This window comes from Paenibacillus rhizophilus, assembly GCF_003854965.1.
In the GTDB taxonomy this organism is placed as follows: domain Bacteria; phylum Bacillota; class Bacilli; order Paenibacillales; family Paenibacillaceae; genus Paenibacillus_AQ; species Paenibacillus_AQ rhizophilus.
Genome location: NZ_RQPI01000016.1, coordinates 57,672 through 104,322 on the forward strand (window position 1 = coordinate 57,672; position 46,651 = coordinate 104,322).

Annotated in this window: 41 protein-coding genes (1 of these 41 running past the window's edge); 32 read left to right on the top strand and 9 right to left on the bottom strand. The window is 55.4% G+C overall.

Annotation, left to right across the window (positions count from 1 at the left end; all coding sequences use genetic code 11):
• The 3 genes from EH198_RS20520 to EH198_RS20530 form a co-directional block, all read left to right on the top strand.
• Window positions 1-958, top strand: partial view of an MFS transporter gene (locus tag EH198_RS20520; protein WP_124697395.1) — the 3' portion only. It extends 353 nt beyond the left edge of the window; only the last 958 of its 1,311 coding nucleotides appear in the window; its start codon lies beyond the left edge, outside the window; it ends in the stop codon at window positions 956-958.
• Between the two features lie 101 nt (window positions 959-1,059).
• Window positions 1,060-1,812: an ABC transporter ATP-binding protein gene (locus EH198_RS20525; RefSeq protein WP_185702997.1), complete on the top strand. Its 753-nt coding sequence runs from the start codon at window positions 1,060-1,062 to the stop codon at window positions 1,810-1,812.
• 20 nt (window positions 1,813-1,832) lie between these two features.
• Window positions 1,833-3,095, top strand: a complete 1,263-nt coding sequence (locus EH198_RS20530; RefSeq protein ID WP_185702998.1) for an ABC transporter permease — start codon at window positions 1,833-1,835, stop codon at window positions 3,093-3,095.
• Window positions 3,096-3,233: 138 nt separating this feature from the next.
• Here the strand turns inward: EH198_RS20530 and EH198_RS20535 are convergent, their stop codons facing one another.
• Complete coding sequence (locus EH198_RS20535; RefSeq protein WP_124697397.1) at window positions 3,234-4,499, bottom strand: BaiN/RdsA family NAD(P)/FAD-dependent oxidoreductase; 1,266 nt, start codon at window positions 4,497-4,499, stop codon at window positions 3,234-3,236.
• A 237-nt stretch (window positions 4,500-4,736) separates the two neighbouring features.
• On the opposite strand from EH198_RS20535, the gene EH198_RS20540 reads away from it, so the two are divergent.
• The 3 genes from EH198_RS20540 (at window position 4,737) to nadE (ending at window position 7,932) form a co-directional block, all read left to right on the top strand.
• Window positions 4,737-6,392, top strand: a complete 1,656-nt coding sequence (locus tag EH198_RS20540) for a two-component system sensor histidine kinase NtrB (protein WP_246014483.1) — start codon at window positions 4,737-4,739, stop codon at window positions 6,390-6,392.
• A 168-nt stretch (window positions 6,393-6,560) separates the two neighbouring features.
• Window positions 6,561-6,995, top strand: coding sequence for a BrxA/BrxB family bacilliredoxin (locus tag EH198_RS20545; protein WP_124697398.1), 435 nt, complete (start codon window positions 6,561-6,563; stop codon window positions 6,993-6,995).
• 130 nt (window positions 6,996-7,125) lie between these two features.
• Window positions 7,126-7,932: an ammonia-dependent NAD(+) synthetase gene (gene nadE / locus EH198_RS20550; RefSeq protein ID WP_124697399.1), complete on the top strand. Its 807-nt coding sequence runs from the start codon at window positions 7,126-7,128 to the stop codon at window positions 7,930-7,932.
• Window positions 7,933-8,020: 88 nt separating this feature from the next.
• Here the strand turns inward: nadE and EH198_RS20555 are convergent, their stop codons facing one another.
• Complete coding sequence (locus EH198_RS20555) at window positions 8,021-8,845, bottom strand: alpha/beta hydrolase family protein (protein WP_124697400.1); 825 nt, start codon at window positions 8,843-8,845, stop codon at window positions 8,021-8,023.
• A gap of 218 nt (window positions 8,846-9,063) precedes the next feature.
• On the opposite strand from EH198_RS20555, the gene acpS reads away from it, so the two are divergent.
• Together acpS and mutY are read left to right on the top strand one after the other, a co-directional pair.
• Window positions 9,064-9,465, top strand: coding sequence for a holo-ACP synthase (gene acpS, locus EH198_RS20560; RefSeq protein WP_124697401.1), 402 nt, complete (start codon window positions 9,064-9,066; stop codon window positions 9,463-9,465).
• Between the two features lie 47 nt (window positions 9,466-9,512).
• Window positions 9,513-10,829: an A/G-specific adenine glycosylase gene (gene mutY / locus EH198_RS20565; RefSeq protein WP_246014484.1), complete on the top strand. Its 1,317-nt coding sequence runs from the start codon at window positions 9,513-9,515 to the stop codon at window positions 10,827-10,829.
• Window positions 10,830-10,888: 59 nt separating this feature from the next.
• Here the strand turns inward: mutY and EH198_RS24815 are convergent, their stop codons facing one another.
• Complete coding sequence (locus EH198_RS24815) at window positions 10,889-11,053, bottom strand: hypothetical protein (protein ID WP_185702999.1); 165 nt, start codon at window positions 11,051-11,053, stop codon at window positions 10,889-10,891.
• A 31-nt stretch (window positions 11,054-11,084) separates the two neighbouring features.
• On the bottom strand, window positions 11,085-11,693 hold the full coding sequence (locus tag EH198_RS20570; RefSeq protein ID WP_124697402.1) for a superoxide dismutase: 609 nt from the start codon (window positions 11,691-11,693) through the stop codon (window positions 11,085-11,087).
• A gap of 419 nt (window positions 11,694-12,112) precedes the next feature.
• On the opposite strand from EH198_RS20570, the gene EH198_RS20575 reads away from it, so the two are divergent.
• The 5 genes from EH198_RS20575 (at window position 12,113) to folE (ending at window position 15,568) form a co-directional block, all read left to right on the top strand.
• The gene (locus tag EH198_RS20575; protein ID WP_124697403.1) at window positions 12,113-12,535 is read left to right on the top strand and encodes a GNAT family N-acetyltransferase; all 423 of its coding nucleotides are present in this window, start codon (window positions 12,113-12,115) and stop codon (window positions 12,533-12,535) included.
• 177 nt (window positions 12,536-12,712) lie between these two features.
• Window positions 12,713-13,330 carry a signal peptidase I gene (lepB, locus tag EH198_RS20580; RefSeq protein ID WP_124697404.1) on the top strand — a complete coding sequence of 206 codons (618 nt, stop codon included), beginning with the start codon at window positions 12,713-12,715 and terminating at the stop codon, window positions 13,328-13,330.
• Between the two features lie 40 nt (window positions 13,331-13,370).
• Window positions 13,371-14,558, top strand: coding sequence for a tRNA epoxyqueuosine(34) reductase QueG (gene queG, locus EH198_RS20585; RefSeq protein WP_124697405.1), 1,188 nt, complete (start codon window positions 13,371-13,373; stop codon window positions 14,556-14,558).
• A gap of 114 nt (window positions 14,559-14,672) precedes the next feature.
• A complete protein-coding gene (locus tag EH198_RS20590; RefSeq protein WP_124697406.1) occupies window positions 14,673-14,924 on the top strand; it encodes a YneF family protein in 252 nt (83 codons plus the stop codon).
• Window positions 14,925-14,974: 50 nt separating this feature from the next.
• Complete coding sequence (gene folE, locus EH198_RS20595; protein ID WP_124697407.1) at window positions 14,975-15,568, top strand: GTP cyclohydrolase I FolE; 594 nt, start codon at window positions 14,975-14,977, stop codon at window positions 15,566-15,568.
• Window positions 15,569-15,755: 187 nt separating this feature from the next.
• On the opposite strand, the gene EH198_RS20600 is transcribed toward folE, so the two are convergent.
• Both EH198_RS20600 and EH198_RS20605 read right to left on the bottom strand, forming a co-directional pair.
• Complete coding sequence (locus EH198_RS20600) at window positions 15,756-16,922, bottom strand: Fe-Mn family superoxide dismutase (RefSeq protein ID WP_124697433.1); 1,167 nt, start codon at window positions 16,920-16,922, stop codon at window positions 15,756-15,758.
• A gap of 31 nt (window positions 16,923-16,953) precedes the next feature.
• Window positions 16,954-17,934, bottom strand: a complete 981-nt coding sequence (locus EH198_RS20605) for an alpha/beta hydrolase (protein WP_379310866.1) — start codon at window positions 17,932-17,934, stop codon at window positions 16,954-16,956.
• 502 nt (window positions 17,935-18,436) lie between these two features.
• Here EH198_RS20605 and EH198_RS20610 point away from each other — a divergent pair.
• The 8 genes from EH198_RS20610 to EH198_RS20645 all read left to right on the top strand — a co-directional run bounded on the left by EH198_RS20610 (window position 18,437) and on the right by EH198_RS20645 (window position 27,346).
• Entirely contained in the window at window positions 18,437-19,183 is a 747-nt protein-coding gene (locus EH198_RS20610) for an IclR family transcriptional regulator (RefSeq protein WP_246014485.1), read from the top strand.
• Window positions 19,184-19,455: 272 nt separating this feature from the next.
• Window positions 19,456-20,520 carry a hypothetical protein gene (locus EH198_RS20615; RefSeq protein ID WP_124697409.1) on the top strand — a complete coding sequence of 355 codons (1,065 nt, stop codon included), beginning with the start codon at window positions 19,456-19,458 and terminating at the stop codon, window positions 20,518-20,520.
• 314 nt (window positions 20,521-20,834) lie between these two features.
• A complete protein-coding gene (locus EH198_RS20620) occupies window positions 20,835-21,764 on the top strand; it encodes a PLP-dependent cysteine synthase family protein (RefSeq protein WP_124697410.1) in 930 nt (309 codons plus the stop codon).
• Window positions 21,761-22,189, top strand: coding sequence for a M67 family metallopeptidase (locus tag EH198_RS20625; protein WP_124697411.1), 429 nt, complete (start codon window positions 21,761-21,763; stop codon window positions 22,187-22,189). Before EH198_RS20620 ends, EH198_RS20625 begins: the two co-directional genes overlap by 4 nt.
• A 4-nt stretch (window positions 22,190-22,193) precedes the next feature.
• Window positions 22,194-23,654 carry a molybdopterin-synthase adenylyltransferase MoeB gene (gene moeB / locus EH198_RS20630; protein ID WP_124697412.1) on the top strand — a complete coding sequence of 487 codons (1,461 nt, stop codon included), beginning with the start codon at window positions 22,194-22,196 and terminating at the stop codon, window positions 23,652-23,654.
• A 125-nt stretch (window positions 23,655-23,779) separates the two neighbouring features.
• Window positions 23,780-24,733, top strand: coding sequence for a family 2A encapsulin nanocompartment shell protein (locus EH198_RS20635; protein WP_124697413.1), 954 nt, complete (start codon window positions 23,780-23,782; stop codon window positions 24,731-24,733).
• Complete coding sequence (locus EH198_RS20640) at window positions 24,720-26,306, top strand: family 2A encapsulin nanocompartment cargo protein cysteine desulfurase (RefSeq protein ID WP_124697414.1); 1,587 nt, start codon at window positions 24,720-24,722, stop codon at window positions 26,304-26,306. The genes EH198_RS20635 and EH198_RS20640 overlap by 14 nt, the downstream gene beginning before the upstream one ends.
• 95 nt (window positions 26,307-26,401) lie before the next feature.
• Window positions 26,402-27,346: a serine O-acetyltransferase gene (locus EH198_RS20645; RefSeq protein WP_246014486.1), complete on the top strand. Its 945-nt coding sequence runs from the start codon at window positions 26,402-26,404 to the stop codon at window positions 27,344-27,346.
• A gap of 155 nt (window positions 27,347-27,501) precedes the next feature.
• Here EH198_RS20645 and acnA read toward each other — a convergent pair whose 3' ends face one another.
• Window positions 27,502-30,240 carry an aconitate hydratase AcnA gene (acnA, locus tag EH198_RS20650; protein WP_124697415.1) on the bottom strand — a complete coding sequence of 913 codons (2,739 nt, stop codon included), beginning with the start codon at window positions 30,238-30,240 and terminating at the stop codon, window positions 27,502-27,504.
• A gap of 488 nt (window positions 30,241-30,728) precedes the next feature.
• Between acnA and EH198_RS20655 the strand changes: the two genes are divergently transcribed.
• The 9 genes from EH198_RS20655 to def all read left to right on the top strand — a co-directional run bounded on the left by EH198_RS20655 (window position 30,729) and on the right by def (window position 38,582).
• Window positions 30,729-31,754, top strand: a complete 1,026-nt coding sequence (locus EH198_RS20655; protein WP_124697416.1) for an amidase domain-containing protein — start codon at window positions 30,729-30,731, stop codon at window positions 31,752-31,754.
• Between the two features lie 19 nt (window positions 31,755-31,773).
• The gene (locus EH198_RS20660) at window positions 31,774-32,868 is read left to right on the top strand and encodes a D-alanine--D-alanine ligase (RefSeq protein WP_124697417.1); all 1,095 of its coding nucleotides are present in this window, start codon (window positions 31,774-31,776) and stop codon (window positions 32,866-32,868) included.
• Between the two features lie 42 nt (window positions 32,869-32,910).
• Window positions 32,911-33,228: a hypothetical protein gene (locus EH198_RS20665; RefSeq protein ID WP_124697418.1), complete on the top strand. Its 318-nt coding sequence runs from the start codon at window positions 32,911-32,913 to the stop codon at window positions 33,226-33,228.
• On the top strand, window positions 33,225-34,232 hold the full coding sequence (gene uvsE / locus EH198_RS20670; protein WP_124697419.1) for a UV DNA damage repair endonuclease UvsE: 1,008 nt from the start codon (window positions 33,225-33,227) through the stop codon (window positions 34,230-34,232). The genes EH198_RS20665 and uvsE overlap by 4 nt, the downstream gene beginning before the upstream one ends.
• Window positions 34,233-34,329: 97 nt before the next feature.
• Window positions 34,330-35,100, top strand: coding sequence for an enoyl-ACP reductase FabI (gene fabI, locus EH198_RS20675; RefSeq protein WP_124697420.1), 771 nt, complete (start codon window positions 34,330-34,332; stop codon window positions 35,098-35,100).
• Window positions 35,101-35,183: 83 nt separating this feature from the next.
• Complete coding sequence (locus tag EH198_RS20680) at window positions 35,184-36,062, top strand: inositol monophosphatase family protein (RefSeq protein WP_124697421.1); 879 nt, start codon at window positions 35,184-35,186, stop codon at window positions 36,060-36,062.
• Between the two features lie 24 nt (window positions 36,063-36,086).
• Window positions 36,087-36,419 carry a hypothetical protein gene (locus EH198_RS20685; protein WP_246014487.1) on the top strand — a complete coding sequence of 111 codons (333 nt, stop codon included), beginning with the start codon at window positions 36,087-36,089 and terminating at the stop codon, window positions 36,417-36,419.
• Window positions 36,420-36,638: 219 nt separating this feature from the next.
• Window positions 36,639-37,916, top strand: coding sequence for a stalk domain-containing protein (locus EH198_RS20690; protein WP_124697422.1), 1,278 nt, complete (start codon window positions 36,639-36,641; stop codon window positions 37,914-37,916).
• A 99-nt stretch (window positions 37,917-38,015) separates the two neighbouring features.
• Window positions 38,016-38,582 carry a peptide deformylase gene (def, locus tag EH198_RS20695; RefSeq protein ID WP_246014490.1) on the top strand — a complete coding sequence of 189 codons (567 nt, stop codon included), beginning with the start codon at window positions 38,016-38,018 and terminating at the stop codon, window positions 38,580-38,582.
• 286 nt (window positions 38,583-38,868) lie between these two features.
• Here the strand turns inward: def and EH198_RS20700 are convergent, their stop codons facing one another.
• Both EH198_RS20700 and EH198_RS20705 read right to left on the bottom strand, forming a co-directional pair.
• Entirely contained in the window at window positions 38,869-40,185 is a 1,317-nt protein-coding gene (locus EH198_RS20700; protein ID WP_124697424.1) for a glutamate-1-semialdehyde 2,1-aminomutase, read from the bottom strand.
• 151 nt (window positions 40,186-40,336) lie between these two features.
• A complete protein-coding gene (locus EH198_RS20705) occupies window positions 40,337-41,386 on the bottom strand; it encodes an LCP family protein (protein WP_124697425.1) in 1,050 nt (349 codons plus the stop codon).
• Window positions 41,387-41,518: 132 nt separating this feature from the next.
• On the opposite strand from EH198_RS20705, the gene bcp reads away from it, so the two are divergent.
• Both bcp and EH198_RS20715 read left to right on the top strand, forming a co-directional pair.
• A complete protein-coding gene (gene bcp / locus EH198_RS20710; RefSeq protein ID WP_124697426.1) occupies window positions 41,519-41,986 on the top strand; it encodes a thioredoxin-dependent thiol peroxidase in 468 nt (155 codons plus the stop codon).
• A 126-nt stretch (window positions 41,987-42,112) separates the two neighbouring features.
• Complete coding sequence (locus EH198_RS20715; RefSeq protein ID WP_124697427.1) at window positions 42,113-46,390, top strand: 2-hydroxyacyl-CoA dehydratase; 4,278 nt, start codon at window positions 42,113-42,115, stop codon at window positions 46,388-46,390.
• Window positions 46,391-46,651: the final 261 nt, after the last annotated feature.

The following is a 46,651-nucleotide window of genomic DNA, read 5'->3' on the forward strand; positions in this document are numbered from 1 at the left end:
AGCGATGGACGTCATCTTCTCGCCTGCCAAAAGCGGTAAGCTTAAAGAGCTGGTTCCCGCTTCGCAAATGGATGCCGCGGTTAGCTTAAGCTCCTCTATTGAACAAATCACGAAAATAATCGGGCCCGCCCTCGGAGGTCTGCTTGTTGCGATGTTCGGCATCTCCGTCTGCTACCTAATCGACGCCGCGACGTTTCTTGTATCGGCTGCGATTCTGGTCGCCCTGCCGCGGGGGCGGAGAATGGGATCTGAGAACCGGGCGGAAGGACGCTCCGGAAACCGGCCGTCTTTCCGCAGTGAAATGGCCTCGGGTATGCGGATTATTGCCGGAATGCCCGCTGTGCTGAGCGGCATTCTTATGCTCGTATCCGTTCTGCTCGTGCTGAATATCGCCGATTCGCAGCTTGTGACGCTGTTTCGGATCATTCCCGGCGTCAGCGGCGATCTGCTGGGCTGGTGCGTAGGGGCAAGCGGGCTGGGCACGCTGATCGCCGCGCTGCTGGTCGGACGGATGGGCAGTTCACGGCCTCCGCTTCTCTTCATGGGCCTTGGCGCCGTATTGATGGGGGCAGTATTCGCCGGGGCAGCCGTGGCGACCGCTTACGGCAAACCGGGAGCGGTCATTTATATTATTTTATTCTCCGCCTTTCTGCTGGCAGGAGCCGGAGCGGGGCTTGTCTTCATTCCGTTTCAGTCGATGCTGCAAAAGCGGACACCCGAAGCCTATACCGGCCGGGTTTTCGGAACAGTCAACAGTCTGGCCAGCGCGTCCGTCATTTTGGGACCGGTGGCCGGCGGGGCGCTCGTTACGGCGTCGGGTCCGGTAGCCGCCTTTATCGTCTCCGGACTGCTTACCCTGCTGCTGGGCGCGGCGATGCTGACGCTCCGGGGCTATATCGACCGCAGGGATCAAGCGGCCGGCGCCGGAGCCGCCGGAGAGAAGGCGGCTGCGTACTAATGAGGAGTAGCTGCAAAACCCGTGATCAAGTGGTAAGATGTGTATTAGTGTCCGGCGCGGGAATGCGGCGTTGACCTTTATTATTTATACATTACTGGGAGATGGAGCAGTTGGAAGATAAAGAAACGGGATGTGAGATGCCAGAGCAGCCGGATATTGTACTGGACGTTGCCATAGCCGAAGCGGGGTACGAGGAAGGAGATATTCGTATCGCGGATATTTCGTTTACCGTCCGGCGCGGTCAGCTGCTTGGACTGATCGGTCCGAACGGAGCCGGCAAAAGCACGACAATCAAGACCATGCTCGGCTTGTTGAAGCATGCGAAGGCCAAGGTGGAGATCGGCGGTTCGGGCGGCGGTTCCTACGCCTATGTGCCGGAGCAGCCGGTCTTTTATGAGGATTTGACGCTGTGGGAGCATCTTGACCTGTCTGCAGCCGCTTACGGGCTGGATTACGGACAATTCAAGGAGGCGGCGCAGCGTCTGCTCCGCCAGTTCGGCATGGAGCATGTGCGCGACGATCTGCCGGCGGGCTTCTCCAAAGGGATGAAGCAGAAAATGATGCTGATGCTCGGCTTTCTTGTACAGCCTGACGTTTATATCGTAGACGAGCCGTTCATCGGCCTCGATCCCCGCGCGACCAAAGACTTCCTGCGTCTGCTTGAGACGGAGCGGCGGCGCGGAGCCGGAGTGCTGATGTCGACGCATGTGCTGGATACGGCGGAAAAAATTTGCGACTCCTTTGTGCTCGTTTCCGCCGGAAAGGTGGCGGCCTCCGGGACGCTTGAGAATATCCGCGCGGCGGCGGGGCTGCCGGAAGCCTCGCTCTTTGACTGCTTCGATGAGCTGGCATGATGGGGGAGGAAAAGCTTGCCATGAACAATCCGATTGAGGGCCGGCACGGCTATGACACCCCTGCACCCCGGCGTTTGCTGCGGAGGCGGCTTGGCCACCACTGGAAAGAACAATGGGGCATCATCCGTACCGCCGCGGACTGGACGGTGTTTCTGTACATCCTCATTCCGGGCGGGCTGCTTGGCGGAAGATATTATTACGGATTCTGGAATGAGCCGCTTCCGACATGGAGCACGCTCCTGCCCTATGCCCTCCTTCCGGCGCTGCTCGCCTTACTGATGCAGGGCGGCATTCTGCTGCTGATGCATGAAGGAGACCTGCTGTTCTTGCGGCAGCGCAAGGAATGGATGCGAACGGTTATGCTGGGCGGAATCTTGTACAGCCTGTCGGTCACGGCGCTGAAAATTACTGCAGGATTTCTGATCCTGCTGCCGTTTCTTGTTCGCGGATACGGGCTAAGCGGCGCGGGTGCGGGAGCGCTGCTCGCTCTGAGCCTGTGCTGCGGGACATGCGTCAAGCTGCTCACGCATAATGTAAGGGTACAGAAGCAGGGATGGCGGAGGTGGCTGTGGATGCTGCTCGCCGCATGGCTGCCCTGCGGACTGTACATTCGCGCCGCCGCGGTATGGAGCGTTCATCCGGCGCTGCTGCTGCTTGCCGCAGCTGTGTATGCTGCTGTGGCGGCTGCCGCGCTGCGGGCAAGGCTTGCCCTAAGGGGCACGTTCCTCGGCGACGTGCGCGAGGACTTCAAGCAGCGGATGAAAATAGCCGGATTGCTGCTGAGAGGCGTCATCGATAAACCTCGGCCGACCCGGCATAAGCCGTGGACCTTCCGTAAATCCCGGCCGCTGCTGCGCCCCGGTACTCCTGAAAGCCGGCTTGCCGGTGCATCGATCAAGGCGTTTATACGCAATCCGGGACATTTCAAGCTGTATCTTCAGTTTACCGGAGTGGGCGCTATAGCCATTCTGATCGTGCCGGGAATGCTGAAATGGGCTGTCTGCATTGTGCTGGTCTTATTGATGGCCTCCTGGCTGGTCTCGTACTGGAAGGTGTTTTCCAGTGAAGAGTTCATTGCGCTGCTCCCGTTCGGCAAAGACCAGAAAGCGGACGCGGGGAGCAGGGCGGTTCCGATTCTCATCCTTCCTTTTTCCGTATTGTGCTCGGCAGCGGCCTCGGTGCCGTTGTACGGCTGGTGGGGGCTGGCGGTGTTCATCCCCGCCGGCGCGGTGATCGGCATTATGGCGGCAAGGGTATTTACTGCTTTGCGCCTGGCCAGATAATCGGAATGAATAAAAGTACCAGCGTGAACGGCGAAGATATCGTACGTTCACGCTGGTTTTATTTTACAAGTAAATTTGTTTCATACCGGAATTTACCGGGTAAGTGGGAATTACTCTGAATATTCAGAAGACCCACGCTCAGGCTTCCTGCCGGGCGGCATGCATCCCGGCCGTATATCCCGTAGAGAAAGCCGCAGTGATATTATACCCGCCCGTATATCCGTGTATATCCAGGATTTCACCGCAGAAATACAGACCCGGCATCAGCTTTGACTGCATGGTTCCGGGATCGACTTCCTTCAAATGGATGCCGCCCCCCGTAACAAACGCTTCCTCCAAAGGACGGGTACCGTGAGCAAGAACCGGCATGCGCTTCATTAGGGCGGCGAGCGCCGCAAGGCTGCTTTTAGAGAGATGAGGCCCAGTAAGGTCGCCGTCAATTCCGGCTTTGGACAGCAGAAGCGGAATAAGCCGTTCCGGCAGCAGCCCCTTTAGCGCGTTACGGACCGCCTTTTTGGACTCAGCTTCCAGCTTGTCCTGCAGCTGCGCTTCCGTCTCATTCGGCCGCATATCGGGGAACAGATCAATGGAAAGTTCGACGGATTGTTTTCCTGTCTTGCGCTGAACCTGCCGCAGAAACTGGCTGCAGCGCAGCGCAATCGGACCGGACAGCCCGAAATGGGTAAAAATCATATCGCCCCTGTGGGAGATCAGCTTTTTGCCTTTTTCATTCCATACGGAGAGCTCCACATCGCGAAGAGAAAGCCCTTGCAGCTCGCCGGATTTGATCCAATCCTCGCGCGATACAATTGGCACCTCCGTCGGGTACAGCTCCGTAACGGTATGGCCCGCCGCTTCGGCCCAGGCATAACCGTCGCCGGTAGAACCGGTATGCGGAACCGATTTGCCTCCGGTTGCTATAATGACCGCCCGGCCAGTCAGCCTTTTTCCCGAAGCCAGAAGGACGCCGTGAACGCAGTCCTTCCCATAAACCACTTCGCGGACCGGACTGTCCGTGATGACCTGAACGCCGAGACTTTTTACTTTGCCGACCAATGCAGAGACGACACTGGAAGCTTTATCGGAAACGGGGAACATTCGGCCGTTATCTTCTTCCTTTAACCGAATACCCAAATTTTCAAAAAAGTCGACAATGGAACGGTTGTCGAAATGGCCGAGCGCGCTGTACAAAAAACGTCCATTTCCCGGAATATGGGTGATCAGTTCTGCCGTTTCTTTCATATTAGTCACATTGCAGCGGCCTCCGCCGGAGATGCCCAGCTTGCGCCCAAGCTTGGTTCCCTTGTCGATCAGCAGCACGGAGGCCCCGTGTTCCGCTGCGGCTACGCTGGCCATCAGACCGGAAGGTCCGCCGCCGATGACGATAACATCGAATTCACTCATGAAATTGACTCCTTTTGCAAATTGCAAGGCTGCGTTTGATTCAGGTCTCATCATACCATTACCGCCCCGGAGGGGACCAGTCCCGCCCTTAGAGGGTATTCTCTCATTGTCAGATTGAACGGATATGCTTTAATCTAAGTTTGCACATAAAATTAACCGGTTCGGACGGTGATCACAATTACAACTGCGATAAAAGATATAATCCTGCAAATAGCCGCTGCCTCATCTTTTTTGCTGTTGTTTCAATGGAGGCTGAATCAAAGCCATCCAGCGCGCAGAAATCTCAAATTTCCCGATGACCAGACCTTCCTTGTGCTGGCCTGCGCACTTAGCCTTATTCTTTGCTCTGCGCTGTCCAGCAGTCTGTTCGGGATTATCAATTTGAACTGGGCAGTGCTCCCGGCGTTTATCGGCATGCTGTATGGAAGCTTCCGCTCCCGCCTTGTCCTTGGGGTATTGCTGCTGGTTTGCACCAGTGTATTTCACTATCCGTTCACGCCGCTCCATATTTTGCTCGATTCGAATATTTTAATATTCCCGCTGGTATTCAGTCTGGCCAAACGATTCAAGCGGGGAACGGATTTGGAGAAAATTTCGATTATGTGGGGATTGTTGGCATCGTGCACCTTGTTTAGAGTGCTTACCCCTCTGCTCGACGGCAAAAGTTACTCCGGGCTGCAGACGGATGAAATCGTGCTTATCCTAAGTATGCTGTTTTTCAGATTCCTGCTGGGTGGCTTAATGATCTACTTGATTGAATCCGCCTTGGACAAGCTGGAAATTGATGAGCGCATGGCCCATATGTCCGAGAAATTCAAGCAGGAAACCGATAATTTCCAGCAGATTACCAATATGGTGCCCTTAAGCATTATTTCCATTGACGATAACTACAAGATTACCAGCATTAACGATACGATGATGAAGAAATTGGAGAATCGACTGCCTAATATAAAAAGGAGCGATGTTCTGTTTCTTCCCGTGTTCGACCTGATACATAAGCTGAAGCTCAACGAGGAAAAGGAATTGGACCGCCTTCTGGAGATTATTTTTCTTAAACACAGGTTCATGGAAAGGGTAACTTGCTCAGGGAGAGTTCTGCATATTTTTGCCGCTCCCCTGGTTCCACAAGCACCCGGGCAGATCGGAGGGATGGTTCTGGTCATTCAAGATGTGACGGAGGAAGAGCTGATCCGAAGCGAACTGGACCATGTCGAGCGGTTGACGCTGGTAGGGCAGATGGCGGCTGGGATTACCCATGAGATTCGCAATCCGATGGCGGTGGTCCGCGGTTTCCTGCAATTGATGAGAGAGAAAAGCTCTTCAGATATGGATTCTTATTACCAGATTGTTATGGATGAGCTGGACCGGGCCAACAGTATTATTACCGACTTTCTGTCGCTTGCGCAGAGCGGCATATCCAGCAAGGAGGACGGCAATCTTCATGATGTGATCGAAGAATTGGCGCCGCTGCTGTGGGCCGATGCGAATCTTCGCGGGCAAAGCGTTGAACTCAAGCTGTGCGATTCCCTGCCGGTTCTGCGGCTCAATATTAAGGAAATCAAGCAGGTTGTTCTGAACCTGGGACGCAATGCCATGGAAGCGATGGAGCCGAAGGGAGTGCTGACGCTGGAAACCCGCTGTGAGTCGGGAATGGTGGAGCTGCTGGTAAAGGATACGGGTTGCGGAATGTCGGAGATGGAGCTCGAGAAGCTGTTCGTTCCTTTCTTTACCACCAAGGATCAAGGGACCGGGCTGGGCCTCCCGCTATGCCTCAGTATCGTCGAGCGGCACGGCGGTACGATTTCCGTCGATTCCCGCACGGGAGCCGGAACGGTCTTTACCGTGTCCTTTCCTTACGAGGCTCAGGAGAAAGCGACGTACGCCGAAGTTTAAACGGGAGACCGTTTGAAACCGGATGCCCTACCTGCCAACCGCTTCAAAGCTGGTGCAGCTAGGTCTGCCGCTTGCTTTCGGAGAGTAGGAATGTATAATAAAGTTAGCAAGTGTCACTGTTAAAAAGTTAATTGACAAGCTATTAAGCGTAGAGGAGAGTGCAGAACCATGTCCATGTCTTTTGACCAATATATGAGAGATTCAATTCAACCGATGCGCGACGATCTGACCAATATCGGCTTTACGGAACTGAGAACGCCGGAGGAAGTGAAAGCCGCACTGCCAAGCACCAAGGGAACCTCGCTTGTCGTTGTCAACTCTGTCTGCGGATGTGCCGCCGGACAATGCCGTCCCGGTGTTGCCCAGGCGCTGCAAAATGAGATCAAGCCGGATCACCTGTTCACCGTCTTTGCCGGCCAGGAGAAGGAAGCAACCGCCAAAGCGCGCGAGTATTTCGCTCCTTACCCGCCTTCTTCCCCTTCAATCGCCTTGATGAAGGATGGAGAACTGGTCCATTTTATTGAGCGTCATGGGGTGGAGAACCGCTCAGCTGCCGAAATCGCGGAAGAGCTGAAGGAAATCTTTGACCGCTACTGCCAATAAAGCTAAGAAACTTACACGCTATTTCATCCCGCGGCGCCGATTTTTTGGCGCCGCGGGATTATTTTTGGACATATACGGACAAGACTTTCTTGAACTAAGATTTCAGCGTGATGAAACGGAGTGAGCTGCTGTGAGCAAGCAGGAAGAGATCATTGCCGCCCTCGGCGTAAAACCGGCGATCGATGCGGAGGCGGAAGTAAGGAAGAGAGTCGATTTTCTGAAAGCGTATATTGTGGAATCGGGAACCAAGGGACTGTTGATTGCGATAAGCGGAGGCGTGGACAGTGCGGTGGCCGCTGGTTTATGCAAACGCGCGACGGATGAGTTGACCGCCGAACAGGGCAGGGAGTATATGACGCTAGGGGTCTTCCAGCCTTATGGGGAGCAGGAGGATATCGTTCACAGCTACGCGGTTGCCCAAACGTTCGGGCTTAAGACGGTGGAGACGAATATAGAGGATGCCGTTGACGAGATCGCGCTTGAAACGGAGTATGCGCTGAAGGCAATGGGACAGCACCGCCATATGACGCATCAGGGCAAAGGGAATATCAAAGCGAGAACGAGGATGGTGATCCAGTATGCGCTCTCCTTTGAGAACAACCTGCTCGTGGTCGGCACCGACCACGCATCCGAAGCGATCACCGGCTTTTACACCAAATGGGGCGACGGAGCCGTAGATATTGCGCCGCTTTCTTCCCTGAACAAACGCCAAGTCCGCCAGCTGGCCTCTTATCTCGGCGTTCCTGCCGAAATCATCGAGAAGGCGCCGACCGCCGGATTGTGGGCCGGACAGACGGATGAAGCCGAGCTCGGTATTACATACGAGGACAACAGCGATTACCTGGAAGGAATGCCGGTGAGGCCCGAAGCTGCGGAACTGCTGGAGAAATTCTACCGGAGAACTGCGCATAAGCGGGGCGTCATTCCCGGCATCTAAGATCGGCACCGTGCCTTGTTAACCGCACAGCCGCGGCAGTTTTGCGCCAGGAGGACTGGCCGCCGCGGGCGGTGTTCATGCGGGGAATTCAGGAGCGCAGCACCCGGTCAATAAAGGCTTCAGTCGCGAATAAGGCTTGCTCCAATTGCGGGGTAGGCCCGGCAAACGGATGGACCGTTCCAAAGGTATGATCTCCTTCCGGAATTTGAATCCAGTCGATATCCGGTCTAATGGCGGTCAGCTTCTCGGACCCCTGACGCAGACGGGCGCCGTCCTTGCTTCCCTGGATGAGCGTAACTGGAAACTTCGCCGTCCGCATCCGTTCTATAATATTGTAACGCTGCTTCTGAAGCTCCAAATCCTCCAGAATGACGGCATCCAGAGGCATTTGCTGTCCGGTCCGCCCGTTCAGGACATAGGCGCGGCCTTTTTCGCGCATGTCCTGCTTCTGTTCTTCCGTGAACAGGTCCAGATCGGTGACACCGTTCCAGGAGATGACGCCGGCGACTTCGCCCGGATGGTCAAGAGCATACAGCAGGCAGTCGCCCCCGCCCCGGCTGTGTCCCAGGAGGAAGAGCGGAAGTCCGCCAAGCTTCGGATGCTGGCTGAGATAGGAGAGCAGCACTTCCAGATCTTTGAGCTCACGGTGGTATGTATTCCGGGCGAATTTCTCAAGCTCGGTGAAATTCTGGAGATCCTCGCCGATCCCGCCATGGGAGAAATTGAAGGTGACGACCTCATGCTTCCCGCTCAGCGATTCCGCGGCATAAGGTAACATTCCCCAATCCTTGAAGCCTTTATAGCCGTGAGCGATTACGATCAGACTGGCTGCCGCTCCCCGGGAGGGGAAACGCGTACAACGCAGAACGGCGTCATCCCCTGCGGGTATTTTAAAATTGGTGCTTCGACTCATCAGAAAACGTCCCCTCTCGTATGCGAACGGCTGTTCCATTGCAGTCGCCGAAGACGCCGCGGAGGCGGCGCATGGACTTCGGCGCGGTTTTCTTTTAAAATATAAGAATTTATAAGCCGTTTCTTCTTAAGATAGCAGAAAGCCTGCCTCAACACTATACTATTATACCATTCCCCATATGAATTTACGGAAAAAGAAGATTTGAGGAGCGTGTACTCTTGATATATGGAATCGGGCATGATGTGCTGGAAATCGAACGGATTGCCGTCCTGCTGAAAGGACGGCTCGGCGGCAGGCTCACACGCCGTATTCTGACCGGGGGCGAGCTTCGCCTGGCCGGAAGCCGCGGCGGCCTTACGGCCGAATTCGCCGCCGGACGGTTTGCCGCCAAGGAAGCCGTCGCCAAGGCGTTCGGGAGCGGAATCGGAGCCGCGCTGGGGTTTGCGGATATCGAAATCCTCCCCGGGGAGAATGGCAGACCCGAGGCGGTCCTTTCGGAAAAAGCCTGGAAGAGGCTGGGTCTGCCAGGAGGATATCCATACGTCATCCACCTTACGATTACGCATACCCGGGGTCTGGCGTCGGCCTTTGCCGTCGTTGAACAGCGGGTGAAAGAATAACGGCACAGCGGATTGTTCATAAGAATTTGACACCAAGGAGCGTGACCATGGCACAGGAGGAAGGGCAGGACATGAAGCGGCAGGAAGATATGGAGTTCTTCAGCCGTCATTTGCTGGAGTGGTACCATAGGCAGAAGCGCGATTTGCCGTGGCGGCGCTCCCGCGACCCGTATCATATCTGGGTATCGGAAATTATGCTGCAGCAGACAAGGGTGGATACGGTCATCCCGTATTTTAACCGCTTTATCGGGCGCTTCCCGACTATCGAGTCTTTGGCCGAAGCGCCGGAGGAAGAAGTGCTGAAATGCTGGGAGGGACTTGGTTATTACTCCAGAGCCCGTAATTTGCAGCATGCCGCCAGACAGGTGGAGGATGCTTATGGGGGAAAGGTTCCGGACGACCGTGAAGCGGTGTTCGGCCTCAAGGGGGTAGGCCCTTATACGGCGGGAGCGATTCTCAGCATCGCCTTTAACCGGCCGGAGCCGGCGGTGGACGGGAATGTCATGCGGGTGCTCTCCCGCTTCTTTCTGATCGAAGACGATATTGCCAAGGCCAAGACCCGGGTCAAAATGGAAGGCCTCGCGAAGGAGCTTATTCCCGGCGGCGAGGCCTCCCATTTCAATCAGGCGCTGATGGAGCACGGGGCGCTTGTCTGCACCCCGAAATCGCCGCGCTGCCTGGTCTGCCCGGTGATGGAGCGCTGCGCCGGGCGGCTTGCTGGCCGCGAGACTACGCTGCCCGTCAAGACCAAGGCCAAGCCGCCGCGCCCGGAAGCGCGGCTGGCGGCCCTGGTGGAGGGCCGCGGCGAGCGCGCGGGCCGGGTGCTCATCCGGCAGCGGCCGTCCAGCGGGCTTCTGGCCCGCATGTGGGAGCTGCCGCACTGGCCGGCGCCGGAGAATGACGGCGCCGGCGGTGGAGCCGCGCGGCCGGAGGACGCGGCCGCGATGGACCGGCTGCGCCGGTCCCTGGCCGAGGCCGGGATCTCCGCCCGGCCGGAGGAGCACTTTATGGCTGCCGAGCACACGTTCAGCCATATCCATTGGACCCTGCAGGTGTACCGCTGCAGGGAGGAACGGCTTCCGCTGCCGATGGCTGCGGAAGCGCGGGCGCCGTACGCTGCGCAGCGTACGGCCGTAGAGGCGCCGGCAGAGGCTTCGCCGCCGGCGCTGTTTCCGGCGGCGGACTCCGCCGATCCGGGCGCGGCGCCCGAGCTTTTCGCCGACGAGGCCGGCCATGCCGGCGAGCGGGCGGAAATGCGCTGGATCGGGCGCGAAGACATGGCGAATTACGCTTTTCCGAACGTCTTCCTTAAGCTGCTGAACGCTTATTTCGATCAAAGGGACGCTGCGGCATCCGGCGGGTAGATTGTTTAGCGGAATGGGCTGCGGCATACTGCGGGTAGGCTGCCCCACGTAATGGGCTGCTACCGCCGGGCGGCTTTTTGTGAGATGGCCAATGCACGGCCGAGGTGCATAAGTGCCGATTCGGCATATAAGGGAACGAGTAAATGCAAAAAGGGATTGCCCCTGCCGGGCAATCCCTTTTTTAGATGTTGTTCTAACTGTGCAATGACATTGGCTGCCGCCATTATACGAAGGCGGCTTCAACTGCCAGTCGGTTTACTTGGCGCTTTCGTAGCGCTTGCCGACGGCATCCCAGTTAACAACGTTCCAGAACGCTTTGATGTAATCGGGGCGTTTGTTTTGATATTTCAGGTAGTAGGCATGCTCCCATACGTCAAGTCCGAGCAGCGGAGTTGCACCTTCCATAATAGGGCTGTCCTGGTTAGGAGTGCTCGTTACGGCCAGTTTGCCGTCCTTGAGCGAGAGCCAAGCCCAGCCGCTGCCGAATCGGGTTGTTGCCGCAGCAGCGAAGTCTTCCTTGAACTTCTCAAATCCACCCAGTTCGCTGTCGATCGCTTCGGCCAGTGCGCCTGTCGGTTCGCCGCTGCCGTTCGGTCCGATCGTTTCCCAGAACAAGGAGTGGTTGGCATGCCCGCCGCCGTTGTTGCGGACCGCTGTGCGGATTGCTTCCGGTACCGCGTTCAGATCGGAAATGAGCTCTTCAAGACCTTTGCCTTGCAGTTCGGGTGCCTTTTCCAGTGCGGCATTGAGGTTGGTTACGTACGTATTGTGGTGTCTGTCGTGATGAATCTCCATCGTCGTCGCGTCGATGTGCGGTTCGAGTGCGTCATTTGGATATGGAAGTGCCGGTAATTCAAAAGCCATGGAAAAATCCCTCCTGATTTGTAATGGAATTTGTATACATATTATTAAACCGTATCTGAAACGAGAATGCAACACTAAACAAACAAAAATGTTTATAAAGTGAAATGACCTGAAAACGTCGACTCATAACGGTCATACTTTATGTAAACTCGGTGTTAATTACGTTGATATTTCCTGAAAAAAGAAACTTATAAACTAAATATTTCCTGAAAGATGAACAATTTGCATATACCGCTATGTATACGCTTTATATTAAGCGTTTTCGCTATAAAAGTAATGATATCGCCCGAAATATGTGTTTTAATAGAGATAAAAGCGGGTATTCCTCGTTATTTGATGCTTTTTTCGCCCTCCGGATTATAAAGGGAAGTCCTTCTTTTTGTAAAATCCAAAGCCATAGAAAAGGGAGACTGTAAAGAATGCACGTTCGTTCCTTTCAATTAAGCGATTGTAGTCCAGTGACTGAGCTGTTGCAAGCCGCCTTATCCGAAGAATGTTTCGAAAACACCATCGAACCTTTCTCCAGACAGCTTTCTTGGGATTCCGATCTCATTGTTGTTGCGGAAGAGGAAGGAGAAATTGTCGGAGCGCTGATTGGCACAATTGAGAAAAATCACGGTTGCTATTTCCGCATTGCCATCCATCCCGATTATCGCCGCAGAGGAATCGGCAGAAGTCTTGTATCGGCTATGGAGAGCAGATTTCAGGCGCGCAAGGTCAACGGAATTTACGTTGTCGGCGATGAGCATAATGCGGCCGCCCTCCCGCTTTACGAAGCGATGGGGTATGGCGAGAACCAAATCTTTAAATCGGTGCGAAAGCTGAGCATCGTTGGACAATAAAGAGTGGGTCAGTCTGCATTGCGAAAGCGGAAACATTAACCATATACACCAGCATCACCGGAGCCGGGAGACGGCTCCTTTTCTTACTCAGCATATCATCCCCAACGTTGCAAACGGGCGGGAGATATGCTTTTCTATTGTTATGATGTCATTCATTTATCGGATCAGGGGTGAACTATGGAGCTGGAATTGGAAGAGGGAGGCTTGCCCTACCGCAAACGAAGCGACCGGACTTCCAGACTGAAGAAATATCGCTCCCTCCGGAGAAGAAAATGGATCGCGGAATTCAGAGACTGGATGATTATGGCGATTGTGGTATTCACGGTTATGTCGCTGCTTAATCTGTTCGTGTTCAATATATCCATGGTCAAGGGCCATTCGATGCAGCCTACGCTGTATGAAGGCGAACGGCTGTTTATTAATAAAATCACACTTACGTTCACAGACCCGAAGCGCGGCGATATTGTCGTGCTGCATGATCCGAGTTCCGGGCCGGAACGGAAAGAATATCTGGTCAAGCGGGTCGTCGGCATACCCGGAGATATTGTCGAAGTGCGGCAGCACAAGCTGTACGTAAACGGCAAGCCGGTCGTGGAGCCGTATGTGGACGCGTCAATTGAGGATGCGGATTTCGCGCCGGTTCCCGTCGGCAGGGGATTTTATTTCGTTATGGGTGACAATCGCCATGCCGGTGCCAGCAAGGACAGCCGCTTTTTCGGAGCCGTTCCCCTGAAGATGATCGTTGGCAAAGCCGCCTATATCTGGTGGCCACTGTCGAAATTAAATGCGTTATAATGAGGTCTTGGTTTATGCCAATACAAAGGAGGCGGAGGTAATGAACACCACGGAATATACATCTTATGCGCCCCCGTCGCCGAGGTGGGAAAGACTAAAGAAGGAAATCAAGGAGGCGGCGCAGTCGCTGGGTATCGACGATATCGGATTTGCGACGGCGGAGCCGTTTCTTTATTTGAAAAATCTGCTGCAGGACCACCGGGACAAGGGCTATGAATCCGGCTTTGAGGAGCCCGATTTGGACAAGCGGACGATTCCCGCCCTGCAGGAAGGACGGCCGATGTCGATCCTTGCGATCGCTGTGGCCTATCCGTCGAAAATGGACAATCCCCCAAAGTCCGAGCCGGGCGAGCGCAGGGGCATTCTGGCGCGATCCGCTTGGGGCCGCGACTATCATCTTGTGCTGCGCGAGGCGCTGGAGCGTCTGGAAGCCTTTATCCGGCAGCGTGTGCCGGACGCGGTGATGGAGAGTATGGTGGATACCGGCGTTCTGGTCGACCGGGCGGTGGCTCAGCGGGCCGGGATCGGCTTCAGCGGCAAAAACTGCTCGGTCATTTCACCGAAATGGGGCTCGTGGATCTACCTGGGCGAAATGGTCACGGACATCCCCTTTCCGCCCGATACACCTGTGACGGAAGGCTGCGGGACATGCACGAAATGCATTGACGCTTGTCCGACGGGCGCCCTGGTTGGGCCCGGAGAGCTTAACGCTCAGGCGTGCGTCTCTTATCTGACGCAGACCAAAGGCTTTCTGGACGAAACGTACATGTCCAAAATCGGCAACCGCCTGTACGGCTGCGATACCTGCCAAATTGTCTGTCCTTACAACCGGGGAAAGAACTGGGATCACCATCCTGAGCTTCTGCCCGATCCTGAGCAGGCGAAGCCGCTGCTTCTGCCGATTCTTGACCTCAGCAACAAGGAGTTCAAGGAGAAATTCGGAAGCAGCGCCGCGGCCTGGAGGGGCAAGAAGCCGATCCAGCGCAACGCGGTCATCGCGCTCGGCAATTTCAAGGATGCTTCCGCCGTGCCGAAGCTGACGGAAGTGCTGCTCCGTGACCCGCGTCCGGAGCTGCGCGGCGCGGCGGCCTGGTCACTTGGCGTCATCGGCGGCGAAGCGGCTCTTGCGGCCGTGGAACTTGCGCTTGAGAGCGAGCGGGATGAAGAGGTCGTCAGACGTTTGTTCAGGTCGAAAGCCAAGCTGGCAGGGACAATGGAGCCTGAATGATAAAGAGTTGGACAGGAGCGGATATTCCAATTGCTGTCCAGTTCTTGAAATGCTATGATAGATTCGCGCGCGTTAAAGATGCGCGCCACAATACAACTCAGAGGTGGGTTTTGAATGGATATCGCTCTTCCAATTATTACACTGGTTGTGGGGCTGATCGGCGGCTTTTTCATCGGTGTATATTATCTGCGCAAGCAAATGACCAGCATGCAGAACGATCCGGAAATGCTGCAAAAGGTTGCCAAGCAGATGGGATATAATTTGAACAGTAAGCAAATGCAGCGCGCCCAGCAAATGATGAAGAACCAGAACGTGCCGGGACGTCCTGCCGGCGGCGGCAAAGGACAAAAAAGAAAGAGCAAGTAACCGGCCCACGCTCGGAGTGTTAGCGGGACGGCATGAAGGAGGAAAGTTTCATGGGCGGCGTCAAAGATTATGTGAACGGAAGCGTAACGGCGAACCGTGAGAAGATAGAGTATCATGTCCAGAAAATATTGGAGCTCATCGGCGAGGATACCGGACGGGAAGGACTGCTCGAGACGCCAGCGCGGGTAACTCGGATGTACGAGGAGATATTCGCCGGATACTCTGTCGATCCGAAAGAGGCGCTTGGCGTTACCTTCGACGAGTCCCACGAAGAGCTCGTCATCGTCAAGGACATCGTCTATTACAGCCAGTGCGAACACCATATGGCTCCTTTCTTCGGCAAGGTGCATATCGGGTACATTCCGAGCGGACGAATCGCCGGACTCAGCAAGCTGGCACGGCTGACGGAAGCCGTGACACGCCGCCTGCAGGTGCAGGAGCGCATCACCTCGCAAATCGCCGATATCATGACCGAAGTGCTTCATCCGCACGGTGTCATGGTGGTCGTCGAAGGCGAGCATCTGTGCATGTGCGCCCGGGGCGTCAAGAAGCCGGGCAGCAAGACGGTTACCTCGGCTGTCAGGGGGACTTTCCGTAAGAACCCCGCAGCCCGGGCGGAATTCTTGTCGTTAATTAAGGACTAAAGTAAGGTTTGAAGCGAGCCGGCCCCCTGAAGTCTTCAGGGGGCCGGTTTTTTTTAATAAGAATGTATAAGCTGTGCGCTTATCATTTTGTCTTATATTTCTACGAGAAACGGTACCGTCCCTAAAAGGACGGCGAAGCCGTTTCTTCTTGGTTCGAAGTTTAGGCTTCACTTTGTGGGGCTATTTTTTAGTAAGGCTTCCAGGCGAGCTTGCTCGCCGCGGCATATCTTTCGGATACATAAGGCCAGTTAACAACCTTCCACCAATCCTGAATATAATCGGCGCGCTTGTTCTGATGCTTCAGGTAGTAGGCATGCTCCCAGACATCCAGAGCGAGCAGCGGAATGACATCCCACTGGGACAAGTTCTGGTGCTTCTCCGCCGTTAAGATCTCCAGTCGGCGGCTGCGCGGACTCCAGACGAGAATAGCCCAGCCTCCGCCCTCCACCTTGTCGGCGGCTTCGCTGAACTGCTTCTTGAAGGCGTCATAGCTTCCGAAGTCCCGCTCGATGGCTGCAAGTAAAGCGCCGGTCGCGCGGCCTCCGCCCTGCGGAGACATTTCATCCCAGAATATCGTGTGCAGATAGTGGCCGGCCCCGTGAAAGGCAAGCTCCCGCTCCCAATGCTTGACCAGATCGAAATCGCCGCTCTTTCGGGCATCAGCCAGCTTTTTCTCCGCTTTGTTCAGGCCGTCCACATAGGTTTGATGATGCTTATCGTGATGAATCCGCATCGTCTTCTCGTCGATGTACGGTTCAAGGGCGTTATAGGGATACGGCAGCGGGGGAAGCTTATGCCCTCCGATCGGTACGGACGGCAGGTCCCGGTGGGCGAAAGAAAGCGCCGGGTCCTGCGCGGCTGCGCTGATGGCAGATGGCCCGGGCGGCGCATCGGCCGGTTGATTGGCCGTGTTACTCCGAGCGACCCCGAAGTTCGCACCGGGATGGCCCAACCCGCCAAGAACGCCGAGAAAATACTCTGTCTCCCGGATAACATGAGGCAGCAAGGTCTCCGCCGCTCCTCCCCTGAGGTCCGGTATCTGCTCTTTAACGGCATGCAGCTGGCGGATGAATTCCCTGGATTGTTCGCAGGAAACCGCCGCCAGCTTGTTAATCTCGGCAGGGTCGACGCTCCCGGCCGACGCAGGCAAAAGCGCCGTCTCCAGCAGGCTCCGGGCGCTTTGCTCCGTCGCGCCGAAGACGGCGTCCCATTCATCCATCAGCTTCACATAAGGCTCTGTCAGTTCGGGAACGGCGAGCTTGATGAGTCCCGTATTCTCCCTCTCCTGATTTTTCCAGAATGCAATTTCGTTCAATATCCCCACCGCAGGCGGCGGTCCATATACATACTGCATCACGTACAGCCCTCCCGTAATATGTCTTTCCCTATAAGGTATGAGCGGAGAAGGTTGTACTATGTGAGGCGTTAGTTGGCTGCTGTTTCTCTTTCGCGGCTTTGGCCAGCGGAACATTGCTTAAGAAGGCAGAAACCCGGCGCAAATATTCGCGGGGGTGTTCACGGAACAGCAGCTCGTGATGGCTGTCTTCGACAATCCAGGAGTCGGAATACGGATTGGTCTGATTGGCGGCCAGCGACTCGGCGATTGGATAAGGGGCTTTTTCATCCTGCGTTCCATGTATAAATAAAGTCGGAAAAGGATAATCTTCCGCCTTCACCTTGGCATAAGGAATCTGATTCAGCCCGGTGCCGTTCAGAACAGGGAAGAGCAGCTCCATAATTTCAAGGGAGGGGTGGCGCGGAAGATTGATATTCTGCCTGATGTTGTGGTACAGCGTATCGGGCTCCAGCAGGAAGGTGCTGTCCAGAATCATCGCATCCACATCCTTGGTAACGAGCCCAGCCTGCAAGGCGGTGCCTGCGCCCATGGAGAAGCCCCATACGACAATCTCCTTCGCTCCGCGCTGCTTGGCAAGCTGGATGGCGCCCAGCAGTTCGCGGGATTCTTTTTTGCCGCCGGTGGCGACATCTTTGTTGCTTTGGGAAGCGAAGCCGTAGTCGAACATAATGACATTGAAGTTCAGACGGTGCGCAAAATGGGCGAGATCGTACATCGGAACCCAGGATTCCTCGCGGTTGGCGCCATAGCCGTGGCTGAACACAATCGTCTTGGTTGATTTCTCGGCCGGAATATACCAGCCTTGAATATTGCGGCCGCCATCGCTTGCCGGAAAGGTCACATCCTCGTATTTCAGACCCTTCGCCAGCATCGGATTGGAGAACACCGGAGCGACCGTCGGATTGGACAGCACCCAGGTAATATAAGCGTGCAGCGAGATGAAGCAGAATACGAAAAAAAAGAAAACGGACAGCAGCAGCGCCACGATCACATGCTTTATGCGAATCATCCGCAGGGACAGCTGCGGCGCCTTATCGGACGGACGGTCTAGCGGCCTTGGGGAGACCGGCGTGCCGGCGCGTGATGATGCAAGATCCATAAGGTCCCCTCCTAAAAGTTTTGCGAGCGCAAAGGCATCGGTTAATTCTTCAGCAAAACTCGCTTCGAAAGCATAGGCTAAGTTTTGCGAGCGCAAAGGCATCGGTTAATTCTTCAGCAAAACTCGCTTCGGAAGCATAAGCCAAGTTTTGCGAGCGTAAAGTCTGCGGCTAATATCTTCAGCAAAACTCGCTTCGGAAAAGTGGATTCGTTTGCACTCCTAAATCTAATCGTAGGGTTCTGTTAACGCAAAGTCAATGAATGTGCGCCATTTGTAATGCAACTGTAAAGTGAGGCGCCGACCTGCCGGCAGGCCAAATATGCTGGACTTTTCACAGACTTTTGCTAAGATAGAAATGACTATAAATATTGTAACCGTGTTTCATTTAGTGAAACATGAAAGGGAGATACCCGTGGACGACGACCGTAAGCTGACGGTGCGCGCCGTGGAGCGTGCGCTTGATATTCTGCTGTGTTTTACAAGAGACAGCGATTTGAACCTGACCGAGATTGCCGCGAACATCGGCCTGCACAAAAGCACGGTGCACCGGCTGCTGACCACGCTTGAGAATAGAGGCTTCATCAGTCGCAATCCGGCAACGGAAAAATACCGGCTCGGCATCCGGATCTGGGAGTTATCGACCCATCTGCCGGTCTCGGAGAACCCGGGCACACTGCTGCTGCCGGCGATGGAACGCTTGCGCGATCGGCTCGGAGAGACGGTCAGTCTGTACTTAAGGGACGGACTCGAACGGGTGCGCATACAGGCGGTACAGAGCAATCAGGCCATCCGGCGCGTGGCGCAGATTGGCGCCAGGCTGCCGCTGTCGGTGGGAGCTTCCAGCAAGGTGCTGGCCGCCTCCGCTCCGCCCGAAGTCCAAAGGGAGCTGCTGGAAGGCGAGGATTGGCCCCAGTCAATTGACCGCCAAGGGTATGCGGATCAATTGAAAGAAGTGCTGCGGGCCGGCTATGCGACCAGCTTTGAGGAACGCGAGCCGGGCGCGGCCGCCGTCGCCGTACCCGTCATCGGGCGAAGCGGAGAGGTGGCAGCCGCCTTGTCGCTGTCCGGGCCGGTCAGCAGGCTTTCCCGCGAGACGCTGGTCGAATACGCGGGTGTGCTGAAGGAAGCGGCGGCGGAAATGGGGCTTATGGTGAGCTGATTCATCTAAAATAAAAGCCGGCGCAGTTTTGGACGTGAACGTGAAGTCCTAAACTGCCGCCGGCTTTTTTAAAATCCAGCAAGTTCTTATCAGTTATATTCTCACATATGCAGCGTTATATAGTGCATTTGCGTCATGGATATTTTACATAAATTGGGATACAATGATTGCTAGTTGCGGACACCAAGATCACTTCTCAAAATATTAGCGGCGAACACATTGTCAAAGGGAGAGAGATTTACATATAATCTTAGGTCAAGCAGGAGGTTATGATGAAAAGATTAGCTTACTTTTGCTCCATCATTCTAGCGACGATTCTATTTTCTAACTACGCTTACGCTAATCAGGGTTTGTCCCCAAGCCTTGATTCTACGGACATCCTTGCTGCCGGCGATCATGCGGCCGTTTTGATTGACCGTACAGCGGGGAAAGTGCTATTAGCTGATTTAAAAGTAAATGAATTTACGAGTCTTTCAGACGGCGCTTCTTCGATGTTGGATGTGGAAGTGGTTAAACAGTCTGAAAAGATTGTGCTGCTGAAGAAGACAAGCCGCAATGCGATCTCGAAAACCGTGTTTTCTTATCAAGGAGCCGTTCTCTCCAAATCAGAAATTCCGCTAAGCCTTAAGGACGGGGATAAGATCAAATGGGTTGCTCCTGTAGGAAAAGCGAATGAAAGAATTATGGTTCAAAGATTAGATGCTTTCAATCTGTATCAGTATCCTTGGAAAAAGCCGAGCGTCAGCTATGACGCCAAGATTGTGGATAAAGGGTATGAAAGTGTCAGTGTGTGGGACTGGGATTTCAAAAGCTATCCTTATTTAGCAATAAAGTATATTGATTCAGGCATTATGACGGAAGATTATTATATAAAAACGGTGAACTTGTATTCCAAAAAAGAGTTCCTCTTCAAAGATTTTAATACAGATGTTAACCTTCAATTCAGCGGAGGGAATCTGGCAATAACCACTTCTTATGTGTACCAGCCTGTTCCTGCCAATGCCTCTCGGCCTGACGCGGCAGATACTCAGCCATATTATCAGTTAGTTAATATAGATAAAGGAATTAAAGACAAAATTCTTGAAGGGATTTTCGCCGACAAAGGCAATCTCTCAGGCTGGCGGACGGAGTTCATTAATAATCAGTTATTTGTAGGAGATTTGGCAGAGCATACCTGGTCCTTGTATTCGGCAAATGGAGCGGCGATTGTAACGAATCAAGCCTGGCCGGGCAATAGCAAATCAAAGTTTGCCGGTTACAGCGCGGCGGCGGGGATAAGCTACTTTTTGGAATATCACTCGGGCAAAGCCTCAATTACTGCTTATCCGATTCAATAATACTGTCACCTAAAAAAGAAAGGCGCGGGTCCGAACATCGGAAACCCGCGCCTTTTGTATGCGAAGCTTTACCTCTGCCAGCGGCATCAAGTAACGGAGGATACCGGCCGTGGACAGATCAATTCAACAGGAGAGTTTTGCAGCTTGTCTATTCCAAGGAGAAAATGTCTTTTTTTTCAAAGAAGCGGCTAGACAGAAAAATGTCGAACTGCTATAATGAGATCAAGTTAATCCTACAATATTGCTCGGAATAGTTGGACATAGTATTGAGGGGAAAAACTGGCGAAAGAGCCAGCAGGTTAGGGGACTTCACATTGGCAAATAACCAATACAGGATTATTGAATCTATCGGCAATACGCCGCTTATACGTCTTGTGAATGTGACGGAGGATCTGGGGCGAACGGACGTGAGCGTGTATGTGAAGGCCGAGCAGCTTAATCCGAGCGGTTCGGTCAAGGACCGTGCTGCAAAGGCCATGATTTTGCAAGGAATCCAGTCGGGGCAATTGACCAAGGAGAAATCCATCATCGACGGAACGAGCGGCAATACCGGTATTGCTTACGCAATGATCGGCGCGGCTCTCGGGTACAAAGTGACCCTATGCCTTCCGGGTAATGCGAATGTCGAACGCAAGCGGATTCTACGGGCTTATCACGCGGAAATTATCGAGACGGACCCGCTGCAAAGCTCGGATGGCGCGCAGCTTGAAGCCAAGCGGATAGCGGAGCTTGAGGCCGACCGGTATTTTTATCCCGACCAATACAACAATGATGCGAACTGGCAAGCGCACTACGAGACGACCGCGCCGGAAATCTGGGAACAGACGGATCATAAGGTTACTCATTTTATCGCCGGCATGGGTACGTCGGGAACCTTTATCGGGACCTCCAGAAGATTGAAGGAATTTAATCCGGCGATCCAAACCGTTGCGATGCAGCCCGATTCGCCTCTGCATGGATTGGAAGGAATGAAGCACCTGGCGACGACGCTTAAGCCGGGAATTTACGACCAGACGGTAGCTGACGGGCTGATTGAGGTTGAAACCGAGGAAGCCTACGCCATGACGCGCAGGCTGGCGCGGGAAGAGGGATTGCTGGTCGGAATCAGCTCGGGGGCCAATGTGTATGCTGCACTGAAGCTGGCTGCGACCGTTCCTCCCGGTTCAGTCGTCGTTACCATTCTATGCGACAGCGGGCTTCGATATTTGAGCGACGAGCTGTGGACAAGGGGAGATGCCACATGATCCATCTGAAGCAAGAGCATATCGATCAAATCAATAAACACGCTGAGGAGGATTACCCGCACGAATGCTGTGGTATTGTGTTCGGGAAATTGGGCGAGGATCAGACGAAGGCAGTAAGCGAGCTGCTTCCGATTTCCAATTCGCGGGAAGAGCAGGCTAGACATAACCGCTTCCTCATCACCTCGGAAGACATCATGAGAAGCGAGCTGTACGCCCGAAAGCATAAGCTGGATGTTCTCGGGTTCTATCATTCTCATCCCGATCATCCCGCGCTTCCCTCCGCGTTCGACTTGGAGCATGCCTGGCCGACGTACTCCTATCTGATTGTTGCAGTCGAACAAAGGCGGGCGGGAGAATTGACTTCCTGGGAACTGAACAGTGACCGTTCCGCGTTCCATTTTGAAACCATTATTAGGGAGGATTAGCTATATGACAGTAAGTTTGCTTATTCCTACCGCCCTGCGCTCTTTTACGGACGGTTTGTCGGAAATCGGCGTGGAGGCGGCCACGGTTGAAGAGGCGTTGGCTGTTCTAACCGAACAATTTGTCGATCTTCGGCGGCATTTGTTTACCGATCAGGGCCAGCTGCGCAGCTATGTGAATATTTATGTGAATGAACAGGACATCCGGCAAAAAAACGGCCTGCAGACAGCCTTGTCGGATGGAGACGACGTAATGCTTGTGCCTTCCATTGCCGGCGGATCGCCGGCGGCAACGGAAGGAGGCGGGAGCCCGGACCTTGACGGTCTTCCCGAACTGACCAAAGACGAAATTACCCGATACAGCCGTCACCTTATTCTGCCGGAGGTTGGCGTGGAAGGGCAGCGCATCCTCAAAAAAAGCCGGGTTCTGCTGATTGGAACCGGGGGACTTGGCGCGCCGATCGCTATGTATTTGGCCGCCGCAGGTGTCGGGACGCTCGGCATTGTCGATTTTGACTTCGTGGATGAGACGAATTTGCAGCGGCAGATTATTCACGGTACGCGCGATATCGGCAGACCGAAGATCGCATCCGCGAAGGATCGGATCAAGAGCATTAACCCGAAAGTAAACGTAATTGCCATCGAACAGAGACTGACCAGTCAGAACGCCCTCGACATTATCAAGGATTACGATGTGGTCGTGGATGGAACGGATAATTTCCCGACAAGATATTTGGTCAATGACGCCTGCGTTTTATTGGGAAAGCCGAACGTGTACGGCTCCGTATTCCGGTTTGAGGGGCAGGTCAGCGTGTTCTATGCGCAGGAAGGGGCCTGTTATCGCTGCCTGTATCCGGAGCCGCCTCCAGCCGGACTTGTCCCCACTTGCTCGGAAGGCGGCATACTCGGCGTTCTTCCCGGCATCATCGGCTGTATTCAGGCGAATGAAACGATCAAGCTGCTCCTTGGCAAAGGTGAACCTCTAATCAATCGACTGCTGTTGTTCGATGCGCTGAAGATGAAGTTTCGGGAGCTTAAGCTCAGCAAAGACACGAACTGCCCCATTTGCGGTACACATCCTACCATTACATCCCCTATTGACTATGAAGAATTTTGCGGTTTGAAGAAGCCTGCCGAAGAAGAGCCTATCGAGGAGATTACGGCAGTCGAGCTGAAAAAACGCTTTGAAAACGAGGAGCAGGTACAAATCCTTGACATCCGGGAGCCTCATGAGCTTGCAATTGGGAAGCTGCCAGGAACGAAAGCCATTCCTTTCGGCCAGATCGTTCGCCGGAAAGCGGAGCTTGATCCCGAGCGGGATACGGTTGTCATATGCAAAATCGGGCAGCGCAGCGTGATGGCGATTCGTACTTTGCGGGATTCCGGCTATACCGGCAGACTGCTGAATTTGAAAGACGGCATGAACGCATGGGCTCAGGAAATAGATCCCCGGATTGCGCAGTACTAATGCATTTCTGCCTTATAACACTCTTATAGTAGGCCCATTGCCGAATCATTGCGCTTGATACACGCGAGCATATGGGCCATATTATATATTTTTCATTAATATCTTATTTTTAAGGGGGATTTACTATGGCCGAACAAGACAATAGCAATCTGGCCGTACCGGCGCTCGGTTCGTCGGCAGCTTATCAACTGGCAAATGTTACTAAATCCGCACCGCAATTCGATTCTCTTACACCGCGCTGGATCACGAGGCTGTTCGAATGGAAGGGGCTTGAAACCGGGATTTACCGGCTTAACAAAGTGCAGGAAGGCGATACGCCGCTTGATATTTTGTGCAGCACCGGCGATACATCGAACATTACCGAAGGTTTTGTCGATTATAGTACGAGCCCGCGCGAATACGTGCTGAACTCCATTTCGACGATTATCAACGTCAATACCCGCGTGTCGGACATATACAGCAGCCCCTTCAACCAGATTCAGGAACAATTGCGGCTTGCCATTGAGAGCATCAAGGAAAGGCAGGAAAGCCAACTCATCAATAGCGATGATTACGGTCTTTTGAAAAATGCGGCGGCTTCCCAACGCATTCAAACGCGCAACGGTGCGCCGACGCCGGATGATCTGGACGAATTGATCTCCAAGGTGTGGAAAGAGCCTTCCTATTTCCTGGCCCACCCGCGGGCCATCGCGGCCATCGGCCGGGAATGCACAAGACGCGGCGTTCCGCCGCAAACGGTTCAGATCTTCGGCGGGCATTTTCTGACCTGGAGAGGTATCCCTATTATTCCTACGGACAAGCTGTTCGTCGACGGTCATAAGAACCCGAAAGGCCAGGCGGGTAAAACGAATATTCTGCTTGTTCGCACGGGAGAAAATAAGCAGGGCGTGCTCGGTTTGTACCAAACCGGTCTTCCAGGCGAGCAGTCCCGAGGGCTTTCGGTCCGCTTTACGGGTATCGACAAGCAGGGCATTGGCTCGTATCTCCTCTCCTTGTACTGCTCCGTTGCTATTCTTGCGGATGACGCGGTAGGCGTGCTGGAAGATGTGGATGTAGGTAACTACTATGACTACGAATAACAATCAGCCATCCCTTCCGGACCCCTCCGTCCTGGCGGCGCTGGCGAGTGCATACTTTCCGGAGTTTTCATCTGGGGAAGCGGCTGCGGCCGCTTCAGCCGCTCCGGAATTTGCACCATCGGTTCATAATACGGTTCCTTCGCCTCCAACCTTTGCTCCTTCCGTACAGGAGATTTCTCCAGCGGGGCAATCGTACAATGGATTATGGACCGAGGCGGACTTTCTGCGGGCGATTCCCGGTGCTTTTGAATCGGACAATCTAGGGACAAGCTCTTTGCCGGGCAGCTATGCTCCGTCGGTTGAGTTCTTGTCTGGCAGCCAAGCTCCTTTCGCCGTTTCGGCACCTTCACTATCTTTCGGGTCGTTTGATGTAAACGCGGTACGGAAGGATTTTCCGATTCTGACGGAGAAGGTGAACGGCAAAAATCTGGTGTGGCTGGACAATGCCGCGACGACCCACAAGCCCCGGCAGGTTATCGAGCGGATCAAGTACTATTATGAGCATGAAAATTCCAATGTGCACCGGGCCGCTCACGAACTTGCGGCGCGTTCCACGGACGCTTACGAGGGCGCCCGCGAGAAGGCAGCCCGGTTTCTGAACGCCCCTTCGGCGAAGGAAATCGTGTTCGTCCGGGGAGCGACCGAGGGAATCAATTTGGTTGCAAGCAGTTACGCCAGACATCATTTGCAGAAAGATGATGAAATTCTCATTACGTGGCTGGAGCATCACGCCAACATTGTACCCTGGCAGCTGGTCTGCGAGGAGACCGGGGCGAAGCTGCGCGTCGCGCCGGTCGATGAGAACGGACAAATCCTGCTGGACGAATATGCGAAGCTGCTGAGCTCCCGGACGAAATTCGTCTCCCTGACCCATGTATCCAACGCGCTGGGTACGGTTACTCCGGTGGCGGAGATGGTCAGTCTGGCCCACCGTTACGGTGCCAAAGTGCTGGTTGACGGCGCGCAAGCCGTCTCCCACTTGAAAGTGGACGTTCAGGCACTGGATGCCGATTTTTACGTGTTCTCGGGTCATAAAGTATTTGGTCCCACAGGAATCGGCGTTCTTTATGGCAAACCCGAAGCGCTCGAATCCATGCGTCCCTACCAGGGCGGAGGCAATATGATCGTGGATGTAACGTTCGAGAAGACCATTGTTCACCCGGCCCCGGCCCGTTTTGAAGCGGGAACCGGTAATATTGCGGACGCGGTCGGGCTTGGTGCGGCGTTGGACTACGTTTCCTCAATCGGCCTGGATGTTATTAACCGCTATGAGCATTTCCTGCTGGAGTACGGCATAGAATCGCTTTCCCGCGTCCCTGGCCTTCGGCTCATCGGCACGGCGAAGGAAAAAGCGGGCGTACTCTCCTTCGTTCTCTCAGGGTATACGACGGAGGAGGTCGGCAAGGCTCTTAGCAATGAAGGGATCGCCGTTCGTTCCGGTCATCACTGCGCCCAGCCGATTCTCCGCAGATTCGGGCTTGAGAGCGCGGTAAGGCCATCGCTGGCACTATATAACACCTGCGGGGAAATTGACGCCCTGGTGTCTGTGCTGTTGAAGCTGAAACATAGCTGAAAGCGTATCGGGAACGGCGCACAGGCCGCAGTCCATTCCTTATCATTTCCGGCGCCGGACGATGCCATTGAAGCAGGGGTAAAGGAGGGTGAGTCTTGAGCAGTATTAATGACAACCGAATGAACCGTCTCGTTGCGGAGATTGCGGCCAGCTACCGGGAACGGCCGATTAATCCTTTGCTGGATTATTCGCTGCTTCCAAGCCGCAAGCGGGTTATTGAGAGCATACATTTGTTTTGGGAATTGCTTTTTCCCGGTTATTTCGGCAAGCAGGAATTGAATGACGAGACGATGGAGTATCATATTGGGTCTGTTCTCATACAGATTCAGGAGAAACTGTCTGATCAGATTGGCCGCTCTCTGCTGTACCGAAGGGGCCAGGATTCCCATTCCTCTAAAGAGGTAAAGCCGGAGGCGGAGGAAATCATCCATCAATTTTTGGCTGAAATCCCGCGGATTCGGAGCGTGCTGGCCACCGATGCCCAAATTGCTTTCGATGGAGATCCGGCGGCCAATGATTTGAGCGAGATCATTTTTTCCTATCCCGGCTTATTCGCGGTAGGGATTTACCGTATGGCCCATGAACTGGAAGTGCTGTCTGTCCCGCTCATTCCCCGGATTATGACTGAATATGCGCACAGCGTCACAGGAATTGATATCCATCCCGGGGCGAAGATCGGCAATTCCTTCTTTATCGACCATGGTACCGGGGTGGTAATCGGGGAAACAACGGTGATCGGGGACCGGGTAAAAGTTTACCATGGGGTGACGCTGGGAGCCTTGTCGCTCAGGGAGGGTCATTTGATGTATGGGAAAAAGCGCCATCCGACGCTTGAGGATGATGTGACGGTGTATTCCGGCGCATCCATTCTGGGCGGGGATACCGTCATCGGCAAAGGAGTGGTGATCGGCAGCAATGTTTCCATTTTCAAGTCCGTGCCTGCCGGCGCGAAAGTAACCGTAAAGAACCCGGAACTGATTATCAAAGGCCAGGCGCCGCAAGAGTTCCCGCAGGAATTCACCTGGGATTGGGTGATTTGAAGCCCTGCACTTAAAAAAACGAACCCATCTTCCACTGATAATAAAGTGGAGCATGGGTTCGTTTATTTTACACTCTGATTTATCGGCAGCTCATCCGGTAAAGCGGGTGAGAAGCTCGAGAGGCTTTCGGGACATGCCCCGCACCGTTCCTTATTTTACTCCGCCGTCGCGGCAGCAGGAGAAGCATCCGCCAGCATCTGGCGCAGCACCGTTTGCAGGATGCCGCCGTTGCGGTAGTAATCGACATCGACCATACTGTCGAGCCGCGCGATTGCCGGGAAGTCGAACTTCGTGCCGTCCTCGCGGGTGGCGGTAACTGTCAGCTCTTGTCCAGGCTGCACCTCATTGCTGAGTCCGGTAATATCGAAGGTCTCGCGGCCTGTCAGCCCCAGGCTGCTCCAGCCGTGGCCTTCCTGGAACTGCAGCGGCAGCACGCCCATGCCGACGAGATTGCTGCGGTGAATCCGCTCGAAGCTCTCGGCGATGACGGCTTTGACGCCCAGCAGGAACGTGCCTTTGGCCGCCCAGTCGCGCGAGCTGCCCGTACCGTATTCCTTGCCCGCGATAACGACCAGGTTCTGTCCGTCTGCCTGATAGCGCATGGAAGCGTCATAGATCGGCATTACTTCGTTCGTCGGCAGGAAGGTGGTAACTCCGCCTTCCGTGCCCGGAGCGACGGCGTTGCGAATCCGGATATTGGCGAATGTTCCACGCATCATAACTTCATGGTTGCCGCGGCGGGAACCATAGGAGTTGAAGTCCTTGCGCTCAACGCCGTGCTCGCTCAGGTACTTGCCAGCAGGACCGGACGCCGTGATATTGCCGGCAGGCGAAATATGGTCGGTCGTTACGGAATCGCCCAGCAAGGCGAGTACGCGCGCACCGTTAATATCCTCGATGTCGCCAAGTCCGTCGGCCAGATGCTCGAAGAACGGCGGGTTCTGGATGTACGTCGAATTCTCATCCCATTCGTACAATTCGCCTTCCGGCACGGGAATCGCGTTCCAGCGTTCGTTGGCCGTAAAGACGTTCTCGTATTTGCTGCGGAACATTTCCGGGCTGACCGACGATTGAATCGCTTCGCGAATCTCGGCGCTGGTCGGCCAGATGTCTTTCAGGTATACCGGCTCACCGAGCGTGTCGTAACCGAGCGGATCGTTCTGCAGGTCGATATTGACCGTGCCCGCGAGCGCATAGGCCACAACCAGCGGCGGGGAACCGAGATAGTTCGCCTTAACCTGGGCGTGTACGCGTCCTTCAAAGTTTCGGTTGCCCGAAATGACGGAAGCCACGGTCATATCGTTCACCGCAACCGCCTGGGCGACCTCATCCGGCAGCGGGCCGGAGTTTCCGATACAGGTGGCGCAGCCGTAGCCGGCCACGTAGAAGCCGAGCGCCTCGAGCGGCTTCAGCAGATCTGCCTTTTCCAGGTATTCCGTGACGACCAGCGAACCCGGCGTCAGGCTGCTCTTGACATAGCCCGGCTTGGTCAGGCCGCGCTCGACGGCCTTCTTCGCAAGCAGACCGGCGCCAAGCATGACGCTCGGATTGGAGGTGTTCGTACAGCTTGTGATCGCCGCGATAACAACGGCGCCGGTGCTCAGCTCGCTTTTGCTTCCGTCGTTGTGGAGGAGCTCGACCTTTTGCGCAATTTTCTCATCGCTCAGGCCGTAGCCGCCCTTGTCGACAGGAGTACGGATAATGCCTTCAAAGTTCTCTTTCATATGCGTAAGCTCGATCCGGTCCTGCGGACGCTTCGGTCCAGCCAAGCTCGGCACGACCGAGGCAAGATCCAGCTCAATTGTATCAGTGAATGCCGGGTCCGGCGTTTCCGCCGTGCGGAACATACCTTGGGCTTTGTAATACGTCTCGACCAGATCCACCAGCTCATCGGGACGACCCGTGCTGCGCAGATAGAAGAGAGTCTCATCGTCCACCGGGAAGAAGCCGATCGTCGCGCCGTATTCAGGCGCCATATTGGCGACCGTCGCCCGGTCGGCCAAACTGATATTTGCGAGGCCCGGGCCGTAAAATTCGACGAATTTCCCGACCACGCCTTTTTTGCGCAGCATTTGGGTAACGGTCAGCGCCAGATCGGTTGCCGTAGCGCCTTCCACCAGGCTGCCCGTCAGCTTGAAGCCGATAACGTCAGGGGTCACAAAATAGAGCGGCTGCCCCAACATGCCGGCTTCCGCTTCAATGCCGCCGACGCCCCAGCCGACCACGCCGAGACCGTTAATCATCGTCGTGTGGGAGTCCGTGCCTACCAGCGAATCAGGATACACGGTCGTTTCGCCGTCCTCCGTCTTCGTGGCTGCCACCGAAGCCAGATACTCCAGGTTGACCTGATGCACGATGCCGGTTGCCGGAGGAACCGCGCGGAAATTATTGAATGCCGTCTGCGCCCAGCGCAGAAACCGGTAGCGTTCCTCATTGCGTTCGAATTCAACGTTCATATTGTATTCCAGCGCATCCTTGGTGCCGAAGGCGTCGACCATAACGGAATGGTCAATTACAAGGTCGACCGGCACGAGCGGGTTGATCTGCTTCGGATCCCCGCCGGCTTTTTTCACGGTGTCGCGCATGGCCGCGAGGTCTACTACCACCGGTACGCCGGTGAAATCCTGCAGCACGATCCGCGCCGGAATGAAGGGGATTTCCTTCCCGCGGTCGATGTCGCCTGCCCAGCCGGCAAGCTGTTTGACATGCTCTTCCGTAATGGCTCTTCCGTCAAATTGTCGGACGGCCGCCTCAAGCAGCACTTTAATGGAAAAAGGAAGGGATGAGATATTGCCGTGGCCCTGCTGTTGAAGGGCTTGAAGATCATAATAGCGGTACGTTTTGCCGCCCGACGTGAACGAGCGGGCCAGATTGAAAGAATCCTTGCTTGGCATGAATTTGCCTCCTTGTTTCATCTGTTGAAACTCCATTTCATATTCATATCTGCCTTTTAGTATAACGGTTACAGGAGGGGGAGTAAAGTTTTTTCCTTCATTTTATTCGAAAAATCAGCATCCCTTCGGCCCGGGTTCTCCGGTTCGCTCAAATTTAAGAATGATAAGCTTCCCGCCTATTATCGGCCTAATATTCCTGCGGTAAACAAACGGATGACGCCCCTGAAGGACGGTGCTGTCGTTTGTTATTGATAGTTTAAACATCAGAGACGCCTGCAAAGCACCTATGCGAGCGAGGCTCCCGCCAAGACTGCACTTTGTGGGGTTATTGTCCGTATAGCCGCCCGCTCTGCCTCATATATATAGTACGGCAGCATACTGCCCTGGCGAAGCCTCCGGCTTCGAAACTTGCTTTTCGGAGTCTTTTGCAGGTAACGCGTAAGTGCGGTGAAATTTGGTATCTGTGCGGAAAGGGGCGAAAATGGGCAATGGATCAGAAATGGAAGAAAAGTCTGTATATATATGTTGATCAATGCAACAAAAGCAGGGTGGTGCCCCAAGCGGAGGTCTTTACCGGGGCCTTGAGCGAACTTGGCCTCCGGCTTGGGCAGCATGAGCGCGGCAGGGGGATTGCCGAATGGTACGAGGACAGAGGGATTACGCCCCGGCGCTGCGAGACGGGGGTCAAGTTGCTGCGGGCCGCGCAGCGGGATGAGGGGGATATCGTAGCGGAAGTCGCCCTGCACAGCGCTTTTTACTATGAAAAAGGCGGGATCATGCACCGTGAAGACAAAGTGGAGCGGGAGCGTTTGACCTTTGTGAACGCGAAAGGGGAAGCCGGGTGGATCGTGGCCCATGTGGAGCGTGACATTCCGGAGCAGGTTTCCCGGAGAAGCCGGGGTGGAGCCTCTCACGTAGAGATCCACGGCCTTGAAGAGGCGTTCGGCCAGCCGTCTCTCCCGAGTCCGCTGCTGAGCCGCAGGGTGCTCTCCGCTTCCGCACGCGATGTCCGTTACCGACGGGAAGACGCGGCGGCCTACGCGGACCGGTGGTGGAACGAGAATAACCCTGAATTTGAAACGTTCGCCGTGGACTGCACCAATTATGTGTCCCAATGTCTCTTTGCAGGGGGAGCACCGATCAACTATACTGGTAAAAGAGAAACGGGCTGGTGGTACAAAGGCTATGTTGGCGGACAGGAAGGGTGGAGCTACAGCTGGGCGGTCTCGGACAGTCTCCGCCGCTACCTGGACGGGGAGCGCAGCTGGGGCTTGCGCGCTCAAATTATGGAACGTCCCGAGCAGCTGATGCTTGGAGACGTCATTCAATATGACTGGGATGGAGACGGCCGCTATCAGCACAGCACAGTCATTACGGCGTTTGACGCGGGGGGCATGCCGCTTGTCAACGCGCATACGGTTCCCAGCCGCCACCGCTATTGGGACTACCGGGATTCCTATGCCTGGACCGACAGAACGGCTTATCGTTTTTTTCACATTTACGACTATTTATAATTCGGAGAGAGGTTAAGGAATGGATAACGCAAAACTGACCGTGGGTCTGGCGTACGGCGGCAAATCGGGGGAGCATGAAGTATCGCTGCAGACCGCTTTTGCCGTAATGAACGCTTTCGACTACGATAAATATGAAATACTGCCTTTTTATATTTCAAAACAGGGGCTATGGAAGATTGGGGAGAAGCTTCAGGCCCCTTTCGGCCGGCTGGAGCAGCTTAAACTGGAGGGAGAGTCCGCAGATACGGGCAAGGCGCTGAACGCCGTATTCAGCGGCTTGGACGGCGGGGAACGAGTGGTCGACGTGATGTTCCCGCTGCTTCACGGCACGAACGGGGAAGACGGGACGATTCAGGGGCTGTTCGAGATGGCTAATATCCCTTATATCGGAGCGGGGGTACTGGCCTCGGCGGCGGGCATGGACAAAGTCGTTATGAAGAAGCTGTTTGAAGAGGCGGGACTGGATCAGTGCAAATACTGCTACTTTAACGCAAGCACATGGAAGCGCAAGAGCCACGACCTGATCATCGAGGTCGAGGATAAGCTCGGCTACCCGGTGTTCGTAAAGCCCGCCAATCTGGGCTCCAGCGTCGGCATTTCCAAAGCCGAAGGCAAGGAGGCCTTGATCAAAGCAATCGAGACCGCCTTCCGTTACGACACGAAGGTGATTATCGAGGAGTTCGTCGAGGCGCGTGAGCTGGAAGTCAGTGTGCTGGGCAATGACGAGCCGGAGGCATCCGTTCCCGGCGAAATCGTCTCCTCCGGCGAATATTACGATTATGCGGCCAAATATATCGACGGCAAGTCGCAAATGCTGATTCCGGCTCCCGTCGATCCCGAGACGGCCGACCGGCTGCAGGAATTGGCGCTGGCCGCCTTTCGAGCCATTGAAGGCAGCGGCATCACACGAGCCGATTTCTTCCTTCGCAAATCCGACGGCAGAATTTTGATCAACGAAGTCAACACCATGCCCGGCTTTACGCCGTTCAGCATGTATCCGCTGCTGTGGCGCGAGACGGGTGTATCCTACCAGGCTCTGCTGGACCGCATGATCGCGCTGGCGCTCGAGCGGTATGAGCTCAAGCAGGGCTTGAAATACGATAACGAGCAATAATAGACAATAGGCGGATCATCCGGCCGGAAAGGAGAAGGTATTATGGGATTTCAAACGGAATTTAATTCGGTCTGCAAATTCAAGAATGAGCAGGAATTGTACGAACTGCTGGAATACGGACGCTGTAAAATGCTGAAGCAGGGGTTCCGCATCTTTCCGACCGGACAGAAGGTTATTGCTTATACGCCGGACAACGTTGCCGTGGCCATCGTCAAAATCTCGGCGTCCATCGCGGAGATCAACTTTCAGGGCCGCGAAGTCACCGCGGTCGAGATGGAACTGGTCCGCAAGCTGAATGAAGAAGAGTCCAGAGTACAGACGGCGCTTGCTGACGAGATGTTCTTCGGGGAGCGGGAATGATCGTCCGCTTCGGTTATGTCGCGATGTCCACCGTTATTAAAAATTGTTCGCCGTCCAAGACGATGACGATGGCTTCGTTCAGCAAGCTGGAAGACCGCGAGGCGGCGGTTCGCCGCCTTGAGTCGATCGCCAGGGGCAATCTGCACAACACGCTCCGGCTGCTGAGGCATAACCGGGCATCGGATATTAGAGTTTACCGGCTGACCTCGAAGCTGGTCCCTCTGGCCACGCATCCGGAGCTGCGGGACTGGAACCCTTTTGCCGCACTGGCCGATGATTTTGCCGAGGTTGGCAGGTATATCAAGGAGAACGGGATGAGGACGTCCTTTCATCCCGATCATTTTACCGTGCTGAGTACGCCAAGGCCCGAGGTGCTGGCCAGTTCCGTCCGTGACCTCCGGCACCATACGGACATGCTGTGCGCAATGGATCTTCCGGCAACGGCCAAGAACAATATTCATATCGGAGGCGCCTACGGAGATAAGCCTTCAGCGGCTGCGCGGTTCGTGGAGCACTTTCGGGAGCTTGCGCCGGAACTGCAGGAACGCATCACGCTTGAGAACGACGATAAGACGTTCAATGCGGTGGAGACGCTGGAAGTCTGCAAGACACTCGGCCTGCCGATGGTCCTCGATATCCATCATCAATGGGTGAATAACGAGGGAGAGCTTCCTTGGGAGCTTTGGCCTGAAATCAGCCGGACCTGGCAGACGCCGCTGGCCTTGAAGGACGTCCCCAAAGACCAGTTGCTTCCGCCCAAGATCCACGTGTCCAGCCCCCGCAGCCCTTCCGATCCCCGCAGCCATGCCGATGGCGTGGAACCTGCACCGCTGCTCGCCTTTCTGAAACGGATTGCGGCGGATACGGCGGCGGTGGATGTGATGATCGAAGCCAAGGCGAAGGACGGAGCGCTGTTTGAGCTGATGGAGACGCTGAAAGGAATGGAAGGCGCAGGGAGCCGGATTACCGTGCTGGACGGAGCAAGCATCAGCATTGAGGCATAGATTATAGCCTTACTGACTTGATAAGTGGCCGCAAATGCGGTACGTTGAAGGAAACCTCGGTTTACCCTATATCTTAACAATTAAAGGAGCATTTGAAATGGGAGAACTGCTGACCGGAAAAAATATAGTTGTGATGGGCGTGGCGAACGACCGCAGCATCGCCTGGGCGATTGCCAAGAGCCTGTCTGAACAGGGGGCGCGTCTGGCCTTTACATATGAAAGCGAACGTGTGGAAGGCCGGGTGCGCAAGCTGGCCGAGACCATCCCCGGTTCGGTGATTTTGCCGTGCAACGTGACGGTGGACGAGGATATCGACAAGCTGGCGGAGGAACTGAAAGAAAGCTTCGGCGTGCTGCACGGCATTGTCCACAGCATAGCCTTCGCCAAAGGCGAGGATCTTGAGGGCCGCTTTGCCGCCACCTCGCGTTCCGGCTTTGCTCTGGCGCATGATATCAGCGCCTATTCACTGGTAGCGGTCGCCCAGCGGCTGCATCCTCTCATGACCGAGGGCGGGTCCATCATTACGATGACCTATATGGGCTCGGAACGCGTAATGCGCAATTATAACGTCATGGGCGTGGCCAAAGCCGCGCTTGAAGCTTCGGTTCGCTATCTGGCAAGCGACCTTGGTCCGGACAACATCCGCGTGAACGCCATTTCTGCCGGACCGATCCGCACCCTGGCGGCCAAAGGCATCAGCGACTTCAACTCGATTCTTCGTATCGTGGAAGAAAAAGCGCCGCTTCGCCGCGGCACCGATACCGCCGAAGTCGGCGATACGGCCATGTTCCTGATGAGCCATCTGTCACGCGGGATTACCGGAGAAGTGATCTATGTCGACGGTGGATATCACATCATCGGAGGTTAGCAAGCGGGCCGGACGGCGGTCCCCGCGAGCTGCGAAGGGATCTCACGCCCCGGCTATCAAGTTTAAGAAAGCGGAGTGAAGAGATGAGTTCTTTAAATCCTAATAGCAGTAATGAGCGGGAGCCCTATGTCGTATCCAGCAAGGGGTACACGGCGGTAGCCATCAACGCGGCCGCCAAAGCCGGGGAGTATATCAAGAGCAGACAGGGGACGGTAAAGGAGCTTGGAACGAAGTCATCGGCTCAGGATCTGGTGACGGAAGTGGACAAAGGAGCGGAGCAAATGATCCGCAGACTTGTACTGACGCATTATCCCGAACACGCCATTCTGGGCGAGGAGGGAGTTGAACCGGGTGCCGATGCTGTGACCGCCGCGCTTGAGGAAGCGAAAGAGCATGAGTACCTCTGGATCGTCGATCCGGTGGACGGAACAACGAACTTTGTCCACGGCTTCCCTTTTTACGCGGTGTCTATTGCGCTTGCCGTACGCGGCGAATTGACGGTTGGTGTCATTTACGATCCGGTGCGCGATGAAATGTTCGTGGCCGAAAAGGGCAAAGGCGCATACGTGCATGGCGTCAAGACGGCCGTCTCATCGGAAGCTTCGCTTGGCGACAGCCTGATTGCGCTAGGCTTTCCGCCGGACCGGCAGTTCTCGCAGCCGGCTAACCTGGCCGCTTTTCAGAACATTCTGCCGAAAGTCCGCGGCATCCGCGCCGGAGGCTCGGCCGCTCTGCATCTGGCCTACGTGGCCGCGGGGCGGGTCAGCGGCTACTATGAAGTGGGCCTGAGTCCTTGGGACTGCGCCGCAGGTGTGCTGCTGGTCAAGGAATCGGGCGGCCAGGTCACCGATACGCTGGGCGACCCATACCATATCGGCACTCGCCACATCGTAGCCAGTAACGGGCATATTCATGATGATATCCTGTCTTCGCTTAAGGAAGCGGGAGCGACCGGATTCTAGTACGCGCGGAGGAGGCTGGCTTCTATGAACGAGAAGGAAGATCTGGAGCGCCGCTTAAGCGAAATGCTGACCGGGGGCGAGCTGGAACAGAACGAACGTGAAGCGAGGCAGCTTCGCCAAATATCGCCTAAATACGAAATCCGTATTCAGACTTCGCTTGATCCGATTGTGGAGGAAACTTACCGGTACCGGGAAATGGCACGCGAGCTTGATGACCGGTATGATAAATACTTGGAACGGACGCAGAAGAAACAGCGGAATGTTGTTCCTCCCGAATCGGCGGCAGACCGGAAGGAAGCCCCTGGCGGCGGTGAGTGGAAAGACCGGAGCGCAGGCGGCGAACCAATAGGCGATTAGGAGCGCAATATCATAAAAAGAGAAAGAGTCAAGGCCGGGGTGGAGTGGAACCTTGGCTCTTTTTTAATCCGTTTTATGCCAAGAATACCCGAGCGCTCTTCATTATGCTGCGGAGCCCAAGTCCCTTTTTTAGGGCTGTTTTCGGTTGCGCGCCGTCTCTACCTTTACGGGAAACGGAATGATAGAATGAAAGAATCAATGCAGACTTGGAGGGATAAAATGATCGATTCGCTGAAAAAATGGATAACTTCCACAAGCTTCCTGTTGCTCGCAGCCATGCTGCTGGGTCTTGGAGCCCAAGGGGTTTCGGCAGCAGCCGCACAGACGCCGCAGCTGGATGAAGTCGGAATCGTGACTTTGGGAGATTCCGTTACGGCAGGCTATGAGCCGGGTATGAATATGAATTCCCAGCCCTACGGCTACGCGGAACGCCTGCTGGAGCAGGCTTGGTTTCACGGCAAGCGCGCTGCGCTAGGAAACTACGGCATTCTGGGGCTAAAGACCGCCGGACTTCGAAGCTATACGGCGGCGATCAAGGATGGCACGGCCATTACGGCGGACAGCATCCAGCCCGGCATCGCCGATCCGCGCCTGGCCTCGTTTGCGGCCAAGTCCGCGCAGACCAAGGCCGATATTGCCGCAGCCAAACTGATTACAATCACTATCGGCGGCAATGATGTGAGCAGTCTGCTGGTGCAGGCCAAGGATATGTCGGATGACGATCTGCAGGCCCGCGTACAAGAGCTGCTGGCCGCTTACACGACCAATGTCACCGCTGCGCTGGAGAACATAAGAGCGATGAATCCGAATGCGACGATCATCATTGCCGACCAATATCAGCCCGTTCCGCAGCTTTATGCCGGCCAGAGCTATGCGAAGCTGATGGGTGCTGCAGCAAGCTTTACGCAAGCGGCCGACAATCTGGCCGCAAACGTGACGCGCGCCGAGGCCCCCGTACTGGTCGCTCATGCGGCCTCGCGGTTTGCGGGCCAGGAGGGGTCTCTGACGCATATTATCTCAGGCTCCGATTTCCACCCGACTCAGCTCGGCTATGAGACGATTGCCAAGGTGTTCGCCGAAATGGTTTGGGGCGACTACCGTGTACCGAGCTCCTTCTTGACTCCCTCCGCCTCGCAGCGGCCGATGACGATTGTCGTTAACAGCACGGAGCTGAACACGCCCAATAAACCGATCGTCCGCAGCGGCCAGAATTTCCTAGCGCTGGCGGATGTGCTCAAGGCCATGGGCGCAAGCGGCAAATGGGACAACAAGACGTCAAGCGCGACCATTGTATACGGCGGACGGACGGTCGTGATTACGATCGGCTCGAAGACGATACAGGCGGACGGGCGCAAGATTGCGATAGACAGCCCGGCTTTTTTGCAAAAGACAGGCAAGGAAGTCAAGACGTATTTGCCTCTGGCCGCACTCGCCGCTGGCCTGGGCTTCGATGTTGAGTACAGCGCGCAGCTGCGTACCGCTTTTATCAATCCTTAATTAATGATTAAGCAAGCGCGTATTAATAGTTCATCAAGTGAAGCAAAGGTGGAGAAAACGGTGTCTGATGCAAAGTTTACGCAAGATTATGTGATTACGATGGACGATATTGTAAGAGAGGGGCATCCGGCGCTTCGAATCGTCACCGAACCGGTTAAGCTGCCTCTGACGGAGGAGGACCGGGAAACGCTGCTCTGCATGCTTCAGTTCCTGAAGAACAGCCAGGATGAGGAGATGGCCGCCAAGTATAAGCTGCGTTCCGGAGTGGGTCTGTCGGCTAATCAGATCGGGCTGAACAAGCGGATGTTTGTCATGTATGCGCAGGATGAAAATGGCACGCTCATCGAGCATGCCCTGGTCAATCCCAAAATCGTCAGCCATTCCCTGGCGATGGTCTATTTGCCGGAAAGCGAAGGCTGCCTGTCGGTAGACCGGCCGATTCAGGGTTTCGTGCCGAGATATGACTCGGTTAAAGTAAAAGCGTATGACCTTGCGGCGGGCAAAGAGGTCCAGCTCCGGTTCAAGGGCTACACGTCGATCATCATCCAGCATGAGATGGATCACCTTGACGGAAAGATGTTCTACGACCGGATCAATAAAGAGAATCCGTTCAAGCTGCCGCAGGGCGTAGCCATCCGCAGCCTGTACGACCGGGAAGAGAAGTAAAGGTTGAAACCAAATGATTACGGAATGAATAATTTTCAGAAAAAGGAGTAAATTATTAAGCAAGGCGGCCGTAGCTTTCCTAACCGGGGCGACGGTCGTTTTTACGCGTTCATCTGTCGGAAGCCAGGGATAGCGAAGGGTAATGCGCGTGGGTCATTCGCTGTGCTGGTCTGCCCACAGCCTTGCGGACGGTTGCCGCCCTTGTGCTGGACGGCCGGACACAAAAACGCCGTTCAAAGGCGACAGCGTCTGCATTTGAACGGCGTTTTTTCACAGCTTGCGGTACTTATCGTTCTTCCTTCATCGCGCGGAAGGAGTCCTCCGCCGCTTCCAGCGTAGCGTCGATGTCTTCATCGGTGTGAGCCGTGGTCAGGAACCACGCTTCATACTTCGAGGCGGCTAGATTGATGCCGCGGTTCAGCATATGGCGGAAGAAGCTGGCGAACGCTTCGCCGTCGGTGTCCTGGGCCTCCTCGTAGTCGGTGACGGGATGATCGCAGAAGTGGGTGGAGAAGGCCCCGCGGATGCGGTTGATCGTCAGCGGAATGCCGTGCCGGTCCGCCGACTCTTTCAGACCGCCTGTTAAACGGATGGCCAGCCGCTCCATTTCCTCGTAAACGCCTGCACCTTGCAATACTTCCAGGCAGGCGATGCCCGCCGAGATGGACGCGGGGTTACCCGCCATCGTGCCGGCCTGATAGGCCGGTCCGAGCGGCGCGACCTGATCCATAATCTCCTTGCGGCCGCCGTAGGCGCCGATCGGCAGACCGCCGCCGAAGATTTTGCCCATCGCCGTCAGATCGGGCGCGATCTGCTCGTGATTGTCCAATCCGGCGTAAGTCTGCGCGCCGCCGTAGTGGAAGCGGAAGTTCGTAATCACCTCGTCGTAGATAACGAGCGAGCCGTTGTCATGAGCCAGCTTGCACATGCCTTCCAGGAACCCGGGCTTCGGCATGACCATGCCGAAATTGCCAACGATCGGCTCAACCATGACGGCGGCGACATCGTCGCCCCATTTGTTCAAGGCCTCGCGCAGCCCGTCCAGGTTATTGAACGGCACGGTAATGACTTCGTGCGCGATGCTTACCGGGATGCCGGCGCTGTCCGGGATGCCCAGCGTGGACGGGCCGGAGCCCGCGGCAACCAGCACCAGGTCGGAGTGGCCGTGGTAGCAGCCGGCGAACTTGATGATTTTGCTTCGGCCGGTGAACGCCCGGGCGACCCGTATCGTCGACATGACGGCCTCGGTGCCGGAATTGACGAACCGGACCTTGTCCAGCGACGGAATGGCTTCCTTGACCATTTTGGCCAAGGTAATTTCCAGCGCCGTCGGGGTTCCGTACAGCACACCGTTCTCCGCGGCTTTCGTGATGGCGGCTGTAATATGCGGGTGTGCGAACCCGGTGATCACCGGGCCGAAGGCCGCGAGATAATCGATATAGCGGTTGCCGTCCTCGTCCCAGAAATGGGCGCCGGAGGCGCGCTTCATGAAGACGGGTGCTCCGCCGCCTACCGCTTTAAAGGATCTGGAGGGGCTGTTGACGCCTCCGACGATATGCTGGAGCGCTTCCTGATACAGCTGTTCTGAGGTGGAACGATTCATAAACGGGTCATCCTTTCGGTTGGGTGTTCCCTAAGCATCATATTTGGGTTAACGCGCGTCAACGGGCGGAAGGCGTTGTTCCGCCGTCCGCCCGTTACCCGTGTGAAGCGCCATTTGTGCCGGCCGCTTTCCAAGAAATGCGGCTGGGTGATTATTGTGAGCTGTCGCTTCCCGCCGAAGCGGAAGGCGATGAAGATGGAGACGGAGAAGCCACAGCTTCCGTCTTGGCCATCGTTTCCTGCACGAACTGCTTCAATTCATCGAGATCCCGAATGCCCAGCACGGATGAGCCCCGGACGGTCTCCTCTTCCAAGAGCTTCATCGGCGGAATCTGCTCGCTTCCGGCCACGCTGCTGCCATAACCGACGTTTGCCAGCTTCCACATATCGTTTATTGACAGATTCGTGTCGATATAGGGGCTGATCTGCGACAGAATGCCGGGAAGCTTAACAAGCGAAGTGGTGCTCTTGAGCTTGTCTGCCACGGCGCTCAGGAATGCCCGCTGGCGCTGTGTGCGCGTGAAGTCCGAAGTGGCGTCGTGACGGAAACGCACATACTGGAGCGCCATATTGCCGTCAAGGTGCTGATATCCTTTTTTGAGATCGATGTCGTATTCGGGGCCGTCGGCCTTGGTCTTGTAGACCATGTCCTTTTCAACCGTATAGTCTATGCCGCCGACCGAATCAATCAGCTTGATAAAGCCCTGAAAGTCGGTGTAGACATAATATTGAATCGGAATGCCGAGCAGATCGCTGACGGTCTGCATCGCCGTGTTGGGGCCGTAGATGATCGCCGTGTTGATGCGGTCCCGGCCATGATCGGGAATCGATACGTACGTATCCCGGAGGATGGAGAAGACGTGGGCCTTCTTGTTCACCGGATCGAGAGAAGCCACGAGCATCGTGTCCGAGCGGGGAATTTCGCCCTTTTTCACGCCGCGCGCATCCACGCCCATCAGCAGGATATTCACCGGCTCCGTACCCTCCCATTTCGGAGGATCAGGCGTATTGGCATCTACCGTTTCCACATTTTTAAAAGGAGAAGCTTCTCCTTGCTTGTGCATACTGTCAAGACCTTGATAGATGGAAGTGAAATAATAAACGGCTCCCCCGACCAAGAGCAGGAGGATGATGCTAAAGCTCCAAATCAGCGGTTTCCTTGACTTTCGCTTCTTTGCGTGTCTTTTCGATCGTGGCGGCATTTCTCGCTCTTCCTTTCACATTCGCATTCCCTACATTATAATTTCTTTTATGGTTACAATCAATTGTACGTCCCGCCGGCGGGGCCGCGCCCGCAAAGGGTGATTTTTAAAAATCGAAGGAGTGCATGAACTATGGAAGAACTGACTATCGGACAAGAGGCGCCGGACTTTACGCTGCCCGCTTCGGACGGAAGCGAGGTAAGCTTGAACCAGTACAGGGGACGCAAGGTGCTGCTGTATTTTTATCCGAAAAATATGACCCCGGGCTGCACCCAGGAAGCATGCGAGTTCCGCGACGTCAATGACCGGATTACGGCCAGGGGGGCCGTCATTCTGGGCGTGAGCCCCGACAATCTTCAGTCGCACGCCAAGTTTATCGCGAAGAACGAACTGCCTTTTCTGCTTCTGTCCGACGAAGACCACAAAGTAAGTGAGCAATATGGGGTGTGGCAGCTCAAGAAGCTGTACGGCAAGGAATTCATGGGTGTTGTGCGCTCCACCTTCCTGATCGACGAGTCGGGCATTGTATCGGACATCTGGAAAAAGGTGCGTGTAAAAGGGCATGCGGAGACGGTCGCGGCGCGCCTTGACGGGGAATAGGACGATAGTTGTGTTTGCAGCGGTCAATTACATTTTTAATTGTTACATTTTTAATAGATTTCATTAGCCTATTATGTGATATTTTTCCTAAAGTTAAAATATTCAATAAGGCATGGTGATGGCAGAATGCAGTTGAAGATCGGGCTGGATGTCGGATCGACTACGGCTAAATTGGTTGTCATGGAGCGGAACGAGATTGTTCATCAGAACTATATAAGACACTATAGCGATATAAAAAAGGCGGTTCTCGCTCTACTGGATGAAGTGATATCCCTGTTTCCGGGAAGAAATGCGGTGCTCGCGGTTAGCGGTTCTTCCGGTCTGTCCCTGTCCAAGCTGGGGGATGTACCCTTTGTCCAGGAGGTTATCGCCTGTACGAAAGCGATAGGCGAGCTGCTCCCGTCCTGCGATACCGCAATTGAGCTTGGAGGAGAGGACGCCAAGCTCATCTATCTCAGCGGCGGCATCGAGCAGCGAATGAACAATGCCTGCGCGGGCGGGACGGGCGCTTTTATTGATCAGATGGCCGCGCTGCTGCAGACCGACCCCTCTGGGCTCGACGCGCTTGCTAAGGATCACGAGCGTATTTATCCGATCGCTTCGCGCTGTGGCGTCTTTGCCAAGAGCGACATTCAGCCGCTGCTGAACGAAGGGGCGCGCCGCGAGGATGTGGCTGCTTCGATCTTCCAAAGCATTGTCAATCAGACAATCGCCGGACTGGCTTGCGGGCGTCCGATTCGCGGCCGTGTCGCTTTCCTGGGCGGTCCGCTGACATACTTATCCCAACTGCGGGCCCGGTTCGCGGAGACGCTGGAGCTTGCGGAGGACGACATTCTGTTTCCGGAGAGATCGCAGTATTTCGTGGCGATCGGCTCGGCGCTGACCGAAGGGGACAGCTCCGCTGTGCCGCTTACAGAATGGATGGAACGGATCGCGGCCGTCGATTTTGCATCGGAGCGCTCCGAGGATGGCGAGCTTGCGCCGCTCTTTGAGACGGAGGCCGACCTCAAGGAATTCCGGCGTCGTCATTCGGAAGCCGGGGCGGTTCGTGCGGATTTGTCCTCCTACCGCGGCCCATGCTATCTCGGAATCGACGCCGGTTCGACGACAACGAAGCTTGTGCTTACGGGCGGCAGCGACGAAATTCTGTATACATATTACGGAAGCAATCAAGGGAATCCGCTGCAATCGGTAAGCGATGCGCTGAAGGAGATATACCGGGTGCTGCCGGACGGCTGCCATATCGCCGGCTGCTATGCGACCGGCTATGGCGAGGGTCTGATCAAGGCGGCCCTCAAGGCCGACGGGGGCGAAGTGGAGACGGTTGCCCATTACAAGGCGGCCGCCAAGTTTATGCCGGAAGTCGACTTTATTCTCGACATCGGCGGCCAGGATATGAAGTGCATCAAAATCCGGGGCGGAGCCATCGACAGCCTCATGCTGAACGAAGCCTGCTCTGCGGGCTGCGGATCTTTCCTGGAGAGCTTCGCCTCGGCGCTCGGCCTTGGCGTCTCCGAGTTCGCGGAAGCCGCGCTGCAGTCGGAGAAGCCCGTCAATCTCGGCTCGCGCTGCACCGTGTTCATGAACTCGAAGGTTAAGCAGGCGCAGAAGGAAGGGGCTTCCCTGTCCGACCTTTCGGCCGGGCTGGCCTACTCCGTCATCAAGAACGCGCTGCAAAAGGTCATCAAAATTCGCAGATTCGATGAACTGGGAGAGCGTATTATCGTGCAGGGCGGCACTTTCTATAATGAAGCCGTGCTGCGTGCCTTCGAGCAGCTGACGGGGAGAACCGTCGTCCGCCCGGATATCGCCGGCGTAATGGGAGCTTACGGCTGCGCCCTGCTCGCGAGGGAGAACGCGGCTGAGAACGGCGTCAGCACGCTGCTCGGCCCGCAGGAGCTGGAGAGCTTTGCTTACGAGGTGACGCAGGGCCGGTGCGGCCGATGCGGCAACAATTGCCCGCTGACGATCAGCCGGTTCACGGACCGCAGCTTCCATGTAACCGGCAACCGCTGCGAGCGCGGAGCCGGCGGGAAGAAGGAAAAGAACAAGCTGCCGAATCTGATGCAGTATAAATATGAGCGTTTCCTGGATTACGCCCCTCTGCAAGATGAGGAGGCGGACCGCGGCGCTGTCGGGCTGCCGCGCGCCATGAACCTGTTCGAGAACTATCCGTTCTGGCATGCGTTCTTTACCGCGCTGCGCTACAAGGTGGTGCTGTCTCCGAAATCGGACAAAAAGCTGTACGAGAGCGGCATGGACACGATTCCGTCCGAGGCGGTCTGCTATCCGGCCAAAATGGCCCACGGCCATGTGCAGAGCCTGCTCGGCAAGGGCGTCGATTTTATTTTCTATCCTGCCATCGTATATGAGAAGAAAGAGGATAAGACCGCTGACAATCACTTTAACTGCCCGGTCGTCGCCTCCTACCCGGAGGTAATCCGCAACAATATGGACGGCCTTAAAGAGAAGGGCATTCCGCTTGTCAGTCCGTTCCTGACCTTTGACGACATTCCGGCGCTGACGAAAGGGCTGGCGCGGACCTTCCCGGATATTCCGAAGGATGAGATTGCCGCCGCTATACAAGCCGGGCTGGCCGAAGCGGAACGGGCCAAGAGCGATTTGCGGCGGAAGGGCGAGGAGACGCTGGCGTTCCTTGAAGAGACCGGAACAAAAGGCATCCTGCTCTGCGGGCATCCGTACCACGCCGATCCCGAAATCAATCATGGAATTGCGGATCTCATTACCGGCATGGGGCTGGCGGTTGTTACCGAGGATGCGGTCTTCCATATGGGACGCGCCGAGAGCGATCTGAGTGTCGTCAACCAATGGACCTATCACGCGCGGATCTATAGGGCCGCGCGGCTCGCGGCGGAGCGCAGCGATCTGGAACTGGTGCAGCTTACCTCGTTTGGCTGCGGTATCGACGCCATCACCTGCGATGCGGTGCAGGATATTATGGAGCGAAGCAATAAGGTGTACACGCTGATCAAGATCGACGAGATCAGCAATCTGGGCGCGGCCCGCATCCGGCTGCGTTCGCTGCTCGCGGCGATGCGCGAGCGGGAGAACGGAGAGGCGGCGCCTCTCCGGGCCAAGGCTGCCGATCAGAGCGCGCCTTTTACGAAAGACATGAAATCGGACTATACGATTCTGGCTCCGCAGATGTCGCCGATCCACTTCGAGCTGTTCGAGCGGGTGTTCCGGGATTTCGGTTACCGGCTTAAGGTGCTTGAAAAGTCCGGCCCCGAGGAAACGGAAGAAGGCCTGAAGTATGTCAACAATGACGCTTGCTACCCGGCAATTGTGACGATCGGCCAGATCCTGTCGGCGCTGCAGAGCGGAGATTACGATCCGGACCGGACCGCGGTCATCATGTCGCAGACCGGCGGAGGCTGCCGGGCAACGAATTATATTTCCCTGCTGCGCAAGGCGCTTAAGGATGCGGGACTCGGAAAGATTCCCGTTCTGTCGCTGAACGCTTCGGGTCTTGAGAATCAGCCGGGCTTCCGGATCGGGTTCAAGATGATCAACCGGATGTTCGCCGCCGCCTGCTACGGCGATTTGCTGATGCGGCTGCTGCACCGCTTCAGACCTTATGAGAAGGTTCCGGGAAGCGCCGAAGCTTTGTTTCGGCAGGGGATGGAGCGCTGCAAGGACAGCCTGTCGTCCTTCTCGTTCCGCGACTATAAGAAGCTCTCCCGCGAGATTGCCTCAGACTTCGGCCGCCTGCCGCTGACGCCTGCGGTTAAGCCGCGGATAGGCGTCGTCGGCGAGATTTTGATCAAGTTTCATCCCGACGCCAACAACCGGATTGTGGATTTAATCGAAGCCGAAGGCGGAGAGGCCGTGCTGCCTGATTTTCTCGATTTCATCTTTTACTGCCTGTACAATCCGATTTACCGGGCGGAGCAGTTCGGCAAGAACAAAACGCTCGGGCTGATCAACCCGCTGCTCATTTCGTATCTGCAAATGTACCGCAAGCCGATTACGGCGGCGCTTGAAGAAGCGGGGGTTGCCCATAAAGATAAGAACATTTACCGTCTCGCTGAAAAGGCCGAACGGCTCGTTTCCGTAGGCAACCAGATGGGCGAGGGCTGGTTCCTGACCGCCGAGATGATGGAGCTTCTCGATCACGGCGTGAACAACATCGTCTGCATCCAGCCTTTCGCCTGCCTTCCGAACCACATTACCGGGCGCGGGACGATGAAAGGCCTGAAAGAGCTGTATCCAAGCGCGAATATTGCCGCGATCGATTATGATGCGGGCGTCAGTGTGGTGAACCAGACGAACCGGATCAAGCTGATGATGTCGATTGCAAGCGAGCTGGAGAGCGGTGGGGCGTTCTTTGAAGAGTCCGACGGGCCCAAGGCGGGAACGCAGCTGAAGGCGGTTCAGGCTTAGACGGATCGGGGAGAGGACGGCCGGAGCGGTTTTCTCCGAAACCGGCTGTTTTACTTACTCGCAGACGAATCGACTGGCCCAATTTTGGAATATCATAAAGAGATCTGTGTCCGGATGGACAGGATCTCTTTTTCTTTGTGCGCCCAGCATGGGCGCTATCTTTAGGGTTGAAGTCCCGAATGGCGAAGGCAGTAGTAGCCATTAGCTTAAGACAAGGGTGTCTACCGCGAGGTGGAATCTGAAGGAAGTCGGCGGCAAATC

Excerpts from the sequence above, each read along its gene's own strand:
- EH198_RS20525 (WP_185702997.1), top strand. The coding sequence starts at position 1,060 with ATGGAGCAGTTGGAAGATAAAGAAACGGGATGTGAGATGCCAGAGCAG.
- EH198_RS20530 (WP_185702998.1), top strand. The coding sequence starts at position 1,833 with ATGAACAATCCGATTGAGGGCCGGCACGGCTATGACACCCCTGCACCC.
- EH198_RS20535 (WP_124697397.1), bottom strand. The coding sequence starts at position 4,499 with ATGAGTGAATTCGATGTTATCGTCATCGGCGGCGGACCTTCCGGTCTG.
- EH198_RS20545 (WP_124697398.1), top strand. The coding sequence starts at position 6,561 with ATGTCCATGTCTTTTGACCAATATATGAGAGATTCAATTCAACCGATG.
- EH198_RS20555 (WP_124697400.1), bottom strand. The coding sequence starts at position 8,845 with ATGAGTCGAAGCACCAATTTTAAAATACCCGCAGGGGATGACGCCGTT.
- mutY (WP_246014484.1), top strand. The coding sequence starts at position 9,513 with ATGGCACAGGAGGAAGGGCAGGACATGAAGCGGCAGGAAGATATGGAG.
- EH198_RS24815 (WP_185702999.1), bottom strand. The coding sequence starts at position 11,053 with ATGGCGGCAGCCAATGTCATTGCACAGTTAGAACAACATCTAAAAAAG.
- EH198_RS20570 (WP_124697402.1), bottom strand. The coding sequence starts at position 11,693 with ATGGCTTTTGAATTACCGGCACTTCCATATCCAAATGACGCACTCGAA.
- EH198_RS20575 (WP_124697403.1), top strand. The coding sequence starts at position 12,113 with ATGCACGTTCGTTCCTTTCAATTAAGCGATTGTAGTCCAGTGACTGAG.
- lepB (WP_124697404.1), top strand. The coding sequence starts at position 12,713 with ATGGAGCTGGAATTGGAAGAGGGAGGCTTGCCCTACCGCAAACGAAGC.
- queG (WP_124697405.1), top strand. The coding sequence starts at position 13,371 with ATGAACACCACGGAATATACATCTTATGCGCCCCCGTCGCCGAGGTGG.
- EH198_RS20590 (WP_124697406.1), top strand. The coding sequence starts at position 14,673 with ATGGATATCGCTCTTCCAATTATTACACTGGTTGTGGGGCTGATCGGC.
- folE (WP_124697407.1), top strand. The coding sequence starts at position 14,975 with ATGGGCGGCGTCAAAGATTATGTGAACGGAAGCGTAACGGCGAACCGT.
- EH198_RS20600 (WP_124697433.1), bottom strand. The coding sequence starts at position 16,922 with ATGCAGTATGTATATGGACCGCCGCCTGCGGTGGGGATATTGAACGAA.
- EH198_RS20605 (WP_379310866.1), bottom strand. The coding sequence starts at position 17,934 with ATGATTCGCATAAAGCATGTGATCGTGGCGCTGCTGCTGTCCGTTTTC.
- EH198_RS20615 (WP_124697409.1), top strand. The coding sequence starts at position 19,456 with ATGAAAAGATTAGCTTACTTTTGCTCCATCATTCTAGCGACGATTCTA.
- EH198_RS20625 (WP_124697411.1), top strand. The coding sequence starts at position 21,761 with ATGATCCATCTGAAGCAAGAGCATATCGATCAAATCAATAAACACGCT.
- moeB (WP_124697412.1), top strand. The coding sequence starts at position 22,194 with ATGACAGTAAGTTTGCTTATTCCTACCGCCCTGCGCTCTTTTACGGAC.
- EH198_RS20635 (WP_124697413.1), top strand. The coding sequence starts at position 23,780 with ATGGCCGAACAAGACAATAGCAATCTGGCCGTACCGGCGCTCGGTTCG.
- EH198_RS20640 (WP_124697414.1), top strand. The coding sequence starts at position 24,720 with ATGACTACGAATAACAATCAGCCATCCCTTCCGGACCCCTCCGTCCTG.
- acnA (WP_124697415.1), bottom strand. The coding sequence starts at position 30,240 with ATGCCAAGCAAGGATTCTTTCAATCTGGCCCGCTCGTTCACGTCGGGC.
- EH198_RS20655 (WP_124697416.1), top strand. The coding sequence starts at position 30,729 with ATGGATCAGAAATGGAAGAAAAGTCTGTATATATATGTTGATCAATGC.
- EH198_RS20660 (WP_124697417.1), top strand. The coding sequence starts at position 31,774 with ATGGATAACGCAAAACTGACCGTGGGTCTGGCGTACGGCGGCAAATCG.
- EH198_RS20665 (WP_124697418.1), top strand. The coding sequence starts at position 32,911 with ATGGGATTTCAAACGGAATTTAATTCGGTCTGCAAATTCAAGAATGAG.
- uvsE (WP_124697419.1), top strand. The coding sequence starts at position 33,225 with ATGATCGTCCGCTTCGGTTATGTCGCGATGTCCACCGTTATTAAAAAT.
- fabI (WP_124697420.1), top strand. The coding sequence starts at position 34,330 with ATGGGAGAACTGCTGACCGGAAAAAATATAGTTGTGATGGGCGTGGCG.
- EH198_RS20680 (WP_124697421.1), top strand. The coding sequence starts at position 35,184 with ATGAGTTCTTTAAATCCTAATAGCAGTAATGAGCGGGAGCCCTATGTC.
- EH198_RS20685 (WP_246014487.1), top strand. The coding sequence starts at position 36,087 with ATGAACGAGAAGGAAGATCTGGAGCGCCGCTTAAGCGAAATGCTGACC.
- EH198_RS20690 (WP_124697422.1), top strand. The coding sequence starts at position 36,639 with ATGATCGATTCGCTGAAAAAATGGATAACTTCCACAAGCTTCCTGTTG.
- def (WP_246014490.1), top strand. The coding sequence starts at position 38,016 with ATGGACGATATTGTAAGAGAGGGGCATCCGGCGCTTCGAATCGTCACC.
- EH198_RS20700 (WP_124697424.1), bottom strand. The coding sequence starts at position 40,185 with ATGAATCGTTCCACCTCAGAACAGCTGTATCAGGAAGCGCTCCAGCAT.
- EH198_RS20705 (WP_124697425.1), bottom strand. The coding sequence starts at position 41,386 with ATGCCGCCACGATCGAAAAGACACGCAAAGAAGCGAAAGTCAAGGAAA.
- bcp (WP_124697426.1), top strand. The coding sequence starts at position 41,519 with ATGGAAGAACTGACTATCGGACAAGAGGCGCCGGACTTTACGCTGCCC.
- EH198_RS20715 (WP_124697427.1), top strand. The coding sequence starts at position 42,113 with ATGCAGTTGAAGATCGGGCTGGATGTCGGATCGACTACGGCTAAATTG.